This is a genomic window from Stenotrophomonas maltophilia complex sp. Om-AH-Sm3 (assembly GCF_059337855.1).
Map to the genome: position 1 here is coordinate 1 of NZ_JBYBLQ010000015.1, position 57,671 is coordinate 57,671.

45 protein-coding genes and 1 riboswitch (1 of these 46 running past the window's edge) are annotated in these 57,671 nt (G+C 67.0%); of the genes, 23 read left to right on the top strand and 22 right to left on the bottom strand.

Annotation, left to right across the window (positions count from 1 at the left end; genetic code table 11):
• Positions 1–417: 417 nt before the first annotated feature.
• The 3 genes from AC10QF_RS16225 to AC10QF_RS16235 form a co-directional block, all read right to left on the bottom strand.
• A complete protein-coding gene (locus tag AC10QF_RS16225) occupies positions 418–885 on the bottom strand; it encodes a hotdog fold domain-containing protein (RefSeq protein WP_111204766.1) in 468 nt (155 codons plus the stop codon).
• Between the two features lie 75 nt (positions 886–960).
• On the bottom strand, positions 961–3,438 hold the full coding sequence (locus AC10QF_RS16230; protein ID WP_494542506.1) for an acyl-CoA dehydrogenase: 2,478 nt from the start codon (positions 3,436–3,438) through the stop codon (positions 961–963).
• Positions 3,435–4,352: an alpha/beta fold hydrolase gene (locus tag AC10QF_RS16235; protein WP_032954411.1), complete on the bottom strand. Its 918-nt coding sequence runs from the start codon at positions 4,350–4,352 to the stop codon at positions 3,435–3,437. The genes AC10QF_RS16230 and AC10QF_RS16235 overlap by 4 nt, the downstream gene beginning before the upstream one ends.
• 153 nt (positions 4,353–4,505) lie before the next feature.
• Here AC10QF_RS16235 and AC10QF_RS16240 point away from each other — a divergent pair, with 153 nt between their 5' ends.
• A complete protein-coding gene (locus AC10QF_RS16240) occupies positions 4,506–5,108 on the top strand; it encodes a TetR/AcrR family transcriptional regulator (protein ID WP_005418411.1) in 603 nt (200 codons plus the stop codon).
• A gap of 146 nt (positions 5,109–5,254) precedes the next feature.
• On the opposite strand, the gene AC10QF_RS16245 is transcribed toward AC10QF_RS16240, so the two are convergent.
• The 3 genes from AC10QF_RS16245 to hslO form a co-directional block, all read right to left on the bottom strand.
• On the bottom strand, positions 5,255–8,131 hold the full coding sequence (locus tag AC10QF_RS16245; protein WP_069139371.1) for a TonB-dependent receptor domain-containing protein: 2,877 nt from the start codon (positions 8,129–8,131) through the stop codon (positions 5,255–5,257).
• A 372-nt stretch (positions 8,132–8,503) separates the two neighbouring features.
• Complete coding sequence (locus tag AC10QF_RS16250) at positions 8,504–9,352, bottom strand: XOO1806 family protein (RefSeq protein WP_494542507.1); 849 nt, start codon at positions 9,350–9,352, stop codon at positions 8,504–8,506.
• Between the two features lie 116 nt (positions 9,353–9,468).
• A complete protein-coding gene (gene hslO, locus AC10QF_RS16255) occupies positions 9,469–10,362 on the bottom strand; it encodes an Hsp33 family molecular chaperone HslO (RefSeq protein ID WP_005418408.1) in 894 nt (297 codons plus the stop codon).
• A gap of 77 nt (positions 10,363–10,439) precedes the next feature.
• Between hslO and mtgA the strand changes: the two genes are divergently transcribed.
• From mtgA to AC10QF_RS16270, 3 genes are all read left to right on the top strand, one after another.
• Entirely contained in the window at positions 10,440–11,189 is a 750-nt protein-coding gene (gene mtgA / locus AC10QF_RS16260; protein WP_494542508.1) for a monofunctional biosynthetic peptidoglycan transglycosylase, read from the top strand.
• 61 nt (positions 11,190–11,250) lie between these two features.
• Positions 11,251–12,270, top strand: coding sequence for a glycosyltransferase family 2 protein (locus tag AC10QF_RS16265; RefSeq protein ID WP_065178200.1), 1,020 nt, complete (start codon positions 11,251–11,253; stop codon positions 12,268–12,270).
• The gene (locus tag AC10QF_RS16270) at positions 12,230–12,661 is read left to right on the top strand and encodes a CBS domain-containing protein (protein ID WP_069139374.1); all 432 of its coding nucleotides are present in this window, start codon (positions 12,230–12,232) and stop codon (positions 12,659–12,661) included. The genes AC10QF_RS16265 and AC10QF_RS16270 overlap by 41 nt, the downstream gene beginning before the upstream one ends.
• Before the next feature lie 489 nt (positions 12,662–13,150).
• On the opposite strand, the gene AC10QF_RS16275 is transcribed toward AC10QF_RS16270, so the two are convergent.
• The 4 genes from AC10QF_RS16275 to AC10QF_RS16290 all read right to left on the bottom strand — a co-directional run bounded on the left by AC10QF_RS16275 (position 13,151) and on the right by AC10QF_RS16290 (position 18,560).
• Complete coding sequence (locus AC10QF_RS16275; protein ID WP_494542509.1) at positions 13,151–15,124, bottom strand: AsmA family protein; 1,974 nt, start codon at positions 15,122–15,124, stop codon at positions 13,151–13,153.
• An 82-nt stretch (positions 15,125–15,206) separates the two neighbouring features.
• Entirely contained in the window at positions 15,207–15,845 is a 639-nt protein-coding gene (gene trhA, locus AC10QF_RS16280; protein WP_005418403.1) for a PAQR family membrane homeostasis protein TrhA, read from the bottom strand.
• Positions 15,846–16,004: 159 nt separating this feature from the next.
• Positions 16,005–17,609, bottom strand: a complete 1,605-nt coding sequence (locus tag AC10QF_RS16285; RefSeq protein WP_053499606.1) for a peptide chain release factor 3 — start codon at positions 17,607–17,609, stop codon at positions 16,005–16,007.
• Positions 17,610–17,675: 66 nt separating this feature from the next.
• Positions 17,676–18,560 (bottom strand): M23 family metallopeptidase, encoded by an 885-nt coding sequence (locus tag AC10QF_RS16290; protein WP_494542510.1) that lies wholly within the window; start codon positions 18,558–18,560, stop codon positions 17,676–17,678.
• A 147-nt stretch (positions 18,561–18,707) separates the two neighbouring features.
• A riboswitch (SAM riboswitch) is annotated at positions 18,708–18,826 on the top strand.
• Between the two features lie 76 nt (positions 18,827–18,902).
• Here AC10QF_RS16290 and metX point away from each other — a divergent pair.
• The 3 genes from metX to AC10QF_RS16305 are packed head-to-tail and all read left to right on the top strand — an operon-like array spanning position 18,903 to position 22,230.
• Positions 18,903–19,934 (top strand): homoserine O-succinyltransferase MetX, encoded by a 1,032-nt coding sequence (gene metX / locus AC10QF_RS16295; protein ID WP_005418400.1) that lies wholly within the window; start codon positions 18,903–18,905, stop codon positions 19,932–19,934.
• Positions 19,931–21,166 (top strand): O-succinylhomoserine (thiol)-lyase, encoded by a 1,236-nt coding sequence (locus tag AC10QF_RS16300; protein WP_005418398.1) that lies wholly within the window; start codon positions 19,931–19,933, stop codon positions 21,164–21,166. The genes metX and AC10QF_RS16300 overlap by 4 nt, the downstream gene beginning before the upstream one ends.
• Positions 21,163–22,230: a homoserine dehydrogenase family protein gene (locus AC10QF_RS16305; RefSeq protein ID WP_494542511.1), complete on the top strand. Its 1,068-nt coding sequence runs from the start codon at positions 21,163–21,165 to the stop codon at positions 22,228–22,230. The genes AC10QF_RS16300 and AC10QF_RS16305 overlap by 4 nt, the downstream gene beginning before the upstream one ends.
• Before the next feature lie 108 nt (positions 22,231–22,338).
• On the opposite strand, the gene AC10QF_RS16310 is transcribed toward AC10QF_RS16305, so the two are convergent.
• Both AC10QF_RS16310 and AC10QF_RS16315 read right to left on the bottom strand, forming a co-directional pair.
• Positions 22,339–23,334: an alpha/beta fold hydrolase gene (locus AC10QF_RS16310; RefSeq protein WP_494542512.1), complete on the bottom strand. Its 996-nt coding sequence runs from the start codon at positions 23,332–23,334 to the stop codon at positions 22,339–22,341.
• Between the two features lie 175 nt (positions 23,335–23,509).
• Entirely contained in the window at positions 23,510–24,892 is a 1,383-nt protein-coding gene (locus AC10QF_RS16315; RefSeq protein WP_065178205.1) for an L-serine ammonia-lyase, read from the bottom strand.
• Between the two features lie 100 nt (positions 24,893–24,992).
• Here AC10QF_RS16315 and AC10QF_RS16320 point away from each other — a divergent pair, with 100 nt between their 5' ends.
• The gene (locus AC10QF_RS16320) at positions 24,993–25,223 is read left to right on the top strand and encodes a glutaredoxin family protein (protein WP_032954410.1); all 231 of its coding nucleotides are present in this window, start codon (positions 24,993–24,995) and stop codon (positions 25,221–25,223) included.
• A 71-nt stretch (positions 25,224–25,294) separates the two neighbouring features.
• Here the strand turns inward: AC10QF_RS16320 and AC10QF_RS16325 are convergent, their stop codons facing one another.
• From AC10QF_RS16325 to AC10QF_RS16335, 3 genes are read right to left on the bottom strand one after another with little or no spacing between them, the layout of a single operon-like run.
• The gene (locus tag AC10QF_RS16325) at positions 25,295–25,867 is read right to left on the bottom strand and encodes a YceI family protein (protein ID WP_005418389.1); all 573 of its coding nucleotides are present in this window, start codon (positions 25,865–25,867) and stop codon (positions 25,295–25,297) included.
• Between the two features lie 3 nt (positions 25,868–25,870).
• Entirely contained in the window at positions 25,871–26,443 is a 573-nt protein-coding gene (locus AC10QF_RS16330) for a cytochrome b (RefSeq protein ID WP_065185435.1), read from the bottom strand.
• 10 nt (positions 26,444–26,453) lie between these two features.
• Complete coding sequence (locus tag AC10QF_RS16335) at positions 26,454–27,086, bottom strand: YceI family protein (RefSeq protein ID WP_053499626.1); 633 nt, start codon at positions 27,084–27,086, stop codon at positions 26,454–26,456.
• 164 nt (positions 27,087–27,250) lie between these two features.
• On the opposite strand from AC10QF_RS16335, the gene AC10QF_RS16340 reads away from it, so the two are divergent.
• Together AC10QF_RS16340 and AC10QF_RS16345 are read left to right on the top strand one after the other, a co-directional pair.
• Entirely contained in the window at positions 27,251–30,796 is a 3,546-nt protein-coding gene (locus AC10QF_RS16340; RefSeq protein ID WP_494542513.1) for a sensor histidine kinase, read from the top strand.
• 96 nt (positions 30,797–30,892) lie between these two features.
• Positions 30,893–34,420, top strand: coding sequence for a hybrid sensor histidine kinase/response regulator (locus AC10QF_RS16345; RefSeq protein WP_111177712.1), 3,528 nt, complete (start codon positions 30,893–30,895; stop codon positions 34,418–34,420).
• A 555-nt stretch (positions 34,421–34,975) separates the two neighbouring features.
• On the opposite strand, the gene mdtD is transcribed toward AC10QF_RS16345, so the two are convergent.
• From mdtD to AC10QF_RS16370, 5 genes are all read right to left on the bottom strand, one after another.
• A complete protein-coding gene (gene mdtD, locus AC10QF_RS16350; protein WP_005418383.1) occupies positions 34,976–36,385 on the bottom strand; it encodes a multidrug transporter subunit MdtD in 1,410 nt (469 codons plus the stop codon).
• A 92-nt stretch (positions 36,386–36,477) separates the two neighbouring features.
• On the bottom strand, positions 36,478–37,560 hold the full coding sequence (gene hemE / locus AC10QF_RS16355; protein WP_032954409.1) for a uroporphyrinogen decarboxylase: 1,083 nt from the start codon (positions 37,558–37,560) through the stop codon (positions 36,478–36,480).
• Between the two features lie 25 nt (positions 37,561–37,585).
• Positions 37,586–37,825 carry a WGR domain-containing protein gene (locus AC10QF_RS16360; protein ID WP_053498927.1) on the bottom strand — a complete coding sequence of 80 codons (240 nt, stop codon included), beginning with the start codon at positions 37,823–37,825 and terminating at the stop codon, positions 37,586–37,588.
• Between the two features lie 102 nt (positions 37,826–37,927).
• Positions 37,928–39,040: a 3-dehydroquinate synthase gene (aroB, locus tag AC10QF_RS16365; protein ID WP_005418377.1), complete on the bottom strand. Its 1,113-nt coding sequence runs from the start codon at positions 39,038–39,040 to the stop codon at positions 37,928–37,930.
• On the bottom strand, positions 39,037–39,579 hold the full coding sequence (locus tag AC10QF_RS16370; RefSeq protein WP_069139384.1) for a shikimate kinase: 543 nt from the start codon (positions 39,577–39,579) through the stop codon (positions 39,037–39,039). The genes aroB and AC10QF_RS16370 overlap by 4 nt, the downstream gene beginning before the upstream one ends.
• Before the next feature lie 98 nt (positions 39,580–39,677).
• Here AC10QF_RS16370 and AC10QF_RS16375 point away from each other — a divergent pair, with 98 nt between their 5' ends.
• Positions 39,678–39,881, top strand: coding sequence for a dodecin family protein (locus AC10QF_RS16375; RefSeq protein WP_005410663.1), 204 nt, complete (start codon positions 39,678–39,680; stop codon positions 39,879–39,881).
• Between the two features lie 6 nt (positions 39,882–39,887).
• Here AC10QF_RS16375 and AC10QF_RS16380 read toward each other — a convergent pair whose 3' ends face one another.
• Positions 39,888–40,715 (bottom strand): kinase, encoded by an 828-nt coding sequence (locus AC10QF_RS16380; RefSeq protein ID WP_069139385.1) that lies wholly within the window; start codon positions 40,713–40,715, stop codon positions 39,888–39,890.
• Between the two features lie 40 nt (positions 40,716–40,755).
• Here AC10QF_RS16380 and pdxH point away from each other — a divergent pair, with 40 nt between their 5' ends.
• From pdxH to AC10QF_RS16400, 4 genes are all read left to right on the top strand, one after another.
• A complete protein-coding gene (pdxH, locus tag AC10QF_RS16385; protein ID WP_053498923.1) occupies positions 40,756–41,355 on the top strand; it encodes a pyridoxamine 5'-phosphate oxidase in 600 nt (199 codons plus the stop codon).
• Positions 41,356–41,364: 9 nt separating this feature from the next.
• Complete coding sequence (locus tag AC10QF_RS16390) at positions 41,365–41,724, top strand: YqfO family protein (RefSeq protein ID WP_069139386.1); 360 nt, start codon at positions 41,365–41,367, stop codon at positions 41,722–41,724.
• A 161-nt stretch (positions 41,725–41,885) separates the two neighbouring features.
• Positions 41,886–42,347, top strand: a complete 462-nt coding sequence (locus AC10QF_RS16395; protein ID WP_494542514.1) for a DoxX family protein — start codon at positions 41,886–41,888, stop codon at positions 42,345–42,347.
• A gap of 32 nt (positions 42,348–42,379) precedes the next feature.
• Positions 42,380–42,817 carry an SMI1/KNR4 family protein gene (locus tag AC10QF_RS16400; RefSeq protein WP_238562418.1) on the top strand — a complete coding sequence of 146 codons (438 nt, stop codon included), beginning with the start codon at positions 42,380–42,382 and terminating at the stop codon, positions 42,815–42,817.
• Positions 42,818–42,843: 26 nt separating this feature from the next.
• Here the strand turns inward: AC10QF_RS16400 and prpR are convergent, their stop codons facing one another.
• Entirely contained in the window at positions 42,844–44,427 is a 1,584-nt protein-coding gene (gene prpR, locus AC10QF_RS16405; protein ID WP_494542515.1) for a propionate catabolism operon regulatory protein PrpR, read from the bottom strand.
• Positions 44,428–44,581: 154 nt separating this feature from the next.
• Here prpR and prpB point away from each other — a divergent pair, with 154 nt between their 5' ends.
• The 8 genes from prpB to AC10QF_RS16445 form a co-directional block, all read left to right on the top strand.
• Positions 44,582–45,475 carry a methylisocitrate lyase gene (gene prpB, locus AC10QF_RS16410; RefSeq protein WP_005418360.1) on the top strand — a complete coding sequence of 298 codons (894 nt, stop codon included), beginning with the start codon at positions 44,582–44,584 and terminating at the stop codon, positions 45,473–45,475.
• A 35-nt stretch (positions 45,476–45,510) separates the two neighbouring features.
• A complete protein-coding gene (gene prpC / locus AC10QF_RS16415; RefSeq protein WP_005418357.1) occupies positions 45,511–46,668 on the top strand; it encodes a bifunctional 2-methylcitrate synthase/citrate synthase in 1,158 nt (385 codons plus the stop codon).
• 97 nt (positions 46,669–46,765) lie between these two features.
• Positions 46,766–49,384, top strand: a complete 2,619-nt coding sequence (acnD, locus tag AC10QF_RS16420; RefSeq protein ID WP_069139388.1) for a Fe/S-dependent 2-methylisocitrate dehydratase AcnD — start codon at positions 46,766–46,768, stop codon at positions 49,382–49,384.
• A gap of 100 nt (positions 49,385–49,484) precedes the next feature.
• Entirely contained in the window at positions 49,485–49,727 is a 243-nt protein-coding gene (locus tag AC10QF_RS16425) for a type II toxin-antitoxin system ParD family antitoxin (protein WP_065178214.1), read from the top strand.
• Positions 49,724–50,086, top strand: coding sequence for a type II toxin-antitoxin system RelE/ParE family toxin (locus AC10QF_RS16430; RefSeq protein ID WP_069139389.1), 363 nt, complete (start codon positions 49,724–49,726; stop codon positions 50,084–50,086). Before AC10QF_RS16425 ends, AC10QF_RS16430 begins: the two co-directional genes overlap by 4 nt.
• A gap of 3 nt (positions 50,087–50,089) precedes the next feature.
• Complete coding sequence (gene prpF, locus AC10QF_RS16435) at positions 50,090–51,268, top strand: 2-methylaconitate cis-trans isomerase PrpF (protein ID WP_005418353.1); 1,179 nt, start codon at positions 50,090–50,092, stop codon at positions 51,266–51,268.
• 124 nt (positions 51,269–51,392) lie between these two features.
• A complete protein-coding gene (locus AC10QF_RS16440; RefSeq protein ID WP_494542516.1) occupies positions 51,393–52,853 on the top strand; it encodes a bifunctional 2-methylcitrate dehydratase/aconitate hydratase in 1,461 nt (486 codons plus the stop codon).
• A 161-nt stretch (positions 52,854–53,014) separates the two neighbouring features.
• Positions 53,015–57,671 carry the 5' portion of an alpha-2-macroglobulin family protein gene (locus AC10QF_RS16445; RefSeq protein WP_494542517.1) on the top strand. 251 nt of this gene lie beyond the right edge of the window, so 4,657 of the gene's 4,908 nt are visible here — the first part of the coding sequence; its start codon is at positions 53,015–53,017; the stop codon falls past the right edge of the window.

Here is a 57,671-nt window from a genome sequence, read left to right on the forward strand (position 1 = left end):
GGTGTCCGCGGCATGGATGCCGCGGCCAAGCCTACACGGACGTACTTGCGGCGTCCCCCGCGAACCCAACCCGCCCGGCCCCTGACAGTTTCAGGGCGCGGCCAGCTCACGGAGAAGAAAAAGAAGATCAAGGGCAACAGCGGGTCGCTGCGCTCGTTGGGTTCTGTGCGCATGAGAAAAGCGGCCATTGGGCCGCTTCTGCTTCTGCTCTTCTTTTTTCTCTTGCGTGGGTGGACGCCGCAGAGATCTGTCCGAGGCCGGAGGGGTGGGGCCGGGCGGGGTATCCGCGCCATGGATGGCGCGGCTAAGCCTACAGGGACGTACTTGCGGCGTCCCCGCCTGGCCCCGCCCCTCCGGCCCCACCGATAAACCGCTTTCCGCGACCCACCCACGAGGGGCTGCGCCGTTCGCGGGAACTTACTTCGCCGGCGACATCCACATGTCGATGACCGCGCTGAACACTTCCGTCCCCGCGCGGTCGCGCACGCTGACCGTCACCGGCAGCGCATAGCCCTCGGCCGCGACCACAATGGGCTGTGCCGGCAGCGCCACCGCCTGCAGCGTGCCGCGGGCCTTGGCCAGGTACTGCACCTGCATCCCCTTCGGGATCCAGCGCATGCCCTTCGGCAGCGATGCATCGACCATCAACCCGGCGGTCAGTTCGGCCAGGTTGCACATCGCGATCGCGTGCACCGTGCCGATGTGGTTGCGCACCCTGCGGCGATCGGCCAGCGTGCCTTCGCAGCGGCCGTGTTCCAGGCGGGTGATGCGTGGCGCGATGCTGGCGAAGTAGGGCGCCTTGAAGCACACCGCGCGCGAGAACAGCCAGGTGCCGGCGGGCCAGCGCTGCAGCCGGTGGTAAAGCGAGAGCAGGGGCGTGGACATGGTGGGTATTCCGGTCGGCGGATAAAGCGACGGCGGGCCGAGGCCCGCCGTCGAAGCAACGCGTGTCGCGGGCGATCAGGCTGCCTGCGAATGCGGGTCCTTGTGCTGGCGGTCGTAGTAGCTGGCCGCGCGCAGTTCGTGGGTGTCGAAGTCGTCCACGGTGATGGTGTCCAGGGTCAGCGTGCGCAGCTCTTCCAGCAGGCTGCGCTCGTCCTGGGTGATCACGCCCTCGGCCACGGCTTCGTCCAGCTGCGCCTTGAAGTCCAGCGCCTCGATGCCCTTGCTCTTCAGCGCCTTGAGGAACTTGCGCTCCACCGGCTCGGCCATGATCGCCTTGCTCAGGTAACTGTTGATGCGGCCACCCGGGTTGTTCTCGCACGGGGTCAGGAACACGCCATTGGCGAGACGGTCGCGGGCTTCATTCGGCGCCATCAGCAGGGCGGCGACGCGGCGGCTCAGGCGATCACCCGGAGCCTCGGCACGACGGCCCAACGGGAAGATGAGCGCCCACATCAGCCAGCCGATCGGACGGATCGGGAAGTTGCGCAGCGCGGCCGACAGCGACTCTTCGATCTTGTGCACGCTGTCATGGAAGGCCCAGGCCAGCAGCGGCTGGTCGGCCTGCGGTGCACCTTCGTCGTGGTAGCGCTTGAGCATGGCGCTGGTCATGTAGACATGGCTCAGCACGTCGCCCAGGCGGCCGGACAGCGATTCCTTGAACTTCAGCTTGCCGCCCAGGGTCATCATCGAGATGTCGGCCATCAGCGCCAGGTTGGCCGAGTAACGGTCCAGCTTGCGGAAGTAGCGGCGGGTGTAGGCGTCGCCCGGGGCGGCGCCGAAGCGCGCGCCGGTCAGGCCGAACCAGAACGAACGCACGGCATTGGAGATGCCGAAGCGGATGTGGCCGAACAGGCTGCGGTCGAACTCCTGCAGGCCGGCACGGGTATCCGGATCCTGCGCGGCCTTCATTTCCTTCAGCACCCAAGGGTGGCACAGGATCGCACCCTGGCCGAAGATCAGCAGGCTGCGGGTCATGATGTTGGCGCCTTCCACGGTGATCGCGATCGGCGCGGCCTGCCAGCTGCGGCCGGCGAAGTTGCGCGGCCCCAGGATGATGCCCTTGCCGCCGATCACGTCCATCATGTCCGAGATCACTTCACGGCTCATGGTGGTGCAGTGGTACTTGGCGATGGCCGACGGCACCGACGGCACATCGCCACGGTCAACCGCAGCGGCGGTGGCCTGCGACAGCGCACTGATCTTGTACGCCTTGCCGCCGATGCGGGCCAGCGCTTCTTCCACGCCCTCGAAGCGGCCGACCGACAGGCCGAACTGCTTGCGGATGCGCGCATAGGCGCCGGTCACGGCGGCACCGGCCTTGGCACCGCCGCTGGCGGTGGACGGCAGGGTGATCGAGCGGCCCACGGCCAGGCACTCGTTGAGCATGTTCCAGCCCTTGCCGGCCATGGCTGCGCCGCCGATCAGCTGGGTCAGCGGAATGAACACGTCCTTGCCGCGGATCGGACCGTTCTGGAACGTCGAGTTCAGCGGGAAGTGGCGACGGCCGATTTCGACGCCGGCGGTATCACGCGGCAGCAGGCCCAGGGTGATGCCGATGTCGCGGGTATCGCCGATCAGGCCATCCGGGTCGTACATGCGGAAGGCCAGGCCGATCAGCGAAGCGACCGGGGCCAGGGTGATGTAGCGCTTGTCGAAGGTCAGCTTGACGCCGAGCACCTGCTCGCCGTTCCACTCGCCCTTGCAGACGATGCCGTAGTCCGGGATCGAAGTGGCGTCGGAGCCGGCGAACGGACCGGTCAGGCCGAAGCAGGGCACTTCGCGGCCATCGGCCAGGCGCGGCAGGTACTGGTCCTTCTGTTCCTGGGTGCCGTAATGCACCAGCAGTTCACCCGGGCCCAGCGAGTTGGGCACGCCGACGGTGGAGCTGACCACCGAGGACACCGAGGCCAGCTTCTGGATCACCTTGTGGTGGGCCAGCGCGGAGAAGCCCAGGCCGCCGTACTCCTTCGGGATGATCATGCCGAAGAACTTGTTCTTCTTGATGAAGGCCCACAGCTCCGGCGGCAGGTCGGCGTGGACGTGGGTGATTTCCCAGTCGTTGACCATCGTGCACAGCTCTTCCACCGGGCCATCGAGGAAGGCCTGTTCTTCAGCGGTCAGCTGCGGCTTGGGGTAGTTGAGCAGGATGTTCCAGTCCGGATCACCGGTGAACAGTTCGCCCTCGAAACCGACCGAACCGGTTTCCAGCGCGATGCGCTCGGTCTGCGACAGCGGCGGCAGCACCTTGCGGAACACCTTCATCATCGGGCTGGTCAGCAGCGGCTTGCGGATGAACGGCAGCAGCAGCGGCACGGCGATCACCGCCAGCACCGCCGCAGCGACGATGGTGGCGGTCTGGTTGACGTAGGGAATGAACCAGCAGGCGGCCAGCAGGGCCACGCTGATCAGCGTCCAGGTAACCAGCCGCATGCGGTGGTAGGCGACGAAGGCGCCTGCCAGCAGCAGGGCGAGGAAGGGAAGAACGATGCTCATGAGCGTGCTCCGGTGACGTGCTCGTTTGTGGCGGACGAAGCCGCAGCGTCCGCTGCGGGCAACACGTCCAGATAGTCCAACACAGTAGCGGTAAAGGCGTCGTTGTCATCGCCGGCGACCATGTGGGTCGCTTGCGGCAGCTGTACATGGCGCGCATGCGGCGCCAGCGCCAGGAATTCGGCCACGGTCTGCGGCGTGACCAGGTCGCTGCGGCCCCCGCTGACCAGCAGCAGCGGGCACTTCACCTGGCGTGCGGCCTCGGCCAGTGCGTCCTGGTGCTGTTCGCTGTCGCGGGCCAGCTCGGCCACCAGGCGCGGGTCCCAATGCCAGCGCCAGCGCCCGTGGCCGTCCTCGCGCAGCAGCGCACGCAGCGACTGCTCGGATTTGCGCGGCCGGTGCGGCATGTAGGCCGAGATCACGTCGGCGGCCTGGGTCAGCGAGGCGAAGCCGTCGGGATGGGCGGTCATGAAGGCGAGGATGCGCTCGACACCGGCGGTATCCCAGCGCGGGGTGATGTCGACCAGCACCATGGCCGAGAACAGGCCCGGCCAGCGCGATTCGGCCAGCAGGCCGAACAGGCCACCCATCGAAGCGGCAACCAGTACCGGCGGGCGCGGCTGTTCGCCGGCCAACACGATCAGGTCGTCGGCGAACTGTTCGCCGTGATAGGGCAGATCGGCGCCATTCCAGTCGGAATCGCCATGGCCGCGGGCGTCGTAGGCCAGCGTCTGCAGGCCGGCCGCGTTCAGTGCGCGGGCAGTGGCATTCCAGGCGTGGCGGGTCTGGCCGAAGCCATGGGCAAACAGGACCCGGCCGCGCCGGCCATGGTCGCTGACGGTCGCCGCCAGGCGGGCGCCATGGGCGGCGTCCAGGCGCAGGTCATGGAACGCAGCGGGAGTGGGGGACATAACCATACTTGCTAGTATGGAGAGCTTCGAGGGGAAGTCAATACTGCACGGTATGGTGCGTTGCAGAACGCGCGTGGAGGGACCCTTCCGACGGGCCTGCGACGGTTTCGACCGCAACCGCGTACTGCAACGAACCCCGGCGTATGGTTAAATCAGTCCATGAATCAACCTGACGCTTCCGCCGGCGAACCGCGCGCCGGCCGCAACAGCCGCCTGAGTGCCGAAGACTGGGCCCAGGCGGCCCTCGATCTGATTGCTGAACAAGGTGTCGGCGCCGTCGCGGTAGAGCCGCTGGCACGGCGGCTCGGCGTTACCAAGGGCAGTTTCTACTGGCATTTCCCTTCACGCGATGCATTGCTGCAGGCGGCGCTGGAACGCTGGGAACTGTTCGAACAGGAACAGGTGTTCGGCAGCCTGGAAGACGTACCGGATCCGCGCGTGCGCCTGCGCCAGCTGTTCCAGATGGTGGCGCATGAAGTGCAGCCGCACATCATCTACAGCGAGCTGCTGAAGGCACTGGATCATCCGATGGTGCGGCCGGTGATCGACCGGGTCTCGCAGCGTCGCCTCGACTATCTGGTCGCCTCGTTCCGCCAGGCCGGCCTCAGCTCGACCGATGCGCGTCATCGCGCACGCCTTGCGTACGCCGCTTATGTCGGCTTCCTGCAGTTGTCGCTGCAGCTGCAGCAGCCCAAGCAGGCGCGCGAGGATTTCGAAGCGTACGTCGAGCATCTGATCGAGACGCTGATTCCGAACGGATGAGCGCCCGGACATGATCTCGAAGGAAGGCCGCAGCGATGCTGCGGCCTTTTTGTTGTGCGCTGGCCAGCGCCCGTCCATGGCGCACAAAGAACAACGGCCCCTTTCGGGGCCGTTGCTGCATCAGCTGAAGCTGATCAGGTTCCCGATCAGAACTTCTGCTTGTACTGCATGTACATGAAGCGACCGATGTCGTAGCCACCGTAGTAGGAGAACTGCGAGTTCGGGGCCGAGTACATCTGCGGGCCGTAGTGGTCGAACACGTTGCGCGCACCGACGGCGATGGTCGCATTCCACGGTGCGTTCCAGGAGACCTGGACGTCGTGGAACATGGTCGAGCCACGCTTGTTCATCGGCTGGTCGCGCACCGGATCCGGCGAACCGAAGTCCGGCAGGCTGCACTCGTCGCTGTAGTAGCAACGCTCCTTGACGCTGGAGAAGTAGCGGGTGCCCCAGGTCACGCCCCAGTCGCCACGCTCCCAGCCCAGCACCAGGTTCGAACGCAGGCGGAAGTTGCTGCCGAAGCCGTTGAGGATCGACACCGGCACCTGCTGCGCGTTGGTGGTCTTCAGCACGTTCTTGGTGACGTAGCTGTTCTGCAGGTTGGCGCTGAAGGTACCCCAGCTGTCGGTCTCGAAGCGGTACGCCACGTCGAAATCGAAGCCTTCGGTTTCCTGGTAACCGGCATTACGCGGTGCGTAGGTCAGGTTGATCACGTTGTGACGGTTCGGATCACGGGTGAACGAGTTGCAGCGCTCGGCGATGCCAAGCACGTAGCAGTCGTTCAGCTGGTCATCCGGACTGTCGGTGACGATGGTGTTGGTGATCTTGATGTTCCACCAGTCCAGGCTCATGTTCAGGCCCTGGGCGAAGGTCGGGCTCCACACCAGGCCAACGGTCTTGGACTTGGACTTTTCCGGAGTCAGGTTCGGATTGGAGACGGCGTTGAACGGATCCGGCGTCTGCTCATCCGGACCGCTGGCCGGCACATAACCCTGGCGCAGCTGGCGGAAGGTGCTGGCGGTCGGGCCGATGGCCGCGGCACAACGGGCGGCGACGCCCGGCTGATCAGTCGAGCCGAACGTGGTGTCGCACGGATCGGTGAAGTATGCGAAGGTCTGCGAGCTGCCACCGTACAGATTGTCGATGGTCGGCGCACGGAAGCCTTCGGCGTAGGTCGCACGCACCAGCAGCTGGTCGATCGGCTTCCACTTCAGGCCGAACTTGTTGTTGGTGGTGTCGCCGAAGGTGCTGTACTTCGAGTAACGGGTGGCGGCGTTGAAGCTCAGTTCCTTGGCACCCGGCAGGTCGGCCAGGATCGGAACATTCAACTCCAGATAGACTTCGTTGACGTCGTAACCACCACCGGTCGGGCCGGCGGCCAGATCGGTCGAGTAGCCGGTCTGCGACAGCGCGTCCGGATTGTACGAACCCTTGTCTTCGCGGTACTCGTAACCCAGCGCGAAGCCCAGGTCGCCGGCGGGCAGGGTGAACAGGCTGCCGGCGATGTTCGCGTAGTAGGTCTTGGTGGTGACTTCACCGGTGTTCTTGGTGGTCGGGAACAGGAACTGCTGCAGATCCGGGTTGCCGGTCAGGCCACCGTCACCGGTACGGCCGAACGGAATGGCCGGGTTCCACGGCAGGCAGCCGCCAGCGCCCGGGCCATAGATCGGATTGGAACCGTCAACCAGGCCAGCGGCCGTACCGCACTCGACGCGGCCGGTGGCCGGGTTGAAGAACGACGGACCGGTGGCGGCATTGACCGCCAGCACGTTGTAGTTGCCGGTCTGGCTCTGCTGGTTCTCCGAGTTCTGGTAGATGTAGCCGGCTTCCCAGTCGAAGTACTTGTCATTGAACTGGAAGCTGCCCTGCAGGGCGCCGGTGAAGCGGAAGGTGGTCAGCTTGTTGGTCGACAGGCGCGGCACTTCCCAGCCACGGCGCATGAAGCCCATGTCCTTGCCGAAGGGGTTGTAGTAGCTGTCGGCATCCCACTTGGCACCCAGGCGCTCATACGACGCGGACTGCAACGGATAGCCTGCGACCTGGGCCTGCGACTCACGACGGGTATACAGCAGGTCGGAGACGAAGCGGATGTTGTCGGTCAGGTCGTACTGGACGTTGGCGAACACCGAGCGACGCTTGGTCGGCGTCAGCAGGTGCATCTGCGTGTTGGAGTTGCTGGTATCACCGGTGATGCCGGCGAAGTCCTGGTCGTGGTACTGGTTGACGTCGCGATAGTCGCCACCGCGGTTCAGCACCAGCCAGTCATCGGTATCCGGATCGATGATGGTGCCCCACTGGCTGACCGGGCTCCAGTTCTGGGCCGGGTGGAAGGTGGTGCGCGGGTAACGGCTGAACCAGCGGTCCTTGGCCCACACTTCCTTTTCTTCGGCGTACTCGGCGCCGATGGTGATCGAGCCACGGTCACCGGTGAAGCCGGCCACGAAGTCGTAGCTGGTCTTCTGGCCGTCGCCTTCGCCGTACTGGCCGACGTAGGCGTTGGCTTCCAGGCCCTGGAAGTTCTTGCGGGTGATGATGTTGATCACGCCGGCGATCGCGTCGGAGCCGTAGATCGACGACGCGCCGTCCTTCAGTACGTCGATGCGCTCGACGATGGCCGACGGAATCTGCGACACGTCCTGCAGGCCGCTGACGCTGGCGCCGAGGCGCTTGCCGTCGACCAGCACCAGGGTGCGCTCGGCACCGAGGTTGCGCAGGTCGATGTAGAAGCCACCGACGGCTTCGCCGGAGGACAGCGGCTCGGAACGGCTGATGGCCGGGCTGCCGGCGGCTGCGATGTTCTGCAGGACGTCGGCAACCGTCTTGAAGCCGCTCTTCTCGATCGAAGCACGGCTGATGCTCAGAACGGGCTGGGCGGTTTCGGTATCGACCTGACGGATGCGCGAACCGGTGACCTCGATGCGGTCGAGGTTGGTCGCTTCCTGGGCGTGGGCCGTCGCGGTGGTGGCACCGGCGACAAGCGCGATCACAACTGCGTCACGCAGCTGGCTGGACTTGAGTTTCATTGGCTCTCTCTCTCCAAGAAATCTTGGCTGGGGTTAGTGCCCGGCGGGGGAGCGAAAAAGCGCTCCCAAATCGCGAGGCTGACCCGATAGTAACGGGCGTTCGCCAAGAATTAAAGCTGTGTTAATGAAGTCTGTGATTTTGGTAAAAAAGCGCTTTTCCCAGCCCAATCAACGGGTTGCCGGTATGGTCATGCTGATCTGCCTCGTTTGTTAACACAGAATGATGAAAAAAGTTTCGACTGATATGTATCCCAATATGTCGATACGCTCTACGGTCGATACCGCTCATGCGAGTGCGAGGCAGGCACGCAGATGCAAAAAGGCGCCTTTCGGCGCCTTCGGGAATATCGTTGCTGAAGCTGATTGAGGGGATCAGAGATCCTGTTCGTAACGCACGTACGGCACGGTGCCGTCGTCGTTGCTTTCGTTGCGCGGGGAGAATGGATTCTTGCCGCGGCTGATCACGTTCTCGGCGCCGACGGTCAGCTGGCCGGACCACGGGGTACGCCAGGTCAGGCCGATGCCCAGGCCTTCGAACTTGCCGGGCTTGCCCGGCACGTCGACCACGCGGCCGATGATGCTGCCGGTGAAGTTGCCGTAACCGGCACCGATGCTCAGGCTCTTGCTGTCCCAGCGATCGACGATGGCCGGCGAAGCGTCGGCCAGCGGTACCAGGCGTGCCTTGGCGTAGGTACCGGCGATGGAGACGAAGCCTTCGCGGCCAATGTTCTTCTGCGCGAACACGGTCAGATCGTTCTGCTCGGCGCGCAGCGAGGGCGTCTTGTTCGGGCCCGCCAACCAGGCGGGCAGGGTTTCACGGCCGGTGCCGGCGGTGATGCCCAGGCGGCTGTTGCCGCGGTTCAGCGCGGCGGTACCACTGAAACGACGGCTGTTCAGATCATCCTCGTCGCCCAGGCTGGCCAGCATGCAATGGCTGGCCAGGCCGCTGATGCTGGTGCCGCTGCTGCTGTTGCAGAGCAGGCCCAGCGAATCGCCGGAGGACAGGCCAAAGGCCGCGTCCAGCGAATTGCGGCCGAAATGCCAGCGGGCGCCGGCTGCCTGTTCGCCGGTCGGCTCCAGGTACAGCAGCGCCTCGACCTTGCCGCTGCCCTTGTTCCATACCGGCAGCACGGTGCGGGTGTCCTTGCTCTGCGCATGCACGCCCGTGATCGCGCCAAGGGCGATCAGCAGGGCCAGCGGTAGACGCAGGAAGGTACGCATCGGACCAGTTCAGACAGGGACGGACAACGGAAGTTCCCGTGGGGACGGGAACTCGATCCTAGGGTGTTTATGAATTCTTAACAAGCCTTGATCCTCCCCAGGTACAAGACTGCCGTTTACTGAAGTCGTTCAGGCGCCGCTACAGCCCCCTGGGCGCCGTGGAACAGTATGCCGAACTCCGTCAATGGAAAGTGATACTCACGCCCGCAGAATTCGCAACGCACCTCGACGGCGCCGGTGGCCTCGGCGGCCGCGCGGGCCTCCTCTTCCCCCAGCGACTGCAGCATGCCGGCCACCCGCTCGCGCGAGCAGGAGCAGGCAAAGGACAGCGGCTTGCCGCCCAGCAGTTCCGGCCGCTCCTCGTGGAACAGGCGGTGCAGCAGCTGCTCGGCCGGGGTCGCCAGCAGTTCGGCCTTGCCCAGGGTTTCGAACAAGGCGCTGGCGCGGGCCCAGCCATCCTCGTCGCCTTCGTCGCCCGGCAGCTTCTGCAGCAGCAGGCCGGCGGCACCGTTGCGGTCGGCGGCCAGCAGCAGGCGGGTCGGCAGCTGCTCCGACTGGCGGAAGTAGTCCTCGAAGGCCTCGTCCAGTTCCGGCGCAGTCAGCGCGACCAGGCTCTGGTAGCGCTGCGGCTCGCGCGGGTCCAGGCCGGGGTTCTCGATGGTGATGGCGAGGATTGCGTCATCGCCGAGGCGGGACAGGTCACGCGGTGCGTCGCCACCCTCGCTGAGCTGGGCGATACCGCGCAGGGTGCCGGCGGCGGTGCATTCGGCGAACAGGGTGCGCAGCGCGGTGCTGCTGCGCAACTGCACCGACAGGCGCCCGTCGATCTTGGTGTGGCCGGTGAACAGCGCCGAGGCGACGCAGGCCTCGCCAAGCAGTTCGGCAGCGGCGTCCGGGTAAGCGGCATGGGACAGGATTTCCTGCCAGGTGGCCTGCAGGTGCACATGCACGCCACGCACGCCGGCGTCGGGGAGCAGGAAACGGATCAGGGAATCGGGATTGGCGGTCATCGGCTCACATCGCGCGTAAACGGGGGCGGTTGCCGGATAATGCGCCGACAACCAGACAGAAGAAGGATGCACCAGTAATGGGGGCAGCGGGAGAGCAGCACAAGGTAGAGGCGGTGGTGGCCGCGCCGCGCCGGCGACGCTGGCGCTGGAAGCGGCTGCTGTGGCTGCCGGTGCTGCTGGCCGCGTTAAGCTGCCTGCAGGTGCTGGTGTTGCGGTTCATCGACCCGCCGGTGTCCATGGTGATGCTGTGGCGCTATGGCGAGGCGCTGAGCGAGGCCGACTGGTCCTATCGGCTGCATTACCAGTGGCGCGACCTCGACCAGATGGCGCCGAGCCTGCCGATCTCGCTGGTGGCGGCCGAAGACCAGCGCTTCCCCGACCACAACGGCTTCGACCTGCAGGCCATCGAAAAGGCGCGCGACCACAACGCCAGGGGCGGGCGCCTGCGCGGCGCAAGCACGATCAGCCAGCAGGTGGCCAAGAACCTGTTCCTGTGGCAGGGCCGCAGCTGGATCCGCAAGGGCCTGGAAGTCTGGTACACGGTGCTGATCGAGGCGCTGTGGCCAAAGGAGCGGATCCTGGAGATGTACGCCAACATTGCCGAATTCGGTGATGGTGTGTATGGCGCGCAAGCGGCAGCGCAGAAATTCTGGGGCAAGGATGCTGCCCGGCTGAGCCCGGCCGAGAGCGCGCGCCTGGCCGCGGTGTTGCCGGCACCGCGTCGCTACAACGCGGCAAAGCCTGGGCCGTATGTGCAGCGGCGGGCCGCGTGGATCCAACGCCAGGCGCGCCAGCTGGGTGGTGCGTCCTATCTGTCGGAGGACTGAGCCCGGCGCTGCAATTGGCGAACGACGGGCCGGGCGCGTGCCGGCAACGTACAATCCGGGCATGACCCGCGAACGGCTTACCTTCGTCATCGCCGCCTACAACGAGGCCCTGGCACTGCCGCTGCTGCATCCACGGCTGTGCGCGGTGCTCGACGGCATGCCCGACATCGACGGTCACATCCTCTATGTGGACGACGGCAGCCATGACCGCACCTGGGAAGTGATCGCCGGGCTGGCCCAGGCCGATGCACGCGTATCGGCGCTGAAGCTGTCGCGCAACTTCGGCAAGGAAGCGGCGCTGACCGCCGGCCTGGATCTGGTGCACGAGGGTGCGGCGATGATCCTCGATGCCGACGGCCAGGACCCGCCGGAGCTGGTGCCGGAGTTCGTCGCGCGCTGGCGCGAAGGTCATGACAACGTCTACGGGACGCGCATGGCCCGCGATGGCGAGGCCTGGATCAAGCGCGCCACGGCAGCGATGTTCTATCGGGTGATGGGCCGCCTCTCGCGGACACCGATTCCGGCCGATACCGGGGACTTCCGCCTGCTGTCACCGCGCGCGCTGAACGCCCTGCGCGGGATGCGCGAGCGCCACCGTTTCATGAAGGGGCTTTTCAGCTGGGTGGGATTCAAGCGGATCGCCGTGCCCTACCACCGCCACGCGCGCGTGGCCGGCACCAGCAAGTTCAGCCTGTGGCGGCTGTGGAATTTCGCCCTCGAAGGCATTACCGGGTTCTCGACCGTGCCGTTGCGGGCGGCGACCTACCTCGGGCTGGCAACCGCGGCCGTCGCTTTCCTGTTCGGCCTGTGGGTGATCGTGAAGGCGGCGCTGTATGGCGACCGGGTGGCGGGTTGGCCGACGATGATGGCGGTGATCCTGTTCCTGGGCGGCGTGCAGCTGATCGCGCTTGGCCTGATCGGCGAGTACCTGGGGCGGCTGTACGAGGAGTCCAAGCAGCGGCCGTTGTACCTGGTTGACGCCTGGCTAGCATCGTCCGTGGCAGACTCGGTCCCGCAACCCACCCTGGGAGGGCAGGCAGATGACCACGGTACGGCAACTGTTGGACGGCAAGTCTCCTGAAGTACATGCGGTCGCGCCGAATGCGGCGGTGATCGATGCGATCCGGTTGATGGCGGAAAAGGGCATCGGTGCGGTGCTGGTGATGGACGGCCCGCGGCTGGTGGGAATCCTGTCCGAGCGTGATTACGCGCGCAAGATCGTGTTGCGTGATCGCTCTTCGCGCGATACGGCGGTGGCAGAGATCATGACGTCGCAGGTGGTGACGGTGTCGCCGGGCGAGCAGGTGGAGCATTGCCTGCAGTTGGTGACCGATTATCGCATCCGCCATCTGCCGGTCGTGGAGGGCGCGCAGGTGCTGGGGGTGATCTCCATCGGCGACTTGGTGAAGTCGGTGATCGATGCGCAGCGGCGGGAGCTGGATCAACTGCAGCAGTACATCGTCGCCGGGTGAGGGTGTCGCTGGCGGGCCTGCGGCCCGCCGGCCCGCTTTTCGAAGCTGAAAGCCACAGCCAAAGCCAAAGCAGCGCCTTCCTGACACGTTGGGAGACGGAGGGCATGGGCGTGCAGGACACGCCGCAAGTACGTCCCTGTAGGCTCGATGGCGCCATCCATGGCGCCAACGGTCCTGCACGCCCATGCCCTCCGCCTCTGGAACATTTCCGCGAGCGCGGTGCGTACATGCGCTGTGCCTCGTCTTTGGTAGCCGCCAACCTTGGTTGGCAACAGCTTTTGACTTGGCTTTTTTCTTTTTGACTTTGAATTTCGCTCTCGTTCCGCGCGCGGGAAACTGTCCGGAGCCGGAGCAAGGCGGCAGGCAGGACCGTGAGGCGCATGGATGCGCCGACCGAGCCTACAGGGACGTATTTACGGCGTGTCCTGCCTGTCGCCTTGCTCCGGCTCTACGCGCGGGAAAAGAGGTGCCGCGAACAACGCTGTAACCCTACTTCGCATACTGCCCGCCGCAGTCGGCGTCCTTGCCCGGCCCCAGCTCGATCGTCGCCAGCAAGGCCGCCGGCGGGGCGATGCTGCCCAGCGCCAGGGCCACCGCACCGCGGATGCCCAGCGCCTTGAAGTCCGGGCGGAACGACGGGTCCTTGAACGTGCCGGCAATGTGCAGCGGCGAGCGCAGTACCAGGATGCTCCTGTCCTTCGGGCGCGGCTTCAACAGCAGGTCCAGGGTTTCGTCGCGCAGGCTGACGGTGCCTTCGCCGATGAGGATCGTGTCGGTGGTGTCCACCGCCAGCGCCTGGCTGGTCATCAGGCCGTCGCGCACACCGAAGTCGGCGAAGGCGCAGCGCAGAGGAATCTGCTTGTCGCCGGTCACCAGGAACTTCAGCGATTCGGTGATATCCAGGCCGGCCAGCTCCATCACCAGGTTGCCGACATGGCCACGGCCCATCGCCAGGCCGACCTCGCCGCTGCTGCTGCCGAGCATTGCGGCGATCGAATTGCCGCGGCCACTCAGGTCCACCTCACCGCCGATGCCGCCCTTGGCCTGTTCGGCCAGCTTGGCATCGGGGAACAGCTGGCCCAGCTGAACGCCGCGCACGCTCGCCTTCAGCGCAGTGCTGATCTGCGGCTGGCGTGCGTCCATGCGGATGGTGCTGCGGATATCGCCGCCGGCGACGCCGAAGTTCAGCGGGGCCAGCCGCAGCACCCCGTCATCCAGCAGCAGATGGGCGTCCATGTCGTCCAATGGCAATGACGGTGCGTTGATGCGGTGGGCCTTCCAGCGCACATCGGCATCCATCGCACGCAGCTTGCCGAGGTTGTAGGGCGTGTCCGGAAGCACGCGCGCGCGCGCGGCCACCCGTGCGGCCTCGGCCTTCTGCTCCGCATTGGCGGTTTCGCCGCCGCCGGTCTTCGGTGGCGCGCCGACGAAGCCGGCCAGGTCATCGAAGTCCAGGCGCTTGGATTCCAGCGTCGCGGTCAGCCGTGGACGGTCGCGGCCCACCTCGAACTGAAGATTGCCACCGAGGTCGCTGTCGCCCACCTTGCCGGTGAAACCGTCGTAACGCCAGACGTCGTGGTCGCGCTTCAGGCGTCCATTCAGCGCGTAGGGCGGGGACGGCGGAATGGCGATGCCGAGCAATGGGTAGAGATCGGCCAGGTCCTGGCCACTCAGTGCGAACTGCAGGTCGAACACGCGCAGCTGGAACGGATTGGTCAGCGTGCCGCTTGCCACCGCGTGGGTGGCGCCGGCGCGTCCGTCGAGGTGGATGCGGAACGGGTGGTCGCTGTTGGTCAGTTCCAGCGGTGATTCGGTTCCGCCCTGCAGGGTGAACGCGTTGCCCTGCCAGTGGCCCTTGCCCTGCACCAGCAGCGGCGGCGAGGCATCTGCCTGCTTCGGCTGGCCGCTGCGCACGCCCACGCGGATGTCGGTACGGCCCGGTGCGTCGAGGAACTGCAGTCGGCCGTCGTCGATGCGCAGGCGCTTGAGCTGCGGGCTGGTGCCGCCAGCGCTGTCACCGAGGAAGTCCCAGTTGCCCGGCTCGCCCTGGCGTGGGGCGGTTTCCAGCAGCACGTCCGGCCGGGTCAGGCGCACTTCCGGCAGTTGCACGCTGCCGCGCAGCAGGGGCCACACGCGCACGTCGATTTCGACGCGGTCGGCCGTGGCCATGTTCGGCTGCTTGGCCCAACCGGCATTGGCGAAGGTGATCGCATCGGCGCGGATGGTGCTGGTCCGGCCGAGATCGACATCCAGGTTCCCGATGTGCAGTACACGGCCGGTACGCGCCTGCACCGCGCGCTCGACCGGCCCCTTGAACCAGTTCCAGTCCCACAGTGCGATCAGTACCAGGATCGCCGCGAGCAGGAAGATCAGCAGCGTCAACCAGCGCCGGCCTCGCGGGCCGGGGCGGCGGAGGCGCCAGCGGTTCGTGCGCTTTGCGGCAGGGGAGGCGGCGGCATTCACGCTGCCATGGTTGCCCCCTCATCGTGGACGGGGCGCGAAGCGTCCATGTGCGCGGCGTGCACGCGCCGCGCACGGGCCAGTGCTACAGCACCTGCATGGTGACCGCGACGAAGTGGCAGACGCTGCCACCGATGACGAACAGGTGCCAGATCGCATGCGAATAGGGAATCGATTCGCGGTGGTAGAAATAGGTGCCCAGCGTGTAGGACAGGCCGCCGGCCAGCAGCCAGCCCAGCGTCCAGCCGTCGATCGAGGCCAGCATCGGCTTGACCGCCACGATCACCAGCCAGCCCATGGCCACGTAGATGGCAGTGGACAGGCGCTTGAAGCGACCGGTGTAGAACAGCTTGAACACCACGCCGGCCAGGGCCAGGGTCCAGATCGCGGCGAACAGGCCCCAGCCCCACGGGCCGCGCAGGCCGATCAGGGTGAATGGGGTATAGGTGCCGGCGATCAATACGTAGATCGCACAGTGGTCGAACACTTTGAGCCGGCCCTTGGCGACCGGGTGCTGGATGGCGTGGTACAGGGTGGACGCGGTGTACAGCAGCAGCAGCGCGATGCCGAACACGATGGCGCCAGCCAGCTGCCAGCCATCGCTGTAGATTGCGGCCAGGGTGATCAGCACCGCGCCGGCGCCCAGGGCGAGCACGGCACCGAGGCCATGGGTCAGGGCGCTGGCGATTTCTTCGCGGATCGAAGCAACGGAAGTCGTGGACATGGCGTAGGCATCGTTCGCGGGGAGGGGGACCCGCACCCCCCTATCATCGCCGCGATGGGCGGCACGTGCACGCCCGTCACCGTATGGTGGGTGAATCCCTGGGTTGCGCCGGCGGGGTCAGAGCCCTTTCCTTGCGGAAAGGGATCCGACCCCGTGGCATCAGCCTGCCGAAACGGTGTGCGCCGCTTCGCGTGTGGCCGAGAAACGCACATCCGGCGAGCGTTCCTGGGCCAGCTGCAGGTTGACCCGGGTCGGAGCGAGGTAGACCAGGTGGCCGGCCGCATCCAGCGCCAGGTTGAGCGCGTTCTTCTCGCGGAACTCTTCCAGCTTCTTCTCGTTGCTGCAGTGGACCCAGCGCGCAGTGGTCACGCTGACCGGCTCGAAGGTGGCTTCCACACCGTACTCGTCCTTCAGGCGGTAGGCGGCCACGTCGAACTGCAGCACGCCGACGGCACCCAGGATCAGGTCGTTGCTGGTCAGCGGGCGGAAGAACTGGGTCGCGCCTTCCTCGGACAGCTGGGCCAGGCCCTTCTGCAGCTGCTTGAGCTTGAGCGGATCACGCAGGCGTGCGCGGCGGAACAGTTCCGGGGCGAAGTTGGGAATGCCGGTGAAGGTCACCGCTTCGCCTTCGGTGAAGGTATCGCCGATGGAGATGGTGCCGTGGTTGTGGATGCCGATCACATCGCCGGGCCACGCTTCGGCCGCGATCTCGCGGTCGCTGGCCATGAAGGTCAGCGCGTTGGCCAGCTTCATTTCCTTGCCGGTGCGCACGTGGAAGGTCTTCATGCCGGCGCTGAAACGGCCCGAACAGACCCGCATGAATGCCACGCGGTCACGGTGCTGCGGGTCCATGTTGGCCTGGATCTTGAACACGAAGCCGGTCAGCTTGTTCTCTTCCGGTGCGATTTCGCGGCCGGTGGTGGTTCGCGCCTGCGGCGACGGTGCATGCTCGACGAAAAAGTCCAGCAGCGGCTGCACGCCGAAGTTGTTCACGCCCGAGCCGAAGAACACCGGGGTCTGCTTGCCGGCGCGGTAAGCGTCCAGATCGAACGGATGGCTGGCGCCCTGCACCAGTTCCAGTTCGTCGCGCAGGTCGGCCAGCATCTGTGCACCGATCTTCTCGGCCAGGCCGGGCGCATCGATGGACGGGAAGATGGTCGAGTCCTGGCGGGTGAAGTTGCGACCCGGTTCGTACAGGTGCACTTCGCCGGTCAGCAGGTGAACCACGCCCTTCAGGCGCTGGCCCATGCCGATCGGCCAGGTGACCGGCGCGCACTGGATGCCGAGCACGGTCTCCACTTCATCCAGCAGCTCGATCGGGTCCTTGCCCTCGCGGTCGAGCTTGTTGATGAAGGTCATGATCGGGGTGTCGCGCAGGCGGCACACCTCCATCAGCTTGATGGTGCGCTCTTCCACGCCCTTGGCTACGTCGATCACCATCAGCGCCGAGTCCACTGCGGTCAGCACGCGGTAGGTGTCCTCGCCGAAGTCGGCGTGGCCAGGGGTGTCGAGCAGGTTGACGATCTTGCCTTCGTACGGGAACTGCATCACCGAGGAGGTGACGGAGATGCCGCGTTCCTTTTCCAGCGCCATCCAGTCGGAGGTGGCGTGGCGGGCGGCCTTGCGGCCCTTGACCGAACCGGCCATCTGGATCGCGCCTCCGAACAGCAGCAGCTTTTCGGTCAGCGTGGTCTTGCCGGCGTCAGGGTGGGAAATGATGGCGAAGGTGCGGCGACGCGACGCTTCGATGGCGACTTCGGACATGGCAGTGGCGCCCGCCCGGGGCGCTTTTCAAAGAGATAAGCGCCCGATTATACCGGCCGGGGCCGGTCAGCGCCCGATACCGCCGTCGGCCTCGCCGTGGCGGGCGAACTGCAGCTGGCCCTGCCCGGCGAAGATGCGCACCGGCACCGAGCGCAGGCCCATGCCGCGGTTGACCTGCACCACGAAGTGCAGGTGCGGCGCAGTGCTGTAGCCGCTGTTGCCGGACAGGCCGATCGGTTGCCCGGCTCCCACCGCCTGGCCGCGGCGCACGCGCATGCCGCCGGCCTGGAGGTGGCCGTACAGGGCCATGCTGCCGTCGCTGTGCAGCACGCGGACGAAATTGGCACGGGCACCATCGCGCTCGCGGTCCTGGCCGTTGCCACGGAAGCCATCCTGGATCTGCATCACCGTGCCCTCGCGCGCGGCCAGCACCAGGGTGCCCTCCGGCAGTGCGAAGTCGACCGCGTCGCGGTTCTCCTCGTCGTCATGGCTGAATCGCCCCTGCGGCGCCTGGTCCACACGCAGGCGGGCCGCATCGAACGGCAGGCGATAGCCGACATCTTCGGCCTGTGCGGCAGGGTTGCCCGGCACCGACTGCAGGCGCAGATCCAGCATGCGGCCATCGATCGGGGCGGGCAGGTGGCCGACCACCAGGCTGCTGTCGCCCTGGATCAGCGACTCGACCGGGAGGCCTTCGACCGGGTGTCCAGGGCCGGCGCGCAGCTGGATCTGCAGCGGCCCTGCCAACCCGTTGTCGATCCGCGCCTGCCATTGCGTACCGACCGGCTGCAGGCGCAACCGGGCCATGGGGGCGGCGCCCTCGGCACTGCCTGCGCGGGTGGCAGGGGCGGAAGAGGGAGCCAGTCCCCAGCCCTGGCGCCAGTCGCCGGCGTGTGCGGTCGCGCTCGCCAGCAGAGGCAACAGCAGGCAGGACAGGGGCAGGCGCGGCATCGGCGTTTCCAGCGAGAGGACCGCCGGGACTGTACCCGATCCTGAACGGGGCGACCGGGACGGCCCTCGCAGACTGATTCTGGAAATATCTATCGCTTTATCCGCATGAAGGGATTGACAGTGCCGGAAAGGGCTGGCATCGTGGCTCCACCATCGAGACCGGCAGAGGGACAGGCCCTTTGAAGCCGGGGCAGCCCGCAGGCGCGCAAGCGTCTGCGTAGGTGCCAAATCCTGCGGGGACCGTGGCGTCCACCGAAAGATGGTTCGAACCATGCACCCCACGTGCATCTCGAACGCGGGCCCGCGAAGGCTCGATGGCCGATTCCCCAACCGGATCCCGCCATGAGCTTCGCTGCCAGTACCGCCATTCGCCCCGAGCCCTTCGTCCCCGTCAGCGTGCCGGTCGCAGACCGCGTGCACGCCGAGCGCGGTGAGTTCGCCGCGGTGCTGTCGATGCGCCATGCAGGCCCCAGCCCGGTGCGCCTGCGCTATGAGTGGGTGGGCCCGGCCAACGCGCCGGTGGTGGTGCTGGCCGGTGGCATTTCCGCCCATCGCCACGTGGCGTCCAACGCACAGTTCAGCGAGAAGGGCTGGGCCGAAGCGCTTGTGGGTACCGGCCGCGCGCTCGACCCGCAGCAGCTGCGCGTGCTGGCCTTCGATTTCATCGGTGCCGACGGTGCACTGGATGTGCCGATCGATACTGCCGACCAGGCCGATGCGCTGGCGCTGCTGCTGGACCATCTCGGCATCCGCACGCTGAAGGCCTTCGTCGGCTATTCGTATGGCGCGCTGGTCGGCCAGCAGTTCGCGATCCGTCACCGCGCCCGCGTGCGCCAACTGGTGCTGGCCAGCGGCGCGCACCGCCCGCATCCCTATGCCGCCGCGTGGCGCGCGCTGCAGCGCCGCGCGGTTGCGCTGGGCCAGCTGCAGTGCGGCGAAGACCACGGCCTGGCCCTGGCCCGGCAGTTCGCCATGCTCAGCTACCGCACCCCGGAAGAATTCGGCGAGCGCTTCGACGCTGCCCCGGAGGTCATCAATGGCCGCGTGCGCGTGGCCGCCGAAGACTACCTCGACGCCGCCGGCGCGCAGTACGTCGCGCGCACGCCGGTGACCGCCTACCTGCGCCTGTCCGAATCGATCGACCTGCACCGTGTCGACCCCGCCGCGATCCTGCCGCCGACCGTGGTAGTGGCCGTGGAGGGCGACCGCCTGGTGCCGCTGGCCGACCTGGTCGGCCTGGTCGAAGGGCTGGGCCCGCGCGGCAGCCTTCGCGTGCTGCGTTCGCCCTATGGCCACGACGCCTTCCTCAAAGAAACCGATCGCATTGACGCGATCCTCGCCACCGCCTTCCGCACCTCTGGAGAGTCCGCATGAGCCTGCACGCCAACGAGCCGTCCTGTAGTCGCACCACTGCCGCCGTCCGTGCGGGCATCGATCGGGACACCGCGCATGGCGCGGTCACGCCGCCGATCGTGCTGTCGTCGAACTTCAGCTTCGAAGGCTTCGGCAACAAGCGCCAGTACGACTACACGCGCAGTGGCAACCCGACCCGCGACCTGCTGGGTGAGGCGCTGGCGGAACTGGAAGGCGGCGTCGGTGGTGTGGTCACCGCCACCGGCATGGGCGCGATCAACCTGGTGCTGAACGCACTGCTGCAGCCGGGCGATACCCTGGTGGTGCCGCACGATGCGTACGGTGGCAGCTGGCGCCTGTTCAATGCGCTGGCCCGGAAGGGCCACTTTGAACTGGTCACCGCCGACCTGACCGATCCGCGCGCACTGGCACAGGCGTTGGCCACCCAGCCGAAGCTGGTGCTGGTGGAAACGCCGTCCAACCCGCTGCTGCGCATCACCGACCTGCGCTTCGTCATCGATGCCGCGCACAAGGCCGGCGCACTCGTGGTGGTCGACAACACGTTCCTGTCACCAGCGCTGCAGCAACCGCTGTCGTTCGGTGCGGACCTGGTGCTGCATTCCACCACGAAGTACATCAACGGCCACAGCGATGTGGTGGGCGGGGCAGTGGTCGCGCGTGATCCGGCAGTGCACGAGCAGCTGGTGTGGTGGGGCAACGCGCTGGGCCTGACGGGTTCACCGTTCGATGCCTTCCTGACCCTGCGTGGCCTGCGCACGCTGGATGCGCGCCTGCGCGTGCATCAGGAAAATACCGCCTCGATCGTTGCCCTGCTGGACCAGCATCCGGCCGTCGGCAGGGTGTACTACCCGGGCCTGGCCGAACACCCCGGCCATGCCATCGCGGCGCGCCAGCAGAGCGGTTTCGGCGCGATGCTGTCGTTCGAGCTTGCGCACTGCGCCGGTGAAGATCCGCACGCGGCAGTGCGCGCATTCGTGGATGGCCTGCGCTGCTTCACCCTGGCCGAATCGCTGGGCGGCGTCGAAAGCCTGATCGCGCATCCGGCGACCATGACCCATGCGGCGATGACCGCCGAAGCACGCGCAGCGGCCGGTATCAGCGAAGGGCTGCTGCGTCTGTCGGTCGGCATCGAGGCCGAGCGCGACCTGCTGGCCGATCTCGGTGCCGCGCTGCAGCGCGCCGAAGTCGTGATCGATGCGGCCGCACGCCGCAAACAGGTGGTGGATGCATGAGCGCACTCGCTGCTGAAATTCCGGCGCTGGGCGCGGGACGCCTGGCGCTGCTCGGTACTGGCACAGTCGGCTCGGCCTTCGTGCAGCGCTACCAGACGCTGCGGGCTCGCGGGCTGGAACTGCCGAGCGTGCAATGGCTGGCCAACTCGCGCACTGCGCTGGAGATCGATCGTGACCTGGCGTTGCCGCTGGAACTGGCGCGACGTGCGCCACGCGATGGCCAGAGTTCGCCGGCGTGGGCCAGCACCGAAGGGCTGGAGCGTGGCGATGTGGTGGTCGATGCCACCGCCAGCGAAGACGTGGCCGCACGCCACGTGCAGTGGCTGGCGCGCGGCGTGCATGTGGTGACAGCCAACAAGCTGGGCCGTGGTGCGCAGCTGTCACGCGCGCAGGCCATTGCAGACAGCTGTGCCGACAGTGGTGCGCGCTATGGTGACAGCGCCACCGTCGGTGCCGGGCTGCCGCTGCTGAGCAGCCTGCGCGCACTGGTGGCCGGTGGTGATCACATCCATGCCATCGAGGGCGTGCTGTCCGGTTCGCTGGCGTGGCTGTTCCATCGCTATGACGGCAAGTCGCCGTTCTCGGCGGCGGTGCGCGAGGCGCTGGCGGCCGGCTACACCGAGCCGGATCCGCGACTTGACCTGTCCGGCGAGGACGTGCGCCGCAAGCTGCTGATCCTGGCCCGCAGCAGCGGGCTGGCGCTGGATGCTTCGCAGGTGCAGGTGGACTCACTGGTACCTGAAACGCTGGCCGCGTTGCCGCTGGAGGGCGCAGTGGCTGCGCTGGAGCAGCTGGATGCGCCGCTGCAGGCGCGTTGGCAGCGGGCACGCGAAAACGGCCGCGTGTTGCGTTTCGTCGGCCGTGTTGACGGTGGGGGTGCGCAGGTGGGCCTGCGCGAGCTGCCGGCGGGTCACCCGTTGGCGCAGGGTGCGGGGACCGACAATCGCGTCGCCATCCACAGTGATCGCTACCGTCGCCAGCCGCTGTTGATCCAGGGCCCGGGTGCGGGCGCGGAAGTCACCGCCGCCGCGTTGCTGGATGACGTGCTGCGGATCGTCGGCTGATCGCACAGTTCTTGTAGAGCCGAGCCCATGCTCGGCTTATCCAGCAGGAGGGGATCTCGCCAGGAGCAGCCGAGCATGGGCTCGGCTCTACACGAGCACGCTAGCTGATCAGCGGGATTTCAACGCCTTCAACAAGGCGCTGTTGAACTGCTTCGGGTCCTGCACCTGCGGCGAATGGCCCAGTTCGGCGAACTCGACCAGCGTCGCGCCGGGAATCGCTGCGGCCGCCGCCTTGCCGAGCGCTGGATAGTTGCCCAGCGTCGCCTTCACCGAAGCCGGCGCCAGGTCGCGGCCGATCGCGGTGCGGTCCTTCTGGCCGATGAACAGCGTGGTCGGCACCTGCAGGTTCTTCAGTTCGTAGACCACCGGCTGGTTGAACACCATGTCCGAGGCCAGCGCCTGGCTCCATGTAACGGCCTGCTTGCCGGGCCCTTCGTACATGCCTGACTGCATCCGCGCCCAGGGTTCGTAGGCCGGCTTCCATTTGCCGTCGTAGTACACATCCAGCTGGTAGCGGCGGATGCTGTCGTAGCTGATGTTCATTTCACCGGCATACCACGCGTCGACGCTGCGCCAGGGCACGCCCAGCGCTTTCCAGTCTTCCAGTCCGATCGGGTTGACCAGCGACAGGCTGCGCAGGTCCTGCGGGTACATCAGCGCGTAGCGCACGGCCAGCATGCCGCCCATCGAATGCCCGACCAGGTGCACCGGCACGTCGCCCAGTTGCAGCTGCTGCAGCAGGGCATGGGTATTGGCTGCCAGCTGTGCGAACGTGTACTGGTAGCGCTCGGGCTTGCTGGATTTGCAGAAGCCGACCTGGTCCGGAGCGATCACCCGATAGCCGGCGGCAACCAGCGGCTTGATCGATTCCTTCCAGGTGGCCGCACAGAAGTTCTTGCCGTGCAGCAGCACTACCACGCCGATGGGTGCCTTCTTCGGCGCGATGTCCAGGTAGGCCATCTCCATCGGCTGCCGCTGCGATTCCAGCGCGAAGGTCTTGACCGGATAGCCGTAGTCGAAGCCCTCAAGCCGCGGCCCGTAGGTGGGGGCGGCCAGGGCGGTCAGCGGAAGGCAGGCAAGCAGGGCGGCAGCGATCACGCGCATGGGGCAATCCGGGGTGGGGGAGCCCCGAGCCTAACCGGAACGCGGTGACGGTGTCGTCCGACCGGCCAGGGACAACGGGGTAGAGTCGACTGTCAGTCGACTGCTCTTCGATCAGACCGCGAAAATCCCGCGCTGCACGCGATAGTCGACCAGCGGTCGACTCTACCCAGGGTCATCAGCACTCGATGACGTTCACCGCCAGGCCACCGCGGCTGGTTTCCTTGTACTTGTCCTGCATGTCGCGGCCGGTGTCGCGCATGGTCTTGATCACCTTGTCCAGCGACACCTTGTGCTTGCCGTCGCCACGCATCGCCATGCGCGAGGCATTGATCGCCTTCACCGCGCCCATCGCGTTGCGTTCGATGCAGGGAATCTGCACCAGGCCACCGATCGGGTCGCAGGTCAGGCCCAGGTTGTGTTCCATGCCGATTTCCGCGGCGTTCTCGATCTGGCTGGGGTTGCCGCCCAGTGCCGCGACCAGGCCACCGGCCGCCATCGAGCAGGCCACGCCAACCTCGCCCTGGCAGCCCACTTCGGCGCCGGAAATCGAGGCGTTTTCCTTGTAGAGGATGCCGATCGCCGCCGAGGTCAGCAGGAAGTCGAACACGCGCTGTTCGTTCGCGCCCGGGCAGAAGCGATCGAAGTAGTGCAGCACCGCCGGCAGCACACCGGCCGCACCGTTGGTCGGCGCAGTCACTACGCGGCCACCGGCAGCGTTCTCCTCGTTCACTGCCAGTGCGTACAGGTTGACCCAGTCCAGCGTGGTCAGCGGGTCGCGCATCGCCGCTTCCGGCTTCGACGACAGTTCGCGGTACAACGCCGGCGCACGACGGCCCACCTTCAGGCCACCCGGCAGCACGCCTTCCTCGCGGATGCCGCGCGCCACGCACGACTGCATCGCACTCCAGATCTCGCGCAGCCGCGCGCGGATCTCGTCTTCGCTGCGCCAGCACTTCTCGTTCTCGAACATCAGCTGGGCAATGCTCAGGCCGCTGCGCGCGGTCTGCGCCAGCAGCTCGTCGCCGCTCTTGAACGGGTAGGGCAGCGGGGTCTCGTCGGGCACGATGCGATCATCGGCCGCGTCGTCCTGGTTGACCACGAAGCCGCCGCCGACCGAATAATAGTCGCGGGTGGCGATCACTTCGTCGTCGGCGTTGTAGGCAGTGAAGCGCATGCCGTTGGTGTGGTAGGGCAGCTTCTGGCGCTTGTTCATGCCGAGGTCGCGCTTCTCGTCGAAGGCGATCTCGTGCTGGCCCATCAGCTGGATGCGCTTGCTGCTGCGGATGCGCTCCAGCGTGGCCGGAATGATGTCTGGATCGATCAGGTTCGGCCGCTGGCCTTCCAGGCCCAGCAGGATCGCCTTGTCGGTGCCGTGGCCGCGGCCGGTCAGTGCCAGCGAGCCATAGACATCGGCGCGGATGCGCGCGACCTCGTGCAGGCGGCCCGGGTCGAGCAGCCAGCGATGGATGAATCGCTCGGCGGCCTTCATCGGCCCGACGGTGTGCGAGGAACTCGGGCCAATGCCGATCTTGAAAACGTCGAACGTGCTGACAGCCATGGTTGCCGTACTGCGGGTACCGGAAGAGATCGCTATTCTAGCGGTTCACGCCGCACTTCCATGGCTGCGGCGCAGCATTTCCGCCACGGGAGCCCGGCCGGTGTTGACCCTTATCCAACGTGACGATTGCCACCTGTGCGACATGGCCCTGGCCGAGCTGGCCAGGGCACGGGCGCCGGAGTTCGAATCGGTGTTCCTGGACGACCAGCCGGCGCTGGAAGCGCGCTATGGCACGCGGGTGCCGGTGCTGCGTGACGAGCGCGGCGACCGCGAGCTGGACTGGCCGTTCGACGCGGCCACGGTTCAGGCGTGGTTGGCCGTCGATCGGTAGTGCCGGCCGCTGGCCGGCAACCCCCCTGTTCCGGGTGATGCCGGCCAGCGGCCGGCACTACCAGATGCGGTTTATTTCGCGTCGAACTTCACGATCGTGCTGATCGCGGTTTCGTCCGGGATGGTCTTGGTGTCGGCCCAGTCACCGCCGCCGACGCCGAAGTCCAGGCGCTTGACCGTGGCCTTGCCGGTCAGCACCGGCTGGGTGCCCGGCTTCCAGGTGAAGGTCAGCGTGACCGGCTTGCTGACACCACGAAGCTCCAGGGTGCCATCGGCGGCGAACTGGTCATTGCCCATGGCGCGGAAGCCCTTGGCGGTGTAGCGCGCGGTGGCGAACTTGCCGACGTTGAAGAAGTCGGCGCCCTGCAGGGTCGAGTCACGATCGCTGTTGCCGCTCTTGGCGCCTGCCAGCGGAATCACCACATCCAGCGAACCGGCAGCCGGGTTGGCCGGGTCGAAGCTGAGCTTGGTCGCGAAGCCAGGGAAGCTGCCGGTGAACACTTCGCCGTCGTACTTGGTGGCGAACACCAGGATCGAACCGGCGCCGGGAGCCTGCGCGTAATCGGCAGCGAGTGCCGGAGCGGTGGCCAGCATGCCGGCCAGGGCGGCGGCCACGGCGGCCGGAGTGGTCAGTTTCAGGTTCATCGGTCAGTCCTTCTGAGGGGAGGCGAGCCAGCCACGCGGCAACATGCGGGACAGCGTTGCATCGCGCTGGAACAGGTGGTGGTAGAAGGCAGCGCCGGCATGGGCCAGCACCACCGCGATCAACAGCCAGAAGCCGTATTCGTGGAGGGCATGGGACACCGCGACGACCTGCGGGTCGGGGCCGCTCAGCTTGGGCACGTCGACCAGGCCGAACCAACGGAACGGGCGCAGGCCACTGGCCGAATCGTACAGCCAGCCCGACAGCGGGATGGCGAACATCAGCACATACAGCAGCACGTGGGTGGCACTGGCGATGCGTTCCTGCCAGCTTGGCACGCCCGGCACCGGCTTCGGTGCCCCGGCGTACAGGCGCCAGCCCAGGCGGAACAGCACCAGCGCCAGCACGGTGATGCCGATCGACTTGTGCGCGGTGTAGACCCAGAAGTACTTGGGCGTCTTGGGCAGTTCGTCCATGGTCAGGCCGACCACGCCCAGGGCGAGGATCAGCAGTGCGATCAACCAGTGCAGGATCTGGCTGACACTCCCCCAGGCGGCGGGGGTGTTCTTGGCGGTCATGAGGGGTCCTCTAGCGGGCCGTCTTGGGGTCGGAGTGTGGAAGGGGAGCGGGAGTTCCCGGGGCGTCGCTGCGGTCGAGGGTGGCTTCCGCCTCGATCCTCAGCTGTACTGCATCACCGATGACGCCCGGCCAAGCGGTGATGCCGAACGCGCGCCGGCTCAGCGTGGTGCTGCCGGAAAAACCGGCGGTGCGTCGGAACGGGGGAAGCGGATAGCGCTTGATGGCGTTGAGGGTCACATCCAGCGTGATTTCCTGGCTGACCCCGCGCAGGGTCAGCGTGCCGATCACGTGGGCGCGCCTGGCATCGATCGGTTCGACCTTGGTGGAGACGAACCGCGCGGTCGGGAAGCGCTCGCCGTCGAGCAGGCTGCGGGCCAAGGTGGCCTGGTTCCACTTGGCATCACCAAGGTCCAGCCGCGACACCGGAATATCCACTTCCACGGTGGCGTCGCGCCAGTTGTCGGGATCGAACCGCACGCGCCCCTCGCTGCCCGATACCGTGCCCATGGCCTGCGAGTAGCCTGCGTGGTCGATCGAGAACAGCACCCGCGTGTGCACCGGATCGAGGCGATAGGTGTCAGCGGCCGCCCAGGCAGGGGCGGTGGCGAGCAGCATCGGCAACAGGGCCAGGCAGGGACGCATCGATGGCGGGCTCCGGAAGGGGACGCTGCGATCATACGCACAGCCCCCTGCCAACGTTGCGTGCATGGGTGCAACAGTTCGTGGTGGTGCCGCCGCTGGAAACAGGCTGTTGCAGCCATGACCCCGGCCCTGTGTGACAATCGGCGCAGGACAGGGGGTTCAGGATGACGAGCGGTTGGCGCCTGTGGTGCCGTGGCATCGCAGGTATGGGACTGCTGCTGCTGGTGGCGATGGCCACGGCGGCTGCGACCCTGGACATGGCAGAAACACCACGCCTGCGCCGCTTCGGTGCCGCCGAAGGCTTGCCGTCTCGCATGGTGGTGGCGCTGGCCGAGGATCGCCAGGGCCACGTCTGGGCCGCCACCGATGGTGGACTCGCCCGCTATGACGGCAACAGCCTGCGGGTCTGGGAGCACGACCCGGAACAGCCGGGCTCGTTGCCTGGCAACGAGATCGAGACCCTGCTGATCGACCCGCTGGACCGGGTCTGGGTGGGCATCAATGGCAAGGGCGTGGCACGCCTGGATGCCGACCGCGAGCGCTTCCAGACCTTCGATACGGTCAATTCCACCTGCCAGGGGCAGTTCTGGGCACTGGCCTATGTCGACGACGCCTTGTGGATCGGGACCAACAACCATGGCGTCTGCCGTTTCGGCGAAGATGGCAGTGTGCGCCTCTACACCCATGATCCCGCGCGCCCGGGTGGCCTGCCCAGCAACAGCATCTTCACCAGCCTGGTCGACGCGCGGGGCCGCCTGTGGGTCGGCACCGAAGCCGGTGTGGCGCGTTGGAACGGCAGCGGCTTCGAGCCGGTGGCCGCGCGGGAACTGGGGAGGCTGAGCGTGCTCCGGTTGAGCCGTGATGCAGACGGTTCGATCTGGGTAGGCAGCCAGAACGATGGCCTCTACCGCATCGATGGGCAGGACCGGGTCAGTCGCCCGCGATGGGCCGACAGTGCCCAGCTGCGGTCGGCCCTGGTCCTGGCCGATCGCCAGGGGGGCTACTGGGCGGGTACCTCCGATGGCCTGTTGCGAGGGGATGCGGCGGCGTTGCGCCGGCTGGAGGGGGACCGCGGCAGCGGCTTCCTGACCGCGCACAGCGGTGTGCTTGACCTGCTGCAGGACCACGAGGGCGGATTGTGGGTGGCGTTGCTGACCCAGGGCCTGGCCTATCTGCCACCGGACTGGCGCCGCTTCTCGATCTGGAACCAGCTCGACGGCAAGCCGCTGGACAGCCAGTACCTGTTGAGCGCGGCCAGCGACGGGAAGAACTACTACGTCGGCTCGGCGCGAGGGGTGTACCAGCTCGATGCGCAGGGCACCCTGCGCCTGCTGGCCAGCGACCGGCAGCTCGGCAACGGCGTGGTCTGGTCGGTGCTGCCGCGCCCGGATGGTCGCCTGTGGCTGGGACGCGGCGGCCGCATCAGCGTCTACGATCCGGCCACCGGCGCATTGCGTGATCTGCGGATCGATGGCAGTGCCGACCTGCGCCAGCGCATCGACCTGATGCGGCAGGCCCCTGATGGCACGGTGTGGGTGTCGGTGATGGGCCTGGACCTGCAGCAGCGCGATGCAGAGGGCCGGCTGCTGCACAGTCATCCGCTGGAACATTTCCGCGGGACGGCCGATGCGCCGATCGAGCAGATCCGCTTCGACGCCCACGGCCGGCCCTGGGTGATGGGCGACATGGGCATCTGGCGTGAGCAGGCCGGACGCTTCGTGGCAGTGCCCGGCGTTTCGCGCGGCCCGATCTACGATCTGGCATGGATCGATCCGCAGCAGTTGTGGCTGGCGCGCCAAGGCGCCTTCGAGCGCTACCAGTGGGATGGCATGAGCCTGCGCCTGATCCAGCGCATCGACGGCAGTGCGGGCGTGCCGCCGGTGACCATGGGGGGGCTGGCGCTGGCCGACAATGGCCAGCTGTGGGCCACGACGCCGCGCGGCCTGCTGCGGTGGGACCCGAAGACGCGGCGCCTGCAACAGTTCAACGAACGCGATGGCCTGTCCGATGCCGAGTTCACCGGTCGGCCACCTGCGGTGAGTGCCGATGGCCGCGTGTTGGCGGTTACCCAGACCGGCCTGGTCGCCTTTGATGTGAATGCCGACGACACCGTGCTGCCGCCTTCATCGCTGGTGATTGCCGAAGTGCGGGTGCGGCGCGACGACGCACGCGGCTGGCAACCGCTGCCGCTCACCGGCACCCTGCTGCTGGGACCGGACGACCGCGATCTGCAGATCGATGCGCGGCTGCTTTCCTATGCCAGCCCGCAGGGCAACCGGTATCGCTTCCGCGTGCAGGGTTACGACCAGGACTGGGTGGAGCAGGGGGGCGATGGCCAGCGCACCCTGTCGCGGCTGCCGACCGGCCGCTATGTCATCGAGGTGCAGGCCGCGACTGCCCGGGGCGCGTGGACACCTTCCCAGCAGTTGCAGGTGAAGGTGCTGCCGCCGTGGTGGCGCAGCGGCATGGCGATATTCGGCTACATCCTGCTGGGGTCGTTGCTGCTGGTGGTTCTGGTCTGGTCGATCCGCGCGCGGCTGCGCCGCCGCCAGCAATGGCAGCTGACGGTGCACAAGCAGCAGTTGGCCGAGCAGGCCTCGCAGGCCAAGAGCCGTTTCCTGGCTACGCTGGGCCACGAAGTCCGCACGCCGATGACCGGCGTGCTGGGCATGAGCGAACTGCTGCTGGCGACTCCGCTGGATCCGGTGCAGCGCGGCTACGCCGGGTCCATCCAGCAGGCCGGCAGCCATCTGCTGCGGCTGGTCAACGATGCCCTGGACCTGGCCCGGATCGAAGCCGGGCGGCTGGAGCTGGACCTGCGCCCGTTCGATCTGGGGGAGCTGCTGGACCAGGTGCAGGGCCTGATGCAGCCGATGGCGCAGCAACGCCAGCTGGTGTTCCAGCGCGGCGAAGACCCGCCCGGGCCGATCAGTGTCAGTGGCGACGAGATGCGCGTGCGCCAGATCCTGCTGAATCTGCTCGGCAACGCGATCAAATTCACCGAGCGCGGCCACGTCGGCCTGGCCGTACGCCTGGAAGAAAAGGGCGGCCTGTGTTTCGAAGTCCATGACAGCGGCCCGGGCATCAACGCCGAGCAGCAGCAGCGCCTGTTCCATCGTTTCGAACAGGCCGACGGCCCGCGTACCGCGTCGCGCTACGGCGGCAGTGGTCTGGGGCTGGCGATCTGCCAGGAACTGGCGGTGGCGATGGGGGGGCGCATCGAAGTGGACAGCCAGCCTGGCAAGGGCGCGCGGTTCCGCGTGCGCCTGCCCCTGCCCTGGACGCGCCAGGCCGCCAGCGAAGCGGGCGACGTGGCGGCCCTGCCGGAACTGCCGCCGCTGCGCATCCTGCTGGTCGAGGACGATGCCACGGTGGCCGAGGTCATCGCCGGCCTGCTGCGCGTGCGCGGGCATGAAGTGGTCCACGTGCTGCATGGCCTGGGCGCGCTGTCGGAGATCGCCACCGATGGTTTCGACGTCGGCCTGCTCGATCTCGATCTGCCCGCGCTGGACGGTACGGCCATCGCCCGCCAGCTGCGCACCATGGGCTATGAACTGCCGCTGGTGGCGGTGACCGCCCGTTCCGATGCCTATGCCGAAACCCAGGTGCTGGCCGCAGGCTTCGATGGCTTCCTGCGCAAGCCGGTGACCGGCGACCTGCTGGTGACGGCCATCGCCCAGGCGCGTGCGAAACGACAGGCGACTGCGTGACGACGCCGACGCCGGGCGTGAACGGCGCGACTTTCGGTTTACCATGCCGACGCCCGCAGCGCGGGAATCATCAGGACCAGCGTGAGGAGGCAATCGGTGGTGTATCTGCGGGCGGCGATGCTGCTGCTGGTCCTCCTGTGCTGCGCGTTGCCCGCTGCGGCACAGCCGGTGCCTCCGAGCCCGCGGCAGGTGACGGTGTTCGATGGCCTGCCGTCCAATACCGTCAACCGCATGGCCGAGGATCGCTACGGTTACCTGTGGATCGCCACCAACGATGGCCTGGCCCGCTATGACGGCCGCACCTACCGCGTGTGGCGTTCCGAGGATGGACTGCGTGACAACCGCATCTGGACGGTGCTGGTCGATGCCCGCAACCAGTTGTGGATAGGCACCGAGAACGCCGGCCTGGTGCGCATGTCGGCCGACCGCCGCCAGTTGCACTTCTACGACCGCAGCAGCCAGCCGTTGATGGGTACCAACACGGTCTGGAGCCTGGCCAGCACGCCTGATGGCTCGATCTGGTTCGGTACCCACGAAGGCGGCCTGTACCGCCTGGACAGCCAGGATCGCCTGCAGCGCTTCCTGCCCGAGCCGAACAATCCGCGCAGCCTGCCTTCGTCGTCGGTGCCCTACCTGGCCACGCTGGCCGATGGCAGCCTGTGGATCGGCACCAAGCATGGCGTGGCGCGCTGGACCGGGACCGACTTCGAGCGTGTCGGTACGGACATCATCCCCAGCCTTCTGATCAACGGACTGACCGCCGAACCGGATGGCAGCCTGTGGATCAGCACGATGGCCGGCGCCACCGTGCGCCGCCCGGATGGCCGCTTCGAAGCCCCCCCGTGGAAGCTGCCGCCGGGCGAGCAGGTGCTGGGCATGATGCTGCGCGACGAGCAGGGCGGGCACTGGCTGGATACACGCACCGGGCTGGGGCGTGCGGTCGATGGCCAGTACCAGACCGTGCCGCTGTACAGCGCGATCGCGCGCGGTCCGGTACGGCCGAACTGGACCGGTGCCTACGAGGACCGCGAAGGTGGCATCTGGTTGGCCAGCACCAATGCCGGGCTGTGGCACCTGCTGCCACGCTGGTGGCAGTTCTCGGTGCTGTCGCGCCTGGAGGACGACCCCAGCTCGCTGCGCAATGCGCTCGTGCTGGGTACCAGCCCCTCCAGCAACGGCGGCGTCTGGACGGTGGGCAGCCATGGCGCGCTGGACCGCTTCGATCCGAAGACCGGCAGGATCGAGCAGCATCGCACCTGGGTCAACGGCATGCACTGGTTGACCTCGGTGCGTGAGGACCGGCGTGGCCAGGTCTGGATTGGATCGACCGATGCGCTGGTGCGCTACGACCCGCAACGGCGCGAACTGCGTCGTTGGGGCCGTGATGCCGGCGCAGATGCGGCGATGGAAGGGGTGGTCGAAGCGATGATGACCTGCGACGGCGACAGCCTCTGGTTGATGCTGCCCGCAGGCGTGCAGCAGCGCGATCTCGACGGCCACGTGCGGCGCCAGCTGGACAATGGCCAGCGCGGCCTGCAGCAGGGCCAGCTCAACCTCGATGTGGAATGCGGTCCGCAGGACCACATCTGGCTGGCCAGCAGCCGTGGCCTGCTGCAGTGGCTGCCGGAAGGCGAGCGCTTCCAGCCGGTGCCGGGTGCGCCGGCAACGGCGATCCATGCGTTGCATGTGGGCCGTGACGGCCAGGTCTGGTTGTCCGAGGATGGTCGCCTGTCCCGTTACCGCTGGAGCCAGGGACGCCTGGAACGGCAGGCGGTGGTCGGTGCCGAACAGGGCTATCCGGCGATCTCCGCCTCCGGCCTGGTGGTGGATGCGCAGGGCGTGGCCTGGGCGACCAGCGCACGCGGCCTGGTACGTGTCAGTGCCGATGGGCAGAGCGTGCGCCTGTACGGCGTGCACGACGGCCTGCCAAGCCAGGAATTCCGCGAGCACACCTTGATCGCAGCGGCCGATGGCCACCTGGTGGCCGGAACGGCAGCGGGCGCGGTGGTGTTCGACCCGGAGCAGGTACGGCCTTCGGTCCGTCGCGCCCCGCTGGTGATCGAGCGGGTGGAAGTGCGCCGCAACGAGCAGGTGCTGGACATGACCCACGATGCGCCGTTGCAGATCGCCGATGGCGACCGCGACCTGCGCATCGTCGCGCGATTGCTGTCCTTCGCCGACTCGGCGTCCAATACGTACCGCTACCGCCTGGCCGGCTACGACCCCGATTGGGTCGAAGTCGGCCCGGCCGGCGAGCGCCTGTTCTCGCGCCTGGCGCCGGGCAGCTACCGGCTGGAAGTACAGGCCCGGTCGGCCGACCATGTGTGGTCGCGGGTGCAGAGCCTGGAATTCCGCGTGCAGCCGCCGTGGTGGCGCAGCCTGTCCGGCCTGCTGGTGCTGGCGTCGGTCGGGTTGCTGCTGACCAGCTGGTTTGCCTGGCTGTACCGACGCCGCCTGCAGCGGCGGCACGCCTACCAGCTGGCGCTGCACAAGCAGGAACTGGCCGAGCAGGCGTCGGCGGCCAAGACCCGCTTCCTGGCCAACCTTGGCCATGAGATCCGCACGCCGATGACCGGCGTGCTGGGCATGAGCGAGCTGCTGCTTGCCTCGCCACTGGACCCGCAGCAGCGTGGCTACACGCAGTCGATCCGGCATGCTGGCGAGCACCTGCTGCACCTGGTCAACGATGCGCTGGACCTGGCGCGGATCGAGTCCGGGCGCCTGGAACTGCAGTCGCAGTCGTTTGCGTTGAATGGCCTGTTGCAGGATCTGGCGGCGCTGATGGGCCCGCTGGCTGCACAGAAGGGCCTGCGCTTCGTCCTCGACAACCAGCTGCCTGCGGGCCTGCAGGCGACCGGTGATGCCATGCGCGTGCGGCAGATCCTGCTCAACCTGCTGTCGAACGCAGTGAAATTCACCAGCCGCGGCACTATCACCCTGCATGCACGTTGCGATGGCGAGCTGCGTGCGCTGCACTTCGAGGTGCGCGATACCGGCCCGGGCATCAGCCAGGAACAACAGCAGCGCCTGTTCCGCCGCTTCGAGCAGGCCGATGGTGCACGTACCGCCGCGCAGTACGGTGGCAGTGGCCTCGGTCTGGCGATCTGCCGCGAGCTGGCGCATGCGATGCAGGGGCGGATCCAGGTGGAGAGCCAGCTGGGTCGGGGCACCTGTTTCGGCGTGACCTTGCCGTTGCCGCTGGTGGTGAACAGCGATGCCGAGGCATCGGCCGAGGGGCATCGCGACGAAGCGGCGAACATGCCGCCGCTGCGAGTGCTGCTGGTCGAGGATGATGCCACCGTGGCCGACGTGGTGCGTGGCCTGTTGAGCGCACGCGGCCACGAGGTGGTGCATGCCGGCCATGCGCTGGCGGCGCTGCGCGAGGTCAGTGCCGGCGATTTCGACGTCGGCCTGCTGGATCTGGACCTGCCGGGCCTGAGCGGTTTCGAGCTGGCCCAGCACCTGCGCAACCAGGGCTACATGCTGCCGCTGCTGGCGGTGACCGCGCGGACCGATCCGGACCTGCAGCAGCAGGTGGAAGCAGCCGGCATTGGCGGCTTCCTGCGCAAGCCGGTGACTGGTGAGCTGTTGGTGGAAGCGATCGCCAGGGTCACGGGTAGGTAGGTTCTGCAGGGCCTGCAGCCCTGCACCCGCCGGATCAACGTCAAAAGCCTGCATTCCGTGGGATGGCGGGGTGGGTCCGGTTGCGGGAGACGCCGTAAACCCGTCCCTGGGGGCTTGGCCGCGGCATCCATGCCGCGGACACTCCCGCAACCGGACCCACCCCGCCTTCGACAGAACTCTGCGATCTGCAGTAGATCCACGCCATGCGTGGATGCGTTTCGATTTCAAGTCGAAATATTCGATTTCAATGGACGTTCATCCACGCATGGCGTGGAACTACCCGATCGCGAAAATCTGTCAGAGGTGGGGTGGTGTGGGCTTGCAGGACCGTTGGCGCCATGGATGGCGCCATCGAGCCCACCATGGGTGAGGGCGCTTTGCTTGCGAAGCACTGCTTCGCAAGCGCCCGAACGCACAGCCGCCAGCGGCTGGGCCGGTCTGGGGGTTTACGGCGTGTCCTGCAAGCCCACACCGCCCCACCACCCACGGAATGCTCGCTGTTGCTGTTGCTTCGGCCTCTGCGGGGGCAGGGCCGCAGGCCCTGCCGAACCACCCTCATTCCGCAACGTGCTCGACCTGCCGCGGTTCGGGCTTGGTGTCGGGCAGCTGCCAGAAGATCATCGTCGAGGTCAGCGTGATCGCGCCCACGCACAGGAATGTGGCATGCAGCGCGGCGGTCGCGCTGTTGCTGTCCAGGTGATTGCCGAACGCGGCCAGCAGGCTGCCGGCCGCCGCGGCGCCGAAACCGGCGGCCAGCATCATCACCATCGACAGCAGGCTGTTGCCGGAACTGGCGAATTCGCGGTCAAGGTCGCGCAGCGTCACGGTGTTCATCACGGTGAACTGCAGTGAATTGACCGCGCCGAAGAACGCAAGCTGCACCAGGCGCCAGGCCAAGTGCTGGCCAGGTGTCATCAGGATGAAGCTGGCCATTGCCAGCCCCACCAGCACGGTGTTGGTCATCAGCACGCGGCGGTAGCCGTAACGTTCGACCAGCTTCACTGCCAGTTTCTTCGACACCATGCCAGCCGCCGCTACGGGCACCATCATCAGGCCGGCGTTCATCGGGCCGAGGCCGAGGCCGACCTGCAGCAGCAGCGGGATCAGCATCGGCATGGCACTGCTGCCGATGCGTGAGAACAGGTTGCCGAGGATGCCGATGCGGTAGCTGGGTACGCGGAACAGGGCCAGCGAGAACAAGGGTGCGGTGGAATTGGCGGCATGCAGCCAGTAGCCCACCAGCGCAGCCAGGCCCGCGACCGTCATCAGCATCACCAGCGCGTGTGGGGTGCCGAGTCCGGAGATGCCGTCCAAGGCCAGCGACAGCACCACCATCGCAAAGGCCAGCATGATGTAGCCGCGCAGGTCGAAACGGGTGCGATGGCTGGCGTAATGGTCGGGCATGATCTTCATCGCGGCGATGAAACCGATCACGCCGATCGGCAGGTTGATCAGGAACACCCAGTGCCATGAGGCGATCTCGACCAGCCAGCCGCCCAGCGTCGGGCCGATCAGCGGGCCGACCAGCGCGGGGATGGCGATGAAGCTCATCGCGCGCAGGAAATCCTCGCGCGGCACCGAGCGCATCACCGCCAGCCGGCCGACCGGCAGCAGCATCGCACCGCCGATGCCCTGCAGCACGCGCGCGCCGACCAGCTGGTGCAGGTGCTGGGCCAACGCGCAGGCCAGCGAGCCGAGGGTGAACAGGATGATCGCCACCAGGAAGGTGCGCCGGGTGCCATAGCGGTCGGCGATCCAGCCCGAGGCGGGAATGAAGGTGGCGACCGCCAGCGCATAGCTGAACACCACCGACTGCATCTGCAGCGGGCTCTCGCCCAGGCTGGCCGCCATCGCCGGCAACGCCGTGTTGACGATGGTCGAGTCCAGCATCTGCATGAAGATCGCCAGGGACACCAGCCACAGCAGGGGACGCTGGCGGTTGTAGGTCGATGGCGATGTGGACATGGGGTGTGGCCGGTGCAGCGTGGGGGCCGCCATGATCGCGCACTGCGGGTCACGGCGCGATCAACATCGCGCCGTGATGGCATGCGGAATGCTCAGCGTTGGCTGTGCGCGTGCACCGCGTCGACCAGGACCTGCACATGCGCCGGGTCCATGTCCGGCGACATGCCGTGGCCGAGGTTGAACACATGGCCTTCGCGCGAGCCGCCGTTGCCGGCGGCATAGGTGTCGAGCACGCGCGCTGCGGCCGTGGCGATCGCATCCGGCGAGGCGTACAGCGTGGTCGGGTCGAGGTTGCCCTGCAGCGCGACGCGACCACCGGTGCGGCGCATTGCTTCGTCCAGGTCCAGCGTCCAGTCCAGGCCAAGTGCATCGGCGCCGGTCTGCGACAGTGCTTCCAGGTGCAGGCCGGTGCCCTTGCCGAACAGGATCAGCGGCGTGCGCTCGCTGCCTTCGCCGCGATCCAGGCCCTGTGCAATCCGCTGCAGGTAACGCAGCGAGAACTCGCGGTACATCGCCGGCGACAGCACGCCACCCCAGGTGTCGAACACCTGCAGCGCCTGCGCACCGGCCGCGCGTTGCGCACCGAGGTAGGCGATCACCGCTTCGGTGGTGACCTCCAGCAGGCGGTGCAGCGCCTGCGGATGGTTCAGCGCCATCGCCTTGATGCGTGCGAAATCCTTGCTGCCGCCGCCTTCCACCATGTAGCAGGCCAGCGTCCAGGGGCTGCCGGAGAAGCCGATCAGCGGCACCTGGCCGTCCAGCTCGCGGCGGATCAGGCGTACCGCATCCATCACGTAGCCCAGGTCCTGCTCCATGTCCGGCACCGCCAGCTTGGCGATGGCCGCTTCATCACGCACCGGATGGCGGAACTTCGGGCCTTCGCCTTCGACGAAGTACAGCTCCAGGCCCATCGCATCGGGAATGGTGAGGATGTCCGAGAACAGGATGGCTGCGTCCAGGGGGAACCGGCGCAGCGGCTGCAGAGTGACTTCGCAGGCGATCTCCGGGGTCTTGGCCATGGCCAGGAAGCTACCGGCCTTGGCCCGGGTCGCGCGGTATTCCGGCAGGTAGCGGCCGGCCTGGCGCATCAGCCAGACGGGGGTGCAGTCCACCGGTTCGCGGCGCAGGGCGCGCAGCAGGCGATCGTTGCGGAGAGGGCTGGTCACGATGGGCATTCCTTGGACGGGAGGAGCAGCGGCGTCAGTCGCCGTGCGAAAGGATCTGGAAGCCGCGATGCAGTTCGGCATCGCGGGCCTTCTCGAAGGCGTGGCGGGCGTCGTCGGCCTGCAGGAACAGCTCGCGCCGCAACTGCGAGCGGCTGCCGACGCGGCCGCTCTCGCGCAGCAGCTCCCAGCCGCCGAACAGGTCCGGCTGCAGGCTCAGGCGCAGGAAACGCGGTGCCTGCGCACCGGCGTCGGGATGTTGCAGGTAGACGTGCATGGCGCCGATTGTAGCGGGGCAGGGGTGACCCCTGCCGCAACGTGGTAGTGCCGGCCGCTGGCCGGCAACTTCATGCATGGAGGAGCCGGCCAGCGGCCGGCTCTACCTGGCTGACAGCACCTTCAGTACCGCCGCCTCATCGACGTCCGGCACCACTTCGGCGCGGCCCATGCCGCGCCACAGCACCAGGCGCAGGCGGCCGGCCACGTTCTTCTTGTCCAGGCGCATGCGGCCGAGCAGGGCCTGCGGGTCCAGCCCGGCCGGGATCGCCACCGGCAGGCCGAGGCGTTCCAACAGTGCCTGCAGGCGAGCGCGGTCGGCATCGTCGGCCAGGCCGAGGTCGGTGGACAGCTTCGCCGCCAGCACCATGCCCACCGCCACCGCCTCGCCATGGTTCAGCGCATCGCGGCCTGGAGCCGAGTAGCCCTGCTCGGTTTCGATGGCATGGCCGAAGGTATGCCCGAGGTTGAGCAGGGCACGTTCGCCCTTCTCGAACGGATCGCGCTCGACGATGGCGGCCTTGTGCCGGCAGCTGCGCGCGATGGCTTCGGAAAGCACGTGGTCTTCACCGGCGACCAGCGCATCGGCATGCTGCTGCAGCCATTCGAAGAACACCGCGTCGCCCAGCGCACCGTACTTCACCACTTCGGCCAGGCCTGCACGCAGTTCGCGCGGCGGCAGGGTGGCCAGCACGCGGGTATCTGCGATGACCGCACGCGGCGGATGGAAGGCGCCGACCAGGTTCTTGCCGGCCGGGATGTCGACGGCGGTCTTGCCGCCCACCGACGAATCGACCATCGCCAGCAGGGTGGTCGGCAGCTGCACGCAGTCCACGCCGCGCATCCAGCAGGCGGCGGCAAATCCGGCAAGGTCACCGACCACGCCGCCGCCGAGGGCGAAGACACAGGCGTCGCGCGTGGCGCCGAGCGCCGCAAGCGCTTCGATCGCGCGGCCGAATTCGGCCAGCGTCTTGGAGGCCTCACCGGCGGCCAGCACGTGCTCGCCGATGATCAGGTCGGGACGCGCGGCCAGCAGGGTCTGCTTCACCGGCGCCAGATAGCGCGGGGCGACTTCGCTGTCGCTGAGCAGCAGCACGTGGCGGCCGCGAACGTGCGCGGCCAGTGCAGCGCCATCGGCCTGGGCACCGGCGCCGATGGTGATGGTGTAGGGGCGGTCGCCGCCAACGGCGACCTGCAGCAGGGCGGGGGAAGTCATACAGTCAGGTCCTGGCGCTGCCATTGCGTGGCCAGCTTGACCACCAGCTGGGCAGTCGCATCGGCAGCGGTGTACGGGTCGGTATCGAGGGTGAGGTCGGCCAGTTCGCGGTATAGCGGGTCGCGGTGTGCGGCCAGGTCGTGCAGCACCTGCTCGCGGTCCGGGCGTTGCAGCAGCGGCCGGCCCTTGTCGCGGGCCAGGCGTTCCAGCTGCGCGGTCACGCTGACCCGCAGGTAGACCACGAAGCCGCGGCGGGCGATCAGTGCACGGTTGTCGGGGTCCAGCACCGCGCCGCCGCCGGTGGAGACCAGCTGGCCGCGGCCTTCCAGCACACGGGCCAGGGCCTCGCGTTCATGGTTGCGGAAACCGGCTTCGCCGGCGTGCTCGAAGATGGTCGGGATGCTGGCACCGGCGGCATCGACGATGGCCTGGTCGACATCGACGAAGTCCAGCGTGAAGCGCTCGGCCAAGCGGCGGCCGATGCAGGTTTTGCCGGCGCCCATCGGGCCGATCAGGATCAGGTTCGGAGCAGGATTCATGCCCTCTGATGCTAACACCTCCGTGCCCTGGCCTTTACGTTCTTCACGTCAGGGTAGGCGTTCCAGCGGGGTCTCCCGCGCCAGCCGGAGTACAGGCCATGACGGTCGCCAAGGTCATCGAAATCACCGCCTCCTCGCCGAAGAGCGTGGAGGACGCCGTGCGCAGCGGGCTGAAGAAGGTCTCCGAGACGGTCAAGGGCATCCAGGGCGCCTGGGTGAACGAGACCAAGGTGGTCACCAATGGCAGCGGCGAGATCACCGAGTGGCGGGTCAACCTGCGGGTGACCTTCCTGGTGGAATAGGCGCGCTCAGCGCACGTCCTGCACCTGGCGCTGGCCGTCCAGTACCACCACGTGGTCGGCGAGGGCGGGCAGGGTGTGCAGTGCCTGCCGACTGACCCGCTCGTAGTACTGCACGAAGCGCTCCAGCTGTGGCCGGCTCATACCGTGCCGGCCCGGCTGCGTGGCCTGCAGGTTCTGCTCCTGCTGCCAGCGCCAGCGCGGTACCACCGAAAAATCCGGCGGCTGAAGGAACCATAGCCGGTCGCAGCGCTGCCACAGCGCCGGGTAGTCGCGGGCCAGCGCCTGGTTGCACCAGCGCCGCCAGCGGCCATCGGCGTCGGCCTCGCGTTCCAGTGCATTCAACGGGCTGTCCAGCGCGTCGTCATCCTGCGCGGGCGTGCCCAGGAACCAGCCTTCGAACACCAGCAGGTCCAGCGGTTGGTGCAGGCGCGGCCATTGCGCTTCTGGCAGGCGTTCGTCGGCCAGCTTGTCGAAACGCGGCATCGCGAAGGGCTGCCGCGCGGCCACCGCATCCAGCACTGCGTGGGCCAGCGGCAGGTCGTGGGTGCCCGGCGGGCCCCGGGTGATCAGCAGTGGATGCACCTGGCGGGCAAGCCGTTGGCGCTGCACGCGGGTCAGGTAGACGTCGTCGATCGACAGCGTGGCGGCGTTCAGGCCGCGTGCCTGGGCGCGGGCCACGACCTGCGCGGCCAGCGTCGATTTGCCGCTCCCCTGCAGGCCGCTGATCGCCAATACTGGAACCGCTGCGCCACTGCCCAGTGCGTCGTCCAGCACCTGTTCGGCCAATGTTTCGGGGAATCCTTTCACCTGGGGCATATACGCAGCAGCGGCCATGCAGCCACAATAGCCCAATCCGTGTGAGAAGAACGCAATCATGAGCGACCTGTACGCCGAAGCCCTGTCCACGTTTGCCAGCCTGTTCGAAGAGGCCAGGCAGAGCCGCGAGGTCGAGCCGAACGCCATGACCGTGGCCACCGCCGATACGCACGGCCGTCCGTCGGCGCGCACCGTGCTGCTGAAGGCGTTCGATGAGCGTGGCTTCGTGTTCTACACCCACCTGGACAGCCACAAGGGCCGGGAGCTGCAGGCCAATCCGCAGGCTGCACTGCTGTTCCTGTGGCGCAGCCTGCGCGAGGCCGGCATCCAGGTGCGCATCGAGGGTCGCGTCGAGCAGGTGGCCGATGCCGAGGCCGACGCCTATTTCGCCAGCCGCCCGCGGATGAGCCAGATCGGCGCCTGGGCTTCGCAGCAGTCGAAGACGCTGGCCACGCGCGAGGAATTCGACGCGCGCGTGGCCGAGGTCGAAGCGCGCTTCGAAGGCAAGGACGTGCCGCGCCCGGAGGGCTGGAGTGGCCTGCGTGTGGTGCCCGACCGCATCGAGTTCTGGTACGGCGCGCAGTTCCGCCTGCACGAGCGCTGGTGCTATGAAGCCGGTGCTGAAGGGCGCTGGAGCAAGCGACTGCTGTATCCGTAAGGCTGACTGATGCAACGCCTGCCGCTGTACCGCGTGGTGGTGTTCGTGCCGTCGGCAGCACTGGACGCAGTGAAGCAGGGCATCCTTGCGGTGGATGCCCTGGCAGGGGGGGACTACGAGCACGGCATGTGGTGGTCGGCGCCGGGGTTCGAGCAGTTCCGCCCGCGCGTGGGTGCGTCGCCCGCGCAGGGTGAGGCGGGGCGCACCGAAGTGGTCGCCAGCGAGCGCCTGGAGTTCTGCCTGCCGCGTGATCCGCAGCGGTTGCAGCGCATCTTCGAACAGGGCATCGTGCCGCATCATCCGTGGCGGGTGCCGGTGGTGCAGGTGGAGGAAATCGAGCTTCTGCTGGCCGACGCACGGCTGTTGTAGAGCCGAGCCATGCTCGGCTGCTGTTGCTCTGGCGCGTAAAGCAGTCGAGCATGGCGCGACTCTATAGGAGCGGATTGTCGCATTCAGACCCATCCGCTTCATCTGCAGGCAGGCAACCAACCGACACACTCCAACCGATGTCCTCGACTTCCGGAGTTGCCATGCTTTCCTGGCGTTGCCTGTTCGCCGTACCTCCCCCGCGTCGCGGCGTGGAAGCGCTCCTGCCGTTGCTCGCCCGCATCGTGACCGGGGTGATGTTCTGCGTCTCCGGCTGGAACAAGGTGTTCACCGACGCCGGGCGCGAGCGCATGGTGCATACGCTGGTCGATGCGGGTATCCCGCTCCCGGTATTCAGTGCGCCGGTGCTCGGTGCGGTTGAATGGATCGCCGGCGGCCTGCTTGTGCTGGGGCTGGTGAGCCGCCCTTCGGCCCTGCTGTTGGCGGCGATCTGCGCAGTGGCGGCGCTGACCGATGGTATCGCGCGCATTCCTGCGGGACTGAGCGTGCCGGATTGGCTGAGTTGGTTCTTCTACCTGAGCGAAGTGCCGCTGGGCGTACTGCTGCTATGGATTGCCGCAGTGGGGAGTGGACGGTTCGCGATCGAAGCGCGCGGGGCGCGTTGAACATTGAGTGATGCGGAGGCAGTTGAATGCGGATGAATGATCTGATCCGGCGCGTGGTTCGCGCGTACCCGGATCGTCGGAATCCTGATTGCGCTTCGGCGGCCGACGTCATGCGTCGCTTGGGCGTTGCTCCTCACTGCGATATGTGGATTTTCTACATGGCGGTCAATGGCGCGCTGCCTGCTGTGAGCGGTAGGCTTGAGTTGTTGCGTATCGTTGGTCCTGGAATTCCGAAGATTCCAGACCAGGCTGAGTACGTTTGGGATCGTTACGAGCTCCCAGCGGATTTTCTTCCGTTGTCATCTGACGAAGGTGAGGGGATGTATTTGTACGATGTGCGAAAGGAAGATGTGCATGACTATTGCCTGGCTCGGCATGATCAGTTTCTTTCGGGTGAAACTCCTGCCCGTTGGAAGAATTTCGTAGATTTCATCGTTTGGTACATCAACGATGATGATCGGGCGGCTTAGATGAAGCAGTCGAGCAAGCTCGACTTCTACAACCCTTCAGCGCGCAACCAGCGCCACAGCGTGGTGCGGGATACCCCCAGCGCCTGCGCCATGCCCTCACGATCATGCCGGTGTTCCCGCAGCAGTGCTTCCAGCTGCGCACGCGGTGGCCGCTTGCCGTTGCTTTCCACCGGCAACGCCGCGACACCTTCATGCACCAGCTCGGGTGCCAGCTGCAGCAGGCGCGCTGCATCGATCAACCCTTCCCCAGGCTGCCAGTGGATGCGTAGTCGATCCACCAGATTGCGCAGTTCGCGCACGTTTCCCGGCCACTCGGCCGCGCTCAGCAACGCCAGTGCCTCCTGATCAAATGGCGCGTCGATGCCACGCAGCTGGCGGAAGAAGTGCTGTGCCAGCAGCGGGATGTCACTGCGCCGCGCACGCAGCGGGGGCAGGGCGATGCGTAGTGCGGCCAGCCGGTAATACAGGTCGCGACGGAAGCCGCCGGTCGCCGCGTGCTGTTCCAGCGACTTCAGGGTGGCGGCCACCACGCGCAGGTCGACTGCGGTCGGTTCGGTAGCGCCTACACGCAGCACCTCGCGTTCTTCCAGCACGCGCAGCAGGCGGGTCTGCAACGGCAGCGGCAGTTCGCCGATCTCATCCAGGAACAACGTACCGCCATCGGCGGCCTCGACCAGGCCCACGCGACCACCGCGCCGTGCACCAGTGAAGGCACCATCGCTGTAGCCAAACAGTTCGGCTTCCAGCAGTGATTCGCTGATGGCGCCGCAGTTCAGCGCCACGAAGCGCCCGCGACGGCCGCTGGCGGCGTGCAGTTGACGCGCCACCAGCTCCTTGCCGGTGCCGGTTTCGCCGGTCACCAGTACGGTGCTGTCATGCGGTGCATAGAGCGCGATCTGTGCGCGCACCTGGGCCATCGCTTGGCTGTCGCCGAGCAGTTCATGCGTGTCGGCACGCGCTGCCGGGCGCCGGCGCGGGGCGGCTCGGTTGCCGCTGGAGCGGGCCAGCGCCTGGGTCAGTTCCAGCGCATGTTCGAACGCCTGCCGCACCGAGTCGGCCGAGTACAGCAGCACACCGGGCAGGCCGGCCTGTTCGGCATGGTCGATGGCCATGCCGGTGCCGACGATGACCTCGATGCCGTTGGCGCGCAGGTCGGCGATGCAGTCGCGCGCATCCTCGCGGGTGACGAAGCGGCGGTGCTCGATATCCAGGCCGAAACTCTGCTGGAAGTTGCTGAACGCCGGTACGTCGCTGGCGTGGGTGACCAGGCCGATGCGGCTGGCGATGCGGCGGGCACGGGCCAACGCTTCCATCAGGTCGAAGCCATTGGCCTGGATCGGCACCAGTGGAAGCTCCAGCCGACCGCGCAGCCAGGCCGCGTTGGAGCCGCCGGCGATGACCACGTCGCAATGCTCGCGGCGCAGGCGTTGACCGATCACATCCACCGCTTCCTCGAAACCTAGGTTGATCTGCTCGATGCGCGCGCGTCGATCGAATTCGGGAATGACATCGCCGAGCAGGCCGGTCAGGCGCGAGACGCTGACCGTCCAGATCACCGGGCGACCGGGGTCGGTGTCGGCGTGGCGCAGGGGTGAGCGGGGCAGGTACATGGCGGCTGGAGGTCGACGTGATGTTTCATGATACATCCGTTTCAGTGTTTCATATGTTTCACTATTGCGTGGCGGTCATCCCCGTGAAATCAACGGCTTGCAGCTTGGCATGGTGCTTGCGCCTACCTATCCGTTCTCCAACCTGGATTGCCGCATGACCGCTTCCGCCCCTTTCTCCGCCGGTGCCCGCTTCCGTGAGGCGCTTGCTGCCGAATCGCCGCTGCAGGTGATCGGCGCCATCAACGCCAACCACGCCCTGCTGGCCAAGCGCGCCGGCTTCCGCGCCATCTATCTGTCCGGCGGCGGTGTTGCCGCGGGCTCGCTGGGCCTGCCGGACCTGGGCATCAACACCCTGGAAGACGTGCTGGTGGACGTGCGCCGCATCACCGATGTCTGCGACCTGCCGCTGATGGTGGACATCGATACCGGCTTCGGGCCGAGTGCGTTCAACATCGCGCGCACCGTGAAGTCGCTGATCAAGGCCGGCGCGGCCGCCTGCCACATCGAAGACCAGGTTGGCGCCAAGCGCTGCGGTCACCGTCCGGGCAAGGAGATCGTCTCGCAGGGTGAAATGGTCGACCGCGTGAAGGCTGCCGCCGATGCCAAGACCGATCCGGACTTCTTCCTGATCGCGCGTACCGACGCCATCCAGGTGGACGGCGTGGACAAGGCCATCGAGCGCGCCATTGCCTGTGTCGAGGCCGGTGCCGACGGTATCTTCGCCGAGGCGGCCTACGACCTGGACACCTACCGTCGCTTCGTCGACGCGGTGAAGGTGCCGGTGCTGGCCAACATCACCGAATTCGGTGCCACCCCGCTGTTCAGCCGCGATGAACTGGCTTCGGCCGGTGTTGCGATCCAGCTGTTCCCGCTGTCGGCGTTCCGCGCGGCCAACAAGGCGGCCGAGAACGTCTACCAGGCGGTGCGCCGCGATGGCCACCAGCGCAACGTGGTGGAAACCATGCAGACCCGCGAAGAACTCTACGACCGCATCGGCTACCACGCCTTCGAGCAGCAGCTCGATGCGCTGTTCGCCGCCAAGAAATAAGCAGTACCCTGCACCATCAAGTTTCGGAGGGAAACATGAACGATACGACCGCAACCCCGACCTTCAAGCCGAAGAAGTCCGTCGCCCTGTCCGGCACCGCCGCCGGCAACACCGCGCTGTGCAGCGTGGGCCGCAGTGGCAACGACCTGCATTACCGTGGCTACGACATCCTGGACCTGGCCAACACCAGCGAGTTCGAGGAAATCGCCTACCTGCTGGTGCACGGCAAGCTGCCAACCCGCGCCGAGCTGGTTTCGTACAAGGCCAAGCTGAAGTCGCTGCGTGGCATCCCGGCCGCGGTGAAGGCCGCACTGGAAGAACTGCCGCCGTCGGCACACCCGATGGACGTGATGCGCACCGGTGTGTCCGTGCTCGGCTGCGTGGCGCCGGAGAAGGATGACCACAATCATCCGGGCGCGCGCGACATTGCCGACAAGCTGATGGCCTGCCTCGGCTCGATGCTGCTGTACTGGTACCACTGGAGCCACAACGGCCGTGCCATCGACGTGGAAACCGACGATGACTCGATCGGTGGCCACTTCCTGCACCTGCTGCACGGCGAGAAGCCGCAGGACTCGTGGGTGAAGGCGATGCACACCTCGCTGATCCTGTACGCCGAGCACGAGTTCAACGCCTCGACCTTCACCTGTCGTGTCATCGCCGGTACCGGCAGCGACATGTACAGCGCGATCTGCGGTGGCATCGGCGCACTGCGTGGCCCGAAGCACGGCGGCGCCAATGAAGTGGCGTTCGAAGTGCAGAAGCGCTACGACAATCCGGATGAGGCCGAGGAAGACATCAAGGCCCGCGTCGAGCGCAAGGAAGTGGTGATCGGCTTCGGCCATCCGGTCTATACCGTCTCCGATCCGCGCAACAAGGTGATCAAGGACGTGGCCCGCGAGCTGTCCGAAGAACAGTCGAGCATGAAGATGTACGACATCGCCGAGCGCCTGGAATCGGTGATGTGGGACATCAAGAAGATGTTCCCGAACCTGGACTGGTTCAGCGCCGTCAGCTACCACATGATGGGCGTGCCGACCGCGATGTTCACCCCGCTGTTCGTGATCGCGCGCACCGCCGGCTGGAGCGCGCACATCATCGAGCAGCGCATCGACGGCAAGATCATCCGCCCGAGCGCCAACTACATCGGTCCGGAAGACCGCGACTTCGTCGCCATCGACAAGCGCGTCTGATCCACCTGCTGTCCCCATCCGGCCGGCCGCGTGCCGGCCGGATGCTTTCGCCGCCGCACCGCCGGCACCCGGCCCGCCCCAAGCATTCCGCCAGCCCATGAATACCGATTACCGCAAGAACCTCCCCGGCAGCGCGCTGGACTATTTCGACGCGCGCGCCGCCGTCGATGCGATCCAGCCCGGCGCCTATGCCACCCTGCCGTACACCTCGCGCGTGCTGGCCGAGAACCTGGTGCGCCGCTGCGATCCGGCCACGCTCGCCGATTCGCTGAAGCAGCTGATCGAGCGCCGCCGCGACCTCGATTTCCCATGGTTCCCCGCGCGCGTGGTCTGCCACGACATCCTCGGCCAGACCGCACTGGTCGACCTGGCCGGCCTGCGCGATGCGATCGCCGACAAGGGCGGCGACCCGGCCAAGGTGAATCCGGTGGTGCCGGTGCAGCTGATCGTCGATCACTCGCTGGCGGTGGAGTGTGGTGGTTTCGATCCGCAGGCGTTCGAGAAGAACCGCGCGATCGAGGATCGCCGCAACGAAGACCGCTTCCACTTCATCGACTGGACCAAGCTGGCGTTCGAGAACGTGGACGTGATTCCGCCGGGCAACGGCATCATGCACCAGATCAACCTGGAGAAGATGTCGCCGGTGATCTACGTGCAGGACGGCGTAGCCTTCCCCGACACCTGCGTGGGCACCGACAGCCACACCCCGCACGTGGATGCGCTGGGCGTGATCGCGATTGGTGTGGGCGGCCTGGAAGCCGAGAACGTGATGCTCGGTCGTGCCTCGTGGATGCGACTGCCGGATATCATCGGCGTCGAGCTGACCGGCAGGCCGCAGCCGGGCATCACCGCCACCGACGTGGTGCTGGCGCTGACCGAATTCCTGCGCAAGGAGCGCGTGGTCGGCGCGTACCTTGAATTCTTCGGCGAGGGAGCGGCGGCACTGACCATCGGTGACCGCGCCACCATCTCCAACATGTGCCCCGAATACGGCGCCACCGCCGCGATGTTCTACATCGACGGGCAGACCATCGATTACCTGCGCCTGACCGGGCGCGAGGAATCGCAGGTGGCGCTGGTGGAAAACTATGCGCGCACCACCGGCCTGTGGGCTGACGACCTGGCCACCGCACAGTACGAGCGCGTGCTGCGCTTCGACCTGTCCAGCGTGGTGCGCAACATGGCCGGCCCGTCCAACCCGCACAAGCGCGTGGCGACCGCCGATCTGGCCGAGCGCGGCATCGCCGACGAGGCTAAGCTGGCAGCGGGCAAGGCCGAGCAGGCGCAGGGCCTGATGCCGGATGGCGCGGTGATCATCGCCGCCATCACCAGCTGCACCAACACCTCCAACCCGCGCAACGTGATCGCTGCCGGCCTGCTGGCACGCAAGGCCAACGAGCGCGGCCTGCTGCGCAAGCCGTGGGTGAAGTCCTCGCTGGCGCCCGGCTCGAAGGCGGTGCAGCTGTACCTGGAAGAGGCCGGCCTGCTGCCGGACCTGGAAAAGCTGGGCTTCGGCATCGTCGCCTTCGCCTGCACCACCTGCAACGGCATGAGCGGCGCGCTCGATCCGGCCATCCAGCAGGAGATCATCGACCGGGACCTGTACGCCACGGCTGTGCTGTCGGGTAACCGCAACTTCGATGGCCGCATCCACCCGTATGCGAAGCAGGCGTTCCTGGCCTCGCCGCCGCTGGTGATCGCCTATGCCATCGCCGGCACCGTGCGCTTTGACATCGAGAAGGACGTGCTGGGCGTGGACGCCGACGGCAACGAGGTGCGCCTGAAGGACATCTGGCCGAGCGATGCCGAGATCGACGCCGTGGTCAAGGCCTCGGTGAAGCCGGAGCAGTTCCGCCGCGTCTACAACCCGATGTTCAATGTACGCGTGGAGCATGGTGCCGCGGTCAGTCCCCTGTACGACTGGCGCCCGCAGAGCACCTACATCCGCCGTCCGCCGTACTGGGAGGGCGCACTGGCCGGTGAGCGCACGCTGTCGGGCATGCGCGCGCTGGCGGTGCTGCCGGACAACATCACCACCGACCACCTGTCGCCGTCCAACGCGATCCTGGCCTCCAGTGCCGCCGGTGAATACCTGGCGAAGATGGGCCTGCCCGAAGAGGACTTCAATTCCTACGCGACCCACCGCGGCGACCACCTGACCGCGCAGCGCGCCACCTTCGCCAACCCGAAGTTGTTCAACGAGATGGTGCGCAACGACGATGGCAGCGTGAAGCAGGGTTCGCTGGCGCGCGTGGAGCCGGAAGGCAAGGTGATGCGCATGTGGGAGGCGATCGAAACCTACATGGACCGCAAGCAGCCGCTGATCATCATCGCCGGTGCCGACTACGGCCAGGGCAGCTCGCGTGACTGGGCCGCCAAGGGCGTGCGCCTGGCTGGCGTGGAGGCGATCGTGGCCGAGGGCTTCGAGCGGATTCACCGTACCAACCTGATCGGCATGGGCGTGCTGCCGCTGGAGTTCAAGCCGGGCACCACCCGCCTGACCCTGGGCATCGATGGCACCGAGACCTTCGACGTGGTCGGCGAGCGCACCCCGCGCGCCGAGCTGACGCTGGTCATCCACCGCCGCGACGGCCAGGACGTGATCGTGCCGGTCACCTGCCGCCTGGACAGCGACGAGGAAGTGGCGATCTACGAGGCCGGTGGCGTGTTGCAGCGCTTCGCGCAGGACTTCCTGGAAGGCGCCAAGGTGGCGTGATACCGGCCTGAATGCCTGCCCCCGGAGGCCGGGGGCGGGCTTGTCCGACACCTGGGCAGGGCGCACACTGACTTGGCAAAAACTGCCAATGGAGAGTCTCATGGCCACCATGAACATTTCGCTGACTGATCCGCTCAAGCAGTTCGTGGACGAAGAAGTGCGCGAAGGCGGCTACTCCAGCACGTCGGACTATGTGCGCGACCTGATCCGCCAGCGCCAGCGCAGCAAGGCCGAAGCACTGCTCAAGCAGTTGATTGCCGAGGGGCTGTCTTCTGGTCCTTCGGCGCCTCTGGCGCCGGATCACTTCGACAAGCTCCGTGAGCGTGCTCGGAACCGCAAGTGAGACCTTCGCACTGGTCTCCTGCAGCGGTTCTAGATCTCGACCAGGCAGCAGCCTGGTATGCAGATCAGGGCGGAGAAGTGCTGGAAGTTGGCTTCATCGATGCGGTGGAGTCCGTCGTCAAGCTGATCGAGGCTCACCCGGGTGCTGGTTCCACATTGCATGCGGATCTGTTGCCCTCGCTGCCAGCGCCGTTGCGTTTTCATCCGGTTCGTCGCTTCGACGGCTACCTGGTCTACTACGTGGAGCTACCTGCGCACGTTTCCATCGTGCGCATCTGGAATGCTTCGCGGGGTATGGAAGCACTGCTCGAAGACGAGGAGCTCAACCCCGATATTGGTTCGTCGCACCCAGGATACTGATCCATGACTTTCCTCCCTCAACTCCGTATTCCCGCCACCTACATGCGCGGTGGCACCAGCAAGGGCGTGTTCTTCCGCCTGCAGGACCTGCCCGACGCCGCGCAGGTGCCGGGCGCCGCACGCGATGCGCTGCTGATGCGCGTGATCGGCTCGCCCGATCCGTATGGCAAGCAGACCGACGGCATGGGCGGTGCCACCTCCAGCACCAGTAAATGCGTGATCATTTCCACCGCCTCGGTGCCGGACCACGATGTGGACTACCTGTACGGCCAGGTCTCGATCGACACCGCCTTCGTCGACTGGAGCGGCAACTGCGGCAACCTCAGCACTGCGGTGGGTCCGTTCGCGATCGCCAACGGCCTGATCGATCCGTCCCGCGTGCCACGCGACGGCCTGTGCACCGTGCGCATCTGGCAGGCCAACATCGGCAAGACCATCATCGCCCACGTGCCGATGCGCGATGGCGAAGTGCAGGAGACCGGTGATTTCGAGCTGGATGGCGTGACCTTCCCGGCCGCCGAGATCCAGCTGGAGTTCATCGATCCGTCCGATGACGGCGATGCGGGCGCGATGTTCCCGACCGGCAACCTGGTCGACACCCTGGACGTGCCGGGCGTGGGCAGTTTCGAGGTGACCATGATCACCGCCGGCATTCCGACCATCTTCCTCAATGCGGCCGACCTGGGCTACACCGGCACCGAACTGCAGCCTGCGATCAACGAGGACAAGGGGGCGCTGGAGCGCTTCGAGAAGATCCGCGCCTACGGCGCCTTGCGCATGGGGCTGATCAAGAACCTGGAAGATGCGGCGACCCGCCAGCACACGCCGAAGGTGGCCTTCGTGGCACCGGCGCAGGACTACGTGTCGTCCAGTGGCAAGGTCATTCCGGCCTCGGCGATCGACCTGCATGCGCGTGCGTTGTCGATGGGAAAGCTGCACCACGCGATGATGGGTACCGCTGCCGTGGCGATCGGCACCGCGGCAGCGATTCCGGGCACGCTGGTCAATCGCGCTGCTGGAGGCGGCGAACGCGAAGCGGTGACCTTCGGCCATCCCTCCGGCACGTTGCGCGTGGGTGCGCAGGCCGGTCTCGTTGACGGCCAATGGACGGTGACCAAGGCCATCATGAGCCGCAGCGCCCGCGTGCTGATGGAAGGCAAGGTGCGGGTACCGGTCGAGTGATGCGTTGGTGAACGCCAACCAAGGTTGGCGACTACCGGGCCGCAGAGACCGATTGCTTTGATAGATGCCAACCTTGGTTGGCATGGTGCACGGGCAACCGTGCACCGCAACGAGGAGATCGATAATGTCCGACAGCCACACCCCATCCAACGAGCGTGCAGCGTGGGATGCGCTGCTGGTGGGCATCGTCGACTACGTGCGCGACGCGCGCATCGACTCACCCCTGGCGTTCCAGACCGCGCACCACTGCCTGCTCGACACGCTGGGCTGCGGCCTGGAAGCGCTGTCGTTCCCGGCCTGCAGCAAACTGCTTGGTCCACTGGTGCCGGGCATCAGCGTGGTCAACGGCGCGCGCGTTCCGGGTACGCATTACGTGCTGGACCCGGTGCAGGCCGCCTTCAACATCGGCGCGATGGTGCGCTGGCTGGATTTCAACGATACCTGGCTGGCGGCCGAATGGGGGCACCCTTCGGACAACCTGGGTGGCATCCTTGCCGTCTGCGATTGGCTGGGGCGCAACGCGCAGGCTCTGCGGCGCCCACCGCCGACCGTGCGCGACGTGCTGCTGGCAATGATCAAGGCGCACGAGATCCAGGGCGTGCTGGCGCTGGAGAATTCCTTCAACCGGGTCGGGCTGGACCACGTGGTGCTGGTCAAAGTGGCCACCACCGCCGTGGTTGCGCAGCTGCTCGGCCTGGATCGCGAGCGCATGCTCAATGCGTTGTCGCTGGCCTGGGTCGATGGTCAGTCCCTGCGCACCTACCGGCACGGACCCAACACCGGCTCGCGCAAGAGCTGGGCAGCTGGCGATGCGACCAGCCGTGGCGTGCGCCTGGCGCTGATGGCGGCCAGTGGCGAGATGGGCTACCCCAGCGTGCTCAGCGCGCCGACCTGGGGCTTTGAAGCGGTGTCGATGCATGGCAAGGCACTGACGCTGGGGCGACCGCTGGGCAGCTACGTGATGGAGAACGTGCTGTTCAAGATCAGCTACCCGGCCGAGTTCCATGGCCAGACCGCAGTGGAGGCGGCCATCATGCTGCACCAGCAGTTGCGTGCGATGGGGCGGCGGGTCGAGGACATCGCGCATATCGCGATCCGGACCCAGGAAGCCTGCATCCGCATCATCGACAAGCAGGGCCCGCTGCATAACCCGGCCGACCGCGACCATTGCGTGCAGTACATGGTCGCCATCGCGCTGCTGCACGGGCGGCTGGTGGCCGAGGATTACGAGGACGACGTTGCCGCTGATCCACGCGTCGATGCCCTGCGGGCGAAGATGGCCTGCCATGAGGATCCGCAACTCAGCGCCGACTACCTGGACCCGGACAAGCGCAGCATCGCCAACGGCCTGGGCGTGCGCTTCAGCGACGGTACTGAGCTGCCCGAGGTACTGGTGGAATACCCGCTCGGCCATGCCCGACGCCGGGAGGAAGGCATTCCGCTGCTGATGGACAAGTTCCGCCGGCACCTGGCCCACCGCTTCCCGACAGTCCAGCAGCAGCGCATCCTGGCGGCATCACTGGATCCGGTGGCGCTGGCGGCAATGCCGGTGACCGACTATGTGGACCTGTACCTGCCGGGGTGAGGCCGCTCTGGTAGAGGCCAACCTTGGTTGGCATGTGGGGGGGGCGCCAACCAAGGTTGGCGGCTAGCGGGTCCCGGGCGGAACCGGGTTTCCGACCGCCGGGGCGCCAACGCCTTGACGCGGCCTGCCTATAATGGCCACCTCGATCAAGGAGTGACGACATGAGCGGTCCGGCACGGCGGAAGCGGTGGGGATGGGCGGCGGCGGTACTGGCAGGAGGCCTGTTGCTGGGCCTGGCCGGCTGCCGCAACGACAGCGGGCAGTTGCCCAAGGCCAGTGGCGAGGCGATCACCACCAAGGCCGAGCAGGTGAAGGAATTCACCCTGCTGCGGGCCTACCCGGACCAGAAGAATGACGGCCTGTCGCTGGCGCTGGAGTTCTCGCGCCCGCTGGTCGGCACCCAGGATTTCGACACGCTGGTGCGCTTCGAGGAGAAGGTCGGCACCGAAGACAGCAGCTGGACGCTGTCCGATGACGGCCTGACCCTGCGCTACCCGTTTGTCGAGGCCGGCAAGGAGTTCAGCCTGGTGGTCTCGCCGGACCTGCTGGCCGCTGATGGCAGCCGCCTGGGCAAGGAACTGAAGCAGAAGGTGTTCAGCGGCGAGCTGAAGCCGGTGGTTGGCTTCGCCTCGCAGGGCAGCGTGCTGCCTGCCAAGGACAGCCGTGGCCTGCCGGTGGTCTCTGTGAACGTTCCGGAAGTCGACGTCGAATTCCTGCGCGTGCGCGAGAAGGATCTTCCGACCTTCTTCAGCCAGTACCAGCGCGGCGGCCGCCGTGGCAGCTGGGAGCTGAGCAGCGACTACGAGCGCAGCCCGATCAACAAGCTGGCCGAGCCGGTCTACGTCAACCGCTTCATCCTTGGCGGCAAGCAGAACGAGCGGGTGCTGACCTACCTGCCCACCCAGGACATCAAGGAACTGCAGGAGCCGGGCCTGTACTTCGCCCTGCTCAAGCGTACCGGTGACTACGAAGGCGAGTTCGACACCGCGTTCTTCTCGGTCAGCGACATCGGCCTGCATACCCGCGCCTACAAGGACAAGCTGTTCGTGCACACCGCCGGTCTCAAGGACGGCGCGCCACTGAAGGGCATCGACCTGCGCGTGCTCGACGCCAAGGGCGAGGTGGTGCTGAAGGGCAGCACCGACGGCAATGGTAATGCGCTGCTGAACTACACCCTGGATGCCACCCACGTGCTGGTCGCCAGCAGTGGCAAGGACACCAGCTTCCTGCCGTTCAACCAGCCGGCGCTGGACCTGAGCGAATTCGCCGTGGCTGGCCGTGACAACGCCTGGTTCGATGTCTATGCCTGGTCCGGGCGCGACCTGTACCGGCCGGGCGAGACCGTGCGGCTGTCCGCGCTGCTGCGTGACAACGACGGCAAACCGGTCAAGGCCCAGCCCGTGTTCCTGCGCCTGAAGCAGCCCGATGGCAAGACTTTCCGCGAGACCCGGCTGCAGCCGGGTGACCAGGGCTACATCAATTTCGAGCAGGTGATCCCCGCCGAGGCGCCGACCGGGCGCTGGCAGGTCGAGTTCCGCACCGACCCGGCCAGCAAGGAAGCGATCCAGGGCATGACCCTGCGCATCGAGGAGTTCCTGCCCGAACGCATGAAGCTGGACCTGGACAGTGCGCAGAAGACGCTGAAGCCGGGTGAGGACCTGCGCCTGCAGGCCAATGGTGCCTACCTGTATGGCGCACCGGCCGATGGCAACCGCTTCACCGCACGCATGGCGGTGGCTGCCGAACAGAAGCCGGTGGACGGCCTGCCGGGCTATTTCTTCGGTGACCCGACCCTGCAGCTGCCGCGCGAGGCCAAGGACGTGATCGATACCACGCTGCCGGGCAATGGCCAGCTGCGTGAGGATGTGGCGTTGCCGGAAGAGGCGGCCAAGGCCAAGGCGCCGATCGCCGTGGTGCTGTCCGGCAGCCTGTATGAAACCGGCGGCCGCACAGTCACCCGCACCCTGAAGCGGGTGATGTGGCCGGCCAATGCGCTGGTCGGCGTGCGGCCGCTGTTCAATCCGGACGATGGCGCCGATTCCAACGGCAACGCGCGCTTCGAGCTGATGCGTGTGGATGCTGCCGGTGCGCCGCAGCCGGCCAAGGGCCTGAAGATCACCCTGGTGCGCGAGCTGCGCGACTACCACTGGACCTTCAACGACAACCGCTGGGACTACGACTTCACCCGCCGTTTCGAGAACAAGGAAACCCGCACCGTCGATGCCGGCAACAGCGCGGTCGCCTTTGATTTCCCGGTGGAGTGGGGCGAGTACCGGGTGGACGTGCTCGATCCGTCCACCGGCCTGACCAGCCGCTATCCGTTCCGTGCCGGCTGGAGCTGGGGCGATGACAACCGTGGCCTGGATGCGCGCCCGGACAAGGTCAAGCTGGGCCTGGACAAGACCGGTTACAAGGCCGGTGACACCCTGGAGGTGACGGTGACCCCGCCGCACGCCGGCAAGGGCATCCTGATGGTCGAGACCGACCGCATGCTGTATGTGCAGGACATCGAGGCCAAGCCGGGTTCGACCTTCAAGATCCCGGTCACCGCCGACTGGGAGCGCCACGACGTCTACATCACCGCGCTGGTGTTCCGTGGCGGCAGTGCGCCGAGCAAGATCACCCCGGCCCGCGCGGTAGGCGTGGTGCATGTGCCGATGGACCGCAAGAGCCGCACGGTGGCCGTAGGCCTGGTCGCGCCCAAGCAGATGCGGCCGGAGCAGGACCTGCCGGTAACCGTCAGTGCGCCGCAGCTGGCCGGCAAGACCGCGCACGTCACCGTTTCGGCGGTGGACGTGGGCATCCTCAACATCACCCGTTTCCCGGTGCCCGATGCCGGTGCACACTTCTTTGCCCAGCGTCGCCTCGGTATCGATGCCTACGACATCTACAGCCGGGTGATCGAGAGCTTCGATGGTGGCAGCGGCAAGCTGAAGTTCGGCGGCGACATGGCGCTGCAGGCATTGCCGCAGGCCAAGCGCCCGACCGCGCGCGTGCAGACCGTGGACCTGTTCTCCGGCCCGGTACAGCTCGATGCCAAGGGCAATGCCCGCATCCGGCTGAAAGTGCCGGACTTCAACGGCACCCTGCGCGTGTCGGCGCTGGTCTACAGCGATGACCAGTACGGCAAGCGCGACGTGGAAACCATAGTGCGCGCACCGATCCTGGCCGAAGCCAGCATGCCGCGCGTGCTGGCCCCGGGCGACCGCAGCACCGTGACCCTGGACGTGCAGAACTTCACCGGCAAGCCGGGCCAGTTCAACGTGAAGGTGGAAGCCCAGGGCCCGTTGAACCTGGGCGAGGGCAGCCGCAGCGTGCAGTTGAATGCCGACGCCAAGACCACGCTGAGCTTCCCGTTGTCGGCACGCGAAGGCCACAGCGTGGCCAAGGTGAGGGTGCGGGTGGACGGCAACGGCTTCAAGGCCAATCGCCGCTACGACCTGCCGGTGCGTGCGGCGTGGCCGCAGGTGCTGCGTTCGCAGGTGCGCACGCTCGATCCGCTGGCCGCGGTCAGCCTCGACAACAGCCTGACCGATGGCCTGATGTCCGAGTCGGTCAATGCCCGCCTGCTGGTCAGCCCGCTGCCGCCGATTCCGTTCGCCAGTGCACTGCAGGGCGCGCTGAACTATCCATATGGCTGTGCCGAGCAGACCACCAGCAAGGGTTACGCCGCGCTGATCCTGGACCAGGCCACCTCGTCGATGCTCGGCGCCGATGGCCTGGATGCCAAGACCCGCCGCGAGCGCATGGAAGGTGCGTTCGGTCGCCTGGCGTCGATGCAGGTGGCCAACGGCAACTTCTCGATGTGGGGTGACGACGGCTACGTGAACCCGTGGCTGACGCCGTACATCACCGAGTTCCTGCTCGATGCCAAGGACGCCGGTTTTGCGGTGCCCGACAACGTGCTGCAGAAGGCGCTCAACCGGCTCAGCGAGGATCTGCTGTCCGGCGGCAATCAGTTCTACGGCCAGGATGACCGCGAGAAGCTGAAGTTCGCCAACCAGGCCTATTCGGGCTACGTGCTGGCCCGGGTCAACCGTGCGCCGCTGGGTACCCTGCGTACGCTGTACGACAACGAGCGCAGCAAGGCGGTGGGTGGCCTGTCGCTGGTCCACCTGGGCGTGGCGTTGTCACTGCAGGGCGATGCCAAGCGTGGCCAGGCCGCGCTGGCCGCGGCCTTCGCCAAGTCCAGCAGCGAGCGCCCGTCGTACTTCGGCGACTACGGCAGCGCGATCCGCGATGACGCGCTGATGATCGCGCTGACCCACGAGAACAAGCTGGCCAGGCCGGCCTGGGACGCACGCGCGGTCGACCTCGGTCGTGGCCTGGATGCGCGCCGCAATGCCGGCTGGATGTGGCTGAGCACGCAGGAGCAGGTGGCGATTGCCCGCCTCGGCAAGGCGCTCGCCGCCAATCAGAAGGCACTGGTAGCGGGTGAGCTGGTGATCGGTGGCAGCACCGAAGCGATTGGCGAGCGCAAGCTGTTCGGACGCAACTTCAGCGCCAGCGAGCTGGCCAGTGGCGTGCGCTTCACCCCGCAGGGGCAACCGCCGATGTTCGCCAGCATCGACGTGGCCGGTATCCCGCGCAGTGCGCCCGCACCGGACAACAGCGTAGTGGGTATTGAACGCAGCTACTTCGGTACCGATGGCAAGCCGTGGTCGCCGCGCCCGCTGAAGGAAGGCGAAGCGCTGATCGTGCGCGTCACCGTCACCGCCGACACCACGATGCCCGATGCACTGCTGACCGACCTGCTGCCGGCGGGCCTGGAGATCGAGAACTTCAACCTGGGCGATGCCAAGCAGTGGGCCGACGTGG

Coding starts and splice junctions, on each gene's coding strand:
- AC10QF_RS16225 (WP_111204766.1), bottom strand. CDS start 885: ATGTCCACGCCCCTGCTCTCGCTTTACCACCGGCTGCAGCGCTGGCCC.
- AC10QF_RS16230 (WP_494542506.1), bottom strand. CDS start 3,438: ATGAGCATCGTTCTTCCCTTCCTCGCCCTGCTGCTGGCAGGCGCCTTC.
- AC10QF_RS16235 (WP_032954411.1), bottom strand. CDS start 4,352: ATGGTTATGTCCCCCACTCCCGCTGCGTTCCATGACCTGCGCCTGGAC.
- AC10QF_RS16240 (WP_005418411.1), top strand. CDS start 4,506: ATGAATCAACCTGACGCTTCCGCCGGCGAACCGCGCGCCGGCCGCAAC.
- AC10QF_RS16245 (WP_069139371.1), bottom strand. CDS start 8,131: ATGAAACTCAAGTCCAGCCAGCTGCGTGACGCAGTTGTGATCGCGCTT.
- AC10QF_RS16250 (WP_494542507.1), bottom strand. CDS start 9,352: ATGCGTACCTTCCTGCGTCTACCGCTGGCCCTGCTGATCGCCCTTGGC.
- hslO (WP_005418408.1), bottom strand. CDS start 10,362: ATGACCGCCAATCCCGATTCCCTGATCCGTTTCCTGCTCCCCGACGCC.
- mtgA (WP_494542508.1), top strand. CDS start 10,440: ATGGGGGCAGCGGGAGAGCAGCACAAGGTAGAGGCGGTGGTGGCCGCG.
- AC10QF_RS16265 (WP_065178200.1), top strand. CDS start 11,251: ATGACCCGCGAACGGCTTACCTTCGTCATCGCCGCCTACAACGAGGCC.
- AC10QF_RS16270 (WP_069139374.1), top strand. CDS start 12,230: ATGACCACGGTACGGCAACTGTTGGACGGCAAGTCTCCTGAAGTACAT.
- trhA (WP_005418403.1), bottom strand. CDS start 15,845: ATGTCCACGACTTCCGTTGCTTCGATCCGCGAAGAAATCGCCAGCGCC.
- AC10QF_RS16285 (WP_053499606.1), bottom strand. CDS start 17,609: ATGTCCGAAGTCGCCATCGAAGCGTCGCGTCGCCGCACCTTCGCCATC.
- AC10QF_RS16290 (WP_494542510.1), bottom strand. CDS start 18,560: ATGCCGCGCCTGCCCCTGTCCTGCCTGCTGTTGCCTCTGCTGGCGAGC.
- metX (WP_005418400.1), top strand. CDS start 18,903: ATGAGCTTCGCTGCCAGTACCGCCATTCGCCCCGAGCCCTTCGTCCCC.
- AC10QF_RS16300 (WP_005418398.1), top strand. CDS start 19,931: ATGAGCCTGCACGCCAACGAGCCGTCCTGTAGTCGCACCACTGCCGCC.
- AC10QF_RS16305 (WP_494542511.1), top strand. CDS start 21,163: ATGAGCGCACTCGCTGCTGAAATTCCGGCGCTGGGCGCGGGACGCCTG.
- AC10QF_RS16310 (WP_494542512.1), bottom strand. CDS start 23,334: ATGCGCGTGATCGCTGCCGCCCTGCTTGCCTGCCTTCCGCTGACCGCC.
- AC10QF_RS16315 (WP_065178205.1), bottom strand. CDS start 24,892: ATGGCTGTCAGCACGTTCGACGTTTTCAAGATCGGCATTGGCCCGAGT.
- AC10QF_RS16325 (WP_005418389.1), bottom strand. CDS start 25,867: ATGAACCTGAAACTGACCACTCCGGCCGCCGTGGCCGCCGCCCTGGCC.
- AC10QF_RS16330 (WP_065185435.1), bottom strand. CDS start 26,443: ATGACCGCCAAGAACACCCCCGCCGCCTGGGGGAGTGTCAGCCAGATC.
- AC10QF_RS16335 (WP_053499626.1), bottom strand. CDS start 27,086: ATGCGTCCCTGCCTGGCCCTGTTGCCGATGCTGCTCGCCACCGCCCCT.
- AC10QF_RS16340 (WP_494542513.1), top strand. CDS start 27,251: ATGACGAGCGGTTGGCGCCTGTGGTGCCGTGGCATCGCAGGTATGGGA.
- mdtD (WP_005418383.1), bottom strand. CDS start 36,385: ATGTCCACATCGCCATCGACCTACAACCGCCAGCGTCCCCTGCTGTGG.
- hemE (WP_032954409.1), bottom strand. CDS start 37,560: ATGCCCATCGTGACCAGCCCTCTCCGCAACGATCGCCTGCTGCGCGCC.
- AC10QF_RS16360 (WP_053498927.1), bottom strand. CDS start 37,825: ATGCACGTCTACCTGCAACATCCCGACGCCGGTGCGCAGGCACCGCGT.
- aroB (WP_005418377.1), bottom strand. CDS start 39,040: ATGACTTCCCCCGCCCTGCTGCAGGTCGCCGTTGGCGGCGACCGCCCC.
- AC10QF_RS16370 (WP_069139384.1), bottom strand. CDS start 39,579: ATGAATCCTGCTCCGAACCTGATCCTGATCGGCCCGATGGGCGCCGGC.
- AC10QF_RS16375 (WP_005410663.1), top strand. CDS start 39,678: ATGACGGTCGCCAAGGTCATCGAAATCACCGCCTCCTCGCCGAAGAGC.
- AC10QF_RS16380 (WP_069139385.1), bottom strand. CDS start 40,715: ATGGCCGCTGCTGCGTATATGCCCCAGGTGAAAGGATTCCCCGAAACA.
- pdxH (WP_053498923.1), top strand. CDS start 40,756: ATGAGCGACCTGTACGCCGAAGCCCTGTCCACGTTTGCCAGCCTGTTC.
- AC10QF_RS16390 (WP_069139386.1), top strand. CDS start 41,365: ATGCAACGCCTGCCGCTGTACCGCGTGGTGGTGTTCGTGCCGTCGGCA.
- AC10QF_RS16395 (WP_494542514.1), top strand. CDS start 41,886: ATGCTTTCCTGGCGTTGCCTGTTCGCCGTACCTCCCCCGCGTCGCGGC.
- AC10QF_RS16400 (WP_238562418.1), top strand. CDS start 42,380: ATGAATGATCTGATCCGGCGCGTGGTTCGCGCGTACCCGGATCGTCGG.
- prpR (WP_494542515.1), bottom strand. CDS start 44,427: ATGTACCTGCCCCGCTCACCCCTGCGCCACGCCGACACCGACCCCGGT.
- prpB (WP_005418360.1), top strand. CDS start 44,582: ATGACCGCTTCCGCCCCTTTCTCCGCCGGTGCCCGCTTCCGTGAGGCG.
- prpC (WP_005418357.1), top strand. CDS start 45,511: ATGAACGATACGACCGCAACCCCGACCTTCAAGCCGAAGAAGTCCGTC.
- acnD (WP_069139388.1), top strand. CDS start 46,766: ATGAATACCGATTACCGCAAGAACCTCCCCGGCAGCGCGCTGGACTAT.
- AC10QF_RS16425 (WP_065178214.1), top strand. CDS start 49,485: ATGGCCACCATGAACATTTCGCTGACTGATCCGCTCAAGCAGTTCGTG.
- prpF (WP_005418353.1), top strand. CDS start 50,090: ATGACTTTCCTCCCTCAACTCCGTATTCCCGCCACCTACATGCGCGGT.
- AC10QF_RS16440 (WP_494542516.1), top strand. CDS start 51,393: ATGTCCGACAGCCACACCCCATCCAACGAGCGTGCAGCGTGGGATGCG.